General features: G+C 71.1%; 51 protein-coding genes and 2 tRNA genes (2 of these 53 only partly in view). 31 read left to right on the top strand and 22 right to left on the bottom strand.

All coding sequences use genetic code 11. The annotated features are described in order from the left end of the window. The 3 genes in view from ACGFIE_RS04605 to ACGFIE_RS04595 are tightly spaced (at most 40 nt apart) and all read left to right on the top strand, a layout consistent with a single transcriptional unit that may run on beyond the window. Nucleotides 1-623 carry the 3' portion of a TolB family protein gene (locus tag ACGFIE_RS04605; protein ID WP_393290916.1) on the top strand. It extends 475 nt beyond the left edge of the window, so only the last 623 of its 1,098 coding nucleotides appear in the window; its start codon lies off the left edge, out of view; it ends in the stop codon at nt 621-623. A 40-nt stretch (nt 624-663) separates the two neighbouring features. Next, nucleotides 664-1,185: a hypothetical protein gene (locus tag ACGFIE_RS04600; RefSeq protein ID WP_363680791.1), complete on the top strand. Its 522-nt coding sequence runs from the start codon at nt 664-666 to the stop codon at nt 1,183-1,185. 29 nt (nt 1,186-1,214) lie between these two features. Then, nucleotides 1,215-2,750, top strand: a complete 1,536-nt coding sequence (locus ACGFIE_RS04595; RefSeq protein WP_393290914.1) for a flotillin family protein — start codon at nt 1,215-1,217, stop codon at nt 2,748-2,750. A gap of 163 nt (nt 2,751-2,913) precedes the next feature. Here the strand turns inward: ACGFIE_RS04595 and ACGFIE_RS04590 are convergent, their stop codons facing one another. Then, on the bottom strand, nt 2,914-4,374 hold the full coding sequence (locus tag ACGFIE_RS04590; RefSeq protein WP_393290912.1) for a CCA tRNA nucleotidyltransferase: 1,461 nt from the start codon (nt 4,372-4,374) through the stop codon (nt 2,914-2,916). 126 nt (nt 4,375-4,500) lie between these two features. Here ACGFIE_RS04590 and murJ point away from each other — a divergent pair, with 126 nt between their 5' ends. From murJ to ACGFIE_RS04555, 7 genes are all read left to right on the top strand, one after another. Then, nucleotides 4,501-6,258, top strand: a complete 1,758-nt coding sequence (gene murJ, locus ACGFIE_RS04585; protein WP_393290910.1) for a murein biosynthesis integral membrane protein MurJ — start codon at nt 4,501-4,503, stop codon at nt 6,256-6,258. 446 nt (nt 6,259-6,704) lie between these two features. Further along, complete coding sequence (locus tag ACGFIE_RS04580; protein ID WP_393290908.1) at nt 6,705-8,312, top strand: protein kinase family protein; 1,608 nt, start codon at nt 6,705-6,707, stop codon at nt 8,310-8,312. A 43-nt stretch (nt 8,313-8,355) separates the two neighbouring features. Beyond that, on the top strand, nt 8,356-9,060 hold the full coding sequence (sigM, locus tag ACGFIE_RS04575; protein WP_393290906.1) for an RNA polymerase sigma factor SigM: 705 nt from the start codon (nt 8,356-8,358) through the stop codon (nt 9,058-9,060). Further along, entirely contained in the window at nt 9,057-10,040 is a 984-nt protein-coding gene (locus ACGFIE_RS04570) for a hypothetical protein (RefSeq protein ID WP_393290904.1), read from the top strand. The genes sigM and ACGFIE_RS04570 overlap by 4 nt, the downstream gene beginning before the upstream one ends. Before the next feature lie 182 nt (nt 10,041-10,222). Continuing rightward, nucleotides 10,223-11,173: a thioredoxin-disulfide reductase gene (trxB, locus tag ACGFIE_RS04565; protein WP_393290902.1), complete on the top strand. Its 951-nt coding sequence runs from the start codon at nt 10,223-10,225 to the stop codon at nt 11,171-11,173. Nucleotides 11,174-11,205: 32 nt separating this feature from the next. Further along, nucleotides 11,206-11,529 carry a thioredoxin gene (trxA, locus tag ACGFIE_RS04560; RefSeq protein WP_007453873.1) on the top strand — a complete coding sequence of 108 codons (324 nt, stop codon included), beginning with the start codon at nt 11,206-11,208 and terminating at the stop codon, nt 11,527-11,529. Nucleotides 11,530-11,699: 170 nt separating this feature from the next. Then, nucleotides 11,700-12,863: an N-acetylmuramoyl-L-alanine amidase gene (locus ACGFIE_RS04555; protein ID WP_363680807.1), complete on the top strand. Its 1,164-nt coding sequence runs from the start codon at nt 11,700-11,702 to the stop codon at nt 12,861-12,863. 4 nt (nt 12,864-12,867) lie between these two features. Here the strand turns inward: ACGFIE_RS04555 and ACGFIE_RS04550 are convergent, their stop codons facing one another. After that, a complete protein-coding gene (locus tag ACGFIE_RS04550; RefSeq protein ID WP_007453878.1) occupies nt 12,868-13,533 on the bottom strand; it encodes a hypothetical protein in 666 nt (221 codons plus the stop codon). A 284-nt stretch (nt 13,534-13,817) separates the two neighbouring features. Here ACGFIE_RS04550 and ACGFIE_RS04545 point away from each other — a divergent pair, with 284 nt between their 5' ends. Then, a complete protein-coding gene (locus ACGFIE_RS04545) occupies nt 13,818-15,131 on the top strand; it encodes a PLP-dependent aminotransferase family protein (protein WP_393290900.1) in 1,314 nt (437 codons plus the stop codon). A 7-nt stretch (nt 15,132-15,138) separates the two neighbouring features. Continuing rightward, nucleotides 15,139-16,140: a D-alanine--D-alanine ligase gene (locus ACGFIE_RS04540; RefSeq protein ID WP_363680811.1), complete on the top strand. Its 1,002-nt coding sequence runs from the start codon at nt 15,139-15,141 to the stop codon at nt 16,138-16,140. Nucleotides 16,141-16,286: 146 nt separating this feature from the next. Here ACGFIE_RS04540 and ACGFIE_RS04535 read toward each other — a convergent pair whose 3' ends face one another. From ACGFIE_RS04535 to rpmH, 9 genes are all read right to left on the bottom strand, one after another. After that, nucleotides 16,287-17,429 (bottom strand): hypothetical protein, encoded by a 1,143-nt coding sequence (locus ACGFIE_RS04535; RefSeq protein ID WP_393290898.1) that lies wholly within the window; start codon nt 17,427-17,429, stop codon nt 16,287-16,289. Nucleotides 17,430-18,802: 1,373 nt separating this feature from the next. Continuing rightward, nucleotides 18,803-19,831, bottom strand: coding sequence for a ParB/RepB/Spo0J family partition protein (locus ACGFIE_RS04530; protein ID WP_393290896.1), 1,029 nt, complete (start codon nt 19,829-19,831; stop codon nt 18,803-18,805). A gap of 27 nt (nt 19,832-19,858) precedes the next feature. Further along, complete coding sequence (locus ACGFIE_RS04525; protein ID WP_393290894.1) at nt 19,859-21,178, bottom strand: AAA family ATPase; 1,320 nt, start codon at nt 21,176-21,178, stop codon at nt 19,859-19,861. Nucleotides 21,179-21,431: 253 nt separating this feature from the next. After that, nucleotides 21,432-22,130, bottom strand: coding sequence for a 16S rRNA (guanine(527)-N(7))-methyltransferase RsmG (gene rsmG / locus ACGFIE_RS04520; RefSeq protein ID WP_393291293.1), 699 nt, complete (start codon nt 22,128-22,130; stop codon nt 21,432-21,434). A 250-nt stretch (nt 22,131-22,380) separates the two neighbouring features. Further along, on the bottom strand, nt 22,381-22,935 hold the full coding sequence (locus ACGFIE_RS04515) for a protein jag (protein ID WP_393291291.1): 555 nt from the start codon (nt 22,933-22,935) through the stop codon (nt 22,381-22,383). Between the two features lie 279 nt (nt 22,936-23,214). Then, a complete protein-coding gene (gene yidC, locus ACGFIE_RS04510; RefSeq protein ID WP_363680821.1) occupies nt 23,215-24,207 on the bottom strand; it encodes a membrane protein insertase YidC in 993 nt (330 codons plus the stop codon). After that, nucleotides 24,204-24,497, bottom strand: a complete 294-nt coding sequence (yidD, locus tag ACGFIE_RS04505) for a membrane protein insertion efficiency factor YidD (protein ID WP_007453899.1) — start codon at nt 24,495-24,497, stop codon at nt 24,204-24,206. The genes yidC and yidD overlap by 4 nt, the downstream gene beginning before the upstream one ends. Continuing rightward, on the bottom strand, nt 24,494-24,910 hold the full coding sequence (rnpA, locus tag ACGFIE_RS04500) for a ribonuclease P protein component (RefSeq protein ID WP_393290892.1): 417 nt from the start codon (nt 24,908-24,910) through the stop codon (nt 24,494-24,496). Before rnpA ends, yidD begins: the two co-directional genes overlap by 4 nt. 34 nt (nt 24,911-24,944) lie before the next feature. Further along, nucleotides 24,945-25,082: a 50S ribosomal protein L34 gene (rpmH, locus tag ACGFIE_RS04495; RefSeq protein ID WP_007453904.1), complete on the bottom strand. Its 138-nt coding sequence runs from the start codon at nt 25,080-25,082 to the stop codon at nt 24,945-24,947. A 630-nt stretch (nt 25,083-25,712) separates the two neighbouring features. Between rpmH and dnaA the strand changes: the two genes are divergently transcribed. The 5 genes from dnaA (at nt 25,713) to ACGFIE_RS04470 (ending at nt 32,190) form a co-directional block, all read left to right on the top strand. Then, nucleotides 25,713-27,533 carry a chromosomal replication initiator protein DnaA gene (gene dnaA, locus ACGFIE_RS04490; RefSeq protein WP_393290890.1) on the top strand — a complete coding sequence of 607 codons (1,821 nt, stop codon included), beginning with the start codon at nt 25,713-25,715 and terminating at the stop codon, nt 27,531-27,533. A gap of 794 nt (nt 27,534-28,327) precedes the next feature. Continuing rightward, the gene (dnaN, locus tag ACGFIE_RS04485) at nt 28,328-29,461 is read left to right on the top strand and encodes a DNA polymerase III subunit beta (RefSeq protein ID WP_363680829.1); all 1,134 of its coding nucleotides are present in this window, start codon (nt 28,328-28,330) and stop codon (nt 29,459-29,461) included. Nucleotides 29,462-29,500: 39 nt separating this feature from the next. Beyond that, nucleotides 29,501-30,373: a phosphogluconate dehydrogenase (NAD(+)-dependent, decarboxylating) gene (gene gnd, locus ACGFIE_RS04480; RefSeq protein WP_363680831.1), complete on the top strand. Its 873-nt coding sequence runs from the start codon at nt 29,501-29,503 to the stop codon at nt 30,371-30,373. Nucleotides 30,374-30,389: 16 nt separating this feature from the next. Continuing rightward, a complete protein-coding gene (gene recF / locus ACGFIE_RS04475) occupies nt 30,390-31,523 on the top strand; it encodes a DNA replication/repair protein RecF (protein ID WP_363680833.1) in 1,134 nt (377 codons plus the stop codon). After that, complete coding sequence (locus ACGFIE_RS04470) at nt 31,513-32,190, top strand: DUF721 domain-containing protein (protein ID WP_393290887.1); 678 nt, start codon at nt 31,513-31,515, stop codon at nt 32,188-32,190. Before recF ends, ACGFIE_RS04470 begins: the two co-directional genes overlap by 11 nt. 10 nt (nt 32,191-32,200) lie before the next feature. Here ACGFIE_RS04470 and ACGFIE_RS04465 read toward each other — a convergent pair whose 3' ends face one another. Beyond that, entirely contained in the window at nt 32,201-32,428 is a 228-nt protein-coding gene (locus ACGFIE_RS04465) for a hypothetical protein (protein ID WP_363680837.1), read from the bottom strand. A gap of 100 nt (nt 32,429-32,528) precedes the next feature. On the opposite strand from ACGFIE_RS04465, the gene ACGFIE_RS04460 reads away from it, so the two are divergent. Next, the gene (locus ACGFIE_RS04460) at nt 32,529-33,029 is read left to right on the top strand and encodes a MarR family winged helix-turn-helix transcriptional regulator (protein WP_393290885.1); all 501 of its coding nucleotides are present in this window, start codon (nt 32,529-32,531) and stop codon (nt 33,027-33,029) included. Here the strand turns inward: ACGFIE_RS04460 and ACGFIE_RS04455 are convergent. Continuing rightward, nucleotides 33,014-33,568, bottom strand: coding sequence for a hypothetical protein (locus tag ACGFIE_RS04455; protein WP_393290883.1), 555 nt, complete (start codon nt 33,566-33,568; stop codon nt 33,014-33,016). The genes ACGFIE_RS04460 and ACGFIE_RS04455 overlap by 16 nt on opposite strands. Before the next feature lie 522 nt (nt 33,569-34,090). Here ACGFIE_RS04455 and gyrB point away from each other — a divergent pair. The 6 genes from gyrB (at nt 34,091) to ACGFIE_RS04425 (ending at nt 41,365) form a co-directional block, all read left to right on the top strand. Then, nucleotides 34,091-36,037, top strand: coding sequence for a DNA topoisomerase (ATP-hydrolyzing) subunit B (gene gyrB, locus ACGFIE_RS04450; RefSeq protein ID WP_393290881.1), 1,947 nt, complete (start codon nt 34,091-34,093; stop codon nt 36,035-36,037). Nucleotides 36,038-36,167: 130 nt separating this feature from the next. Further along, nucleotides 36,168-39,950, top strand: coding sequence for an intein-containing DNA gyrase subunit A (gene gyrA, locus ACGFIE_RS04445; protein ID WP_393290878.1), 3,783 nt, complete (start codon nt 36,168-36,170; stop codon nt 39,948-39,950). A 4-nt stretch (nt 39,951-39,954) separates the two neighbouring features. After that, entirely contained in the window at nt 39,955-40,860 is a 906-nt protein-coding gene (locus ACGFIE_RS04440; protein ID WP_393290876.1) for a DUF3566 domain-containing protein, read from the top strand. Between the two features lie 152 nt (nt 40,861-41,012). Further along, nucleotides 41,013-41,086: transfer RNA gene (locus tag ACGFIE_RS04435), tRNA-Ile, on the top strand. Nucleotides 41,087-41,128: 42 nt separating this feature from the next. After that, entirely contained in the window at nt 41,129-41,257 is a 129-nt protein-coding gene (locus tag ACGFIE_RS04430; RefSeq protein WP_007453934.1) for a DLW-39 family protein, read from the top strand. A gap of 32 nt (nt 41,258-41,289) precedes the next feature. Next, a tRNA-Ala gene (locus ACGFIE_RS04425) sits at nt 41,290-41,365 on the top strand. A gap of 215 nt (nt 41,366-41,580) precedes the next feature. Here the strand turns inward: ACGFIE_RS04425 and ACGFIE_RS04420 are convergent. Then, nucleotides 41,581-41,970 carry a hypothetical protein gene (locus ACGFIE_RS04420; protein ID WP_393290873.1) on the bottom strand — a complete coding sequence of 130 codons (390 nt, stop codon included), beginning with the start codon at nt 41,968-41,970 and terminating at the stop codon, nt 41,581-41,583. Between the two features lie 103 nt (nt 41,971-42,073). Here ACGFIE_RS04420 and ACGFIE_RS04415 point away from each other — a divergent pair, with 103 nt between their 5' ends. Continuing rightward, nucleotides 42,074-42,418, top strand: a complete 345-nt coding sequence (locus ACGFIE_RS04415) for a hypothetical protein (protein WP_393290871.1) — start codon at nt 42,074-42,076, stop codon at nt 42,416-42,418. Between the two features lie 106 nt (nt 42,419-42,524). Here the strand turns inward: ACGFIE_RS04415 and ACGFIE_RS04410 are convergent, their stop codons facing one another. Both ACGFIE_RS04410 and ACGFIE_RS04405 read right to left on the bottom strand, forming a co-directional pair. After that, a complete protein-coding gene (locus tag ACGFIE_RS04410) occupies nt 42,525-43,343 on the bottom strand; it encodes an MBL fold metallo-hydrolase (RefSeq protein ID WP_393290868.1) in 819 nt (272 codons plus the stop codon). A 40-nt stretch (nt 43,344-43,383) separates the two neighbouring features. Further along, nucleotides 43,384-47,856, bottom strand: coding sequence for an HAD-IC family P-type ATPase (locus ACGFIE_RS04405; RefSeq protein ID WP_393291289.1), 4,473 nt, complete (start codon nt 47,854-47,856; stop codon nt 43,384-43,386). A gap of 162 nt (nt 47,857-48,018) precedes the next feature. Here ACGFIE_RS04405 and ACGFIE_RS04400 point away from each other — a divergent pair, with 162 nt between their 5' ends. The 6 genes from ACGFIE_RS04400 to ACGFIE_RS04375 all read left to right on the top strand — a co-directional run bounded on the left by ACGFIE_RS04400 (nt 48,019) and on the right by ACGFIE_RS04375 (nt 52,197). Continuing rightward, a complete protein-coding gene (locus tag ACGFIE_RS04400) occupies nt 48,019-48,336 on the top strand; it encodes a hypothetical protein (protein WP_393290865.1) in 318 nt (105 codons plus the stop codon). A gap of 58 nt (nt 48,337-48,394) precedes the next feature. Next, nucleotides 48,395-49,783, top strand: a complete 1,389-nt coding sequence (locus tag ACGFIE_RS04395; protein WP_393290863.1) for an MFS transporter — start codon at nt 48,395-48,397, stop codon at nt 49,781-49,783. 52 nt (nt 49,784-49,835) lie between these two features. Continuing rightward, on the top strand, nt 49,836-50,489 hold the full coding sequence (locus ACGFIE_RS04390; RefSeq protein ID WP_393290860.1) for a GAP family protein: 654 nt from the start codon (nt 49,836-49,838) through the stop codon (nt 50,487-50,489). A 64-nt stretch (nt 50,490-50,553) separates the two neighbouring features. After that, nucleotides 50,554-51,333, top strand: a complete 780-nt coding sequence (locus ACGFIE_RS04385) for an SDR family oxidoreductase (RefSeq protein WP_393290857.1) — start codon at nt 50,554-50,556, stop codon at nt 51,331-51,333. A 37-nt stretch (nt 51,334-51,370) separates the two neighbouring features. Next, on the top strand, nt 51,371-51,565 hold the full coding sequence (locus ACGFIE_RS04380) for a hypothetical protein (protein ID WP_393290855.1): 195 nt from the start codon (nt 51,371-51,373) through the stop codon (nt 51,563-51,565). 83 nt (nt 51,566-51,648) lie between these two features. Then, complete coding sequence (locus ACGFIE_RS04375) at nt 51,649-52,197, top strand: YbaK/EbsC family protein (RefSeq protein WP_393291287.1); 549 nt, start codon at nt 51,649-51,651, stop codon at nt 52,195-52,197. 39 nt (nt 52,198-52,236) lie between these two features. Here the strand turns inward: ACGFIE_RS04375 and ACGFIE_RS04370 are convergent, their stop codons facing one another. The 6 genes from ACGFIE_RS04370 to ACGFIE_RS04345 all read right to left on the bottom strand — a co-directional run. Further along, on the bottom strand, nt 52,237-52,872 hold the full coding sequence (locus tag ACGFIE_RS04370) for a DsbA family protein (protein WP_393290852.1): 636 nt from the start codon (nt 52,870-52,872) through the stop codon (nt 52,237-52,239). 20 nt (nt 52,873-52,892) lie between these two features. Continuing rightward, nucleotides 52,893-53,321: a SufE family protein gene (locus tag ACGFIE_RS04365; RefSeq protein ID WP_363680877.1), complete on the bottom strand. Its 429-nt coding sequence runs from the start codon at nt 53,319-53,321 to the stop codon at nt 52,893-52,895. A gap of 25 nt (nt 53,322-53,346) precedes the next feature. Beyond that, nucleotides 53,347-53,772: a CBS domain-containing protein gene (locus ACGFIE_RS04360; protein ID WP_363680879.1), complete on the bottom strand. Its 426-nt coding sequence runs from the start codon at nt 53,770-53,772 to the stop codon at nt 53,347-53,349. Nucleotides 53,773-53,828: 56 nt separating this feature from the next. Beyond that, nucleotides 53,829-55,598, bottom strand: a complete 1,770-nt coding sequence (locus tag ACGFIE_RS04355) for a proline--tRNA ligase (RefSeq protein WP_393290850.1) — start codon at nt 55,596-55,598, stop codon at nt 53,829-53,831. A 78-nt stretch (nt 55,599-55,676) separates the two neighbouring features. Continuing rightward, on the bottom strand, nt 55,677-56,894 hold the full coding sequence (locus tag ACGFIE_RS04350) for a hypothetical protein (protein ID WP_393290848.1): 1,218 nt from the start codon (nt 56,892-56,894) through the stop codon (nt 55,677-55,679). Further along, nucleotides 56,780-57,671, bottom strand: partial view of a transporter substrate-binding domain-containing protein gene (locus ACGFIE_RS04345; protein ID WP_393290845.1) — the 3' portion only. It continues 248 nt past the right edge of the window; the window shows 892 of its 1,140 coding nt (coding positions 249-1,140); the start codon falls outside the window, past its right edge; its stop codon occupies nt 56,780-56,782. The genes ACGFIE_RS04350 and ACGFIE_RS04345 overlap by 115 nt, the downstream gene beginning before the upstream one ends.

Here is a 57,671-nt window from a genome sequence, read left to right as displayed (position 1 = left end):
TCGACATGTCCACCGGCAAGACCCGCTGGCACCAGGTCGGCCGCGCCCTGACCCGACCGGCGTGGTCACCGGACGGTCGGCGCCTGCTGTTCACCACCGACCAGGTGGATCACTTCGGCTTCATCGTGGTGGACGCGGACGGCGGGAAGCACACCTATCCGGTGTCCCGGCAGCGCTTCTTCTGCACCGACCACTGCTTCTTCGTCTGGACGCGGGACGGTCGAGAGGTGGCACTGCAGCAGACCGCGGACGGCAAACCCCGATCCGAGTCGGTCCGCCACCCCCGCAGGGGCGTGCAGATGTTCTCTGCCGACGACGGTCGACCGACCAGGTTCGAGCCGATCCCCGGCGACCCGGTCGGGCCGTGGGCCTGGTCGCCGGACGGCAACCTGGTGGTCGTCCAGGGCCAGCAGGAGCCGCTGCTGGTGGATACGGCCACCGGACGGGTCGTCAACCCGCTGCCCACCGCCGACGTCACCTGGGTCGGCGACGACCGGCTGCTCTATCGGCGGCCGTACGGGTCCGGTGATTTCGTGCTCACCGACACGGCGGGTCGCGAGCTGGTCCGCCAGCAACTGCCCAAACAGTTGGTCGAGTTGGAGGTGAGCGTGGCACCACGCTGAGCCGTTCGGCCGGTCGTCGCCTTTGCACGACGTCGATACCGTGCGGGTCGTGGCCACGGGGACGCTCATCTTTCTGATCATCGGCGGGGCGGGTGTCGTGGTGCTGGCACTCGCCCTGCTCGGCAGCGAGCTGCTGCACTTCGGGCACGCCGATGTGGACGGGCCGATCTCCACCGAGACGGTCGCGGGATTCGCCGGTGCGTTCGGCTTCGGCGGGGCGATCGTCAACGAGCTGCTCGGTGCGCGTACACCGGGCATGATCGCGGGCGCGGCGGCTGGTGGGCTGCTCGCGGCCGTGCCCACGGCGTGGTTGGCGTCGCGGCTCAGTCGCGCGGCGCGCAACATGCGGACGGACCCCACCCCCACGCGGGACGACCTGGTCGGCGCGCTCGGCCTGGTGGTGACCCCGGTGCCGGTGAACGGATACGGCGAGGTGCGCGTACGCGTGGCCGGCCAGCCGGTCAAGCTCAATGCCCGCGCCGACCAGCCGATCCCGGTCGGCGCACAGATCTTCGTCGTACAGGCGCTCAGCGAGACCAGCGTGCACGTCGAAACCTACTGATTACCTCCTCGTAGACGGGACTCCCCTCCATGCCCCTGTTGATAGCTGTCGGCGGCGCGGTTCTCCTCGCGCTCGTCCTGGTGCTCTTCGTCCTCTCCCGGATCAAGGTGGCCGGGCCGAACGAGGCGTTCATCGTCACCGGCCGAAAGGGCCGCACCACGCACACCGCCGACGGTGGCAGGTCGACCGACAACTCGGGCCAGAAGGTGGTGCTGGGCGCCTCGGTCTTCGTGCTCCCGGTGGTGCAGAAGCTCCAGTCGCTCGACCTGTCCAGCCGGCGGATCGACGTCGGCATCCGGGGCGCGGTCAGCAAGCAGGGCATCCGCGCCGACCTGCACGGCGTGGCGATCGTCAAGGTCGGCGGGACCGAGGACGCGATCCGGGCGGCGGCCCAGCGGTTCCTGCACCAGCAGGACGAGATCGACAACTTCACCCGGGAGGTGCTGGCTGGCGCCCTGCGCTCGATCGTCGGCCGGCTCACCGTCGAGGAGGTCATCCGGGACCGGGCGGCGTTCGCCAACGCGGTCGCCGAGGAGGCCGAGCACTCGATGACCAACCAGGGTCTGGTGCTGGACACCTTCCAGCTCCAGGACATCCTCGCCGAGGGCTCGTACCTGCAGGACCTGGGTCGACCCGAGGCGGCCCGGGTGCTCAAGGACGCGGCCATCGCCGAGGCGCGGGCGCGGCAGCAGGCCGAGCAGGAGCGGCTGCTCGCCGAGGAGGCCATCGCGGAGGCGAACCGGAATCTGGCCCTCAAGCAGGCCGGCATCCAGGCGGAGATCGACGCGGCCAAGGCCAAGTCGGCCGCGGCCGGGCCGCTCGCCCAGGCGGAGCGGGACCAGGCGATCCTCTCCGAGCAGCAGAAGGTGGCCGAGCGCAACGCCGAGCTCAAGCAGCGGCAGCTCGACACCGAGGTGCGCAAGCCGGCCGACGCGGCTCGGTACAAGGTGGAGCAGGAGGCCGAGGCGGCCCGCAACGCGGCGGTGCTGAACGCCGACGCGCGGCGGCAGGCCACCATCGCCGCCGCCCAGGCCGAAGCCGAGCAGGCACGGCTCACAGGTGAGGGCGAGCGGGCCCGGCGGGCGGCGCTCGCCGAGGCGAACGCGATCGAGGGCGCCAAGGAGGGTGAGGCCGAGCAGCGGCGGCGCTCCGCGATCGCCGAGGCGGTCGAGCGCGAGGGTGCGGCCGAGGCGGCGGCGATCCTGGCCAAGGGCGAGGCGGAGGCCGACGCGATGGCCCGCAAGGCCGAGGCGTTCGCGGCGTACGGGGAGGCGGCGGTCCTGGACCTGCTGGTCAAGGTCCTGCCGCAGGTGGTCGAGGCGGCCAGCGCCCCGATCGGGGCGATCGACAAGATGACTGTCATCTCCACCGACGGCGCGTCGTCGCTGACGAAGTCGGTGGCCGGCAACGTGGCCCAGGGGCTCCAGCTCGGCAGCGACCTGACCGGCATCGACCTGGCCGGCCTGCTGGCGCGGCTGGGCTCGGCGTCCACGCCGGGCGGCAACGGCGCGTCCACAGGCAAGGGTGCCGTCTCCGTCGACGGGACGGCCGTCGAGACCCGCTGACGACGAATGCCGACGGCGCCGCTCCCCGGTTCGGGAGGGGCGCCGTCGGCGTACACCGTGGTGATCCACTCGGTCTTCTGGAAGCTGGGCCATCCGGAGTGCCGGGACACCACGACTTCACCGAAACCGAGTCGATCATCGCCCGGCTCGCGGCAGGGCGGGGTTAGGTGATCAGGCCCTCGGCGCGGGCCCAGCGCAGCAGCTCGGCCTCGGCGGCGTCGCGGTCCAGCGGGCCGTGCTCCAGGCGCTGTTCCTTGAGGTGCTTCCAGGCCCGCCCCACCACCGGTCCCGGGGGTACGCCGAGCAGCTCCATGATCGCGTTGCCGTCCAGGTCGGGGCGGACCCGGGCCAGGTCCTCCTCGGCCTCGATCCGGGCGATCCGGTCCTCCAGCGCGTCGTAGTCCGCAGCGAGCTGGGCGGCCTTGCGACGGTTGCGGGTGGTGCAGTCCGAGCGGGTCAGCTTGTGCAGCCGCGGCAGCAGATCACCGGCGTCCGCGACGTAGCGGCGCACCGCCGAGTCGGTCCACTCACCCCGCCCGTACCCGTAGAAGCGCAGGTGCAGGGCGACCAGGGCGGTCACCTTCGCGGTGATCTCCTTGGGGTAGCGCATCGCCTTCATCCGGGCCTTGGTCAGCCGGGCACCGACCACCTCGTGGTGGTGGAAGCTGACCCGGCCGTCGGACCCGACCGCCTTCGTCCCGGGCTTGCCCACGTCATGCATCAGGGCGGCCATCCGCAGGATGAAGTCGCAGCCATCCTCCTCGAACGAGACCGCGTTCTCGACGACCGTCAGCGTGTGCTCGTAGACGTCCTTGTGCTGGGCGTGCTCGTCGATCTCCAGCTTCAGGCCGGTCAGCTCCGGCAGGAACCGCTCGGCCAACCCGGTGTCGACAAGCAGCCGCAGACCGGTGATCGGGTCTGCGCCGCAGAGCAGCTTGGTGAACTCGTCCCGGATCCGCTCGGCGGTGATCCGGTCCAGGTCGGCGGCCATGTCGGTCATCGCCGTGTGCACGTCCGGGTGCACGGCGAAGCGGAGCTGGGCCGCGAACCGGGCGGCCCGCAGCATCCGCAGCGGATCGTCGCCGAACGACTCGCGCGGGGTGCTCGGCGTACGGATGACCTTGGCGGAGAGGTCGTCCAGCCCACCGTGCGGATCGGTGAAGCGGTGCTCCGGCAGGCTGACGGCCATCGCGTTGATGGTGAAGTCCCGCCGCTTCAGGTCCTCGTCGAGGCTGGTGCCGTACACCACCACCGGGTTGCGGCTGACCTGGTCGTACGACTCGGCGCGGAAGGTGGTGATCTCCAGCCGGAGGCCGTCGCGCTGGAGGCCGATGGTGCCGAACTCCCGGCCGGTCTCCCAGATCGACTCGGCCCAGCCCTTGACGATCCGCAGGGTCTCGTCGGGGTGGGCGTCGGTGCAGAAGTCCAGGTCGTCGCCGAGTCGGCCGAGCAGAGCGTCGCGCACCGAACCGCCCACCAGGTGCAGCTCGTGACCGGCGCGGACGAAGCGGCGGCCCAACTCGTCGGCGACCGGGGAGACCCGGAGCAGTTCGGCGACGGCGTTGCGCTGCGCGGCGGTGAGTTCGCGGCGGTCGGAGGCGTGAGGAGCGGAGGCTTCGGACATGGGATCGCCAGCTTATCGGGCCGGGGTGTGATCCGATCCGCCGGGCGTGGGTAACGGGCAGGGGTTGACTATGGTCTGTGACGTGCGGGTCGGCGCCCGGCTCGACGTACCCCTGGGAGGCTGGAGATGAGCGGCGGGCTCTACCGCAGCGCGAACGCCGCGCGGGACGGCGGTGCGGGAGCCAACGTCCGCCCCTCCGACGGCGCCACGTTCATTTCCGCCGAGCCGCTGAACCAGCCGGCCATGGAGTCGACCGCCCCGCCACAGGAGCAGGTGGGCGAGGCGAGCGCCGCCGCCAACAGCGCGGTGATGGCGGTCGGCAGCCTGGTCAGCCGGGGTACGGGCTTCCTGCGCAACCTGGTCATCGCGGCGGCGCTCGGCGGCGCGCTGGTCGGTGACGCGTACACCACCGCACAGATCCTGCCCGGAATGGTCTACGAGTTCCTGCTCGGCGGTGTGCTCACCAGCGTGCTGATTCCGGTGCTGGTGCGCCGCCGCAAGGTCGACGTCGACGGCGGCCAGGCGTACGCCCAACGGCTGCTCACTCTGGCGGTGCTCGCCCTGGGAGTCGCGGCGCTGCTCGCGGTCGCCTTCGCCTCGACGCTTACCTGGCTCTACGGCAGCGGCCCGTCGAGTGGCGACTACTCGCAGCTGGTCACGGGGCTGGCCCGCCTCATGCTGCCGATGATCTTCTTCTCCGGGTTGAGCGCGCTGATCAGCGCGGTGCTGAACACCCGGGGGCACTTCGCGGCCCCGATGTGGGCGCCGATCCTGAACAACCTCGTGGTGATCGCCACCGCTGGCCTCTACATCGCGATCTTCGGCGCGACGATCGTCAAGCCGGAGGCGATGACCACCGGCCGGATCCTGCTGATCGGCGGCGGCACGCTGCTCGGTGTCGCCATCCAGGCGGCCGGGCTGCTGCCGGCACTGCGCAAGGTCGGCTTCCGCTGGAAGCTGCGCTTCGACTTCCGCGCGCTCGGCCTGCGCGAGCTGGGCCGGCTCGGTGCGTGGATGATCTGCTACGTCGCCGTGAGCCAGGTCGGCCTCATCGTGCTGTTCAACCTGCTGAACAGGGCCGGCAAGGAGAACGCCGCCGGCCCGCTCATCTACAACAACGTCTTCCTGCTGCTGATGACCGCACACGGGATCATTGCCGTCTCGATCATCACCGCGCTGATGCCCCGGATGAGCGCCGCCGCCGCCGACGGCCGGTACGCCGACGTCGCCGCCGACCTGTCGCGGGGCACCCGTACGGTCACGGCGGTCCTCGCCCCGATCGCGGTCTGCTACGCCGTCCTGGCGACCCCGATCGCGTTCACGCTGTTCCGGTTCGGCGCGTTCAACGCGGACAACGCCACCGCCACCTCCGTCGTGCTGCTCGCCGCGGCTCTGGCGCTGGTCCCGTTCGCGGTGAGCCAGCTCTTCACCTTCGCCTTCTACGCCCTGCCGGACACCCGTACCCCCGCGCTGATCAACATTCCTGTGGTGGCGCTGCGGATCGGCGTGCAGGTCGTGCTCTTCGTGGCCTTCTCCGCCAGCTTCGCCGGCGCGGGGATGATGATTGGCAACGCGGTCTCCTACGTGGCCGCGGCGATCGGCTCGGCCTGGCTGCTTCGCCCGCGGGTCGGGCGTATCGGCCTCGGGGAGATCATGCGTACCGCCGGTCGGGTCGTGGTCGCCGCGCTCGGCGCGGCGCTTGTCGGCCTGCTCGTGGTCAAGCTGCTGCCCGGCGGCGACACGCCGACCCGACTGCAGGCCATCGTCCAGCTCGTGATCGGTGGAGCGGTGATCGTCGGGACGTACCTGGGTCTCGCGATGCTGCTGCGGATCGGGGAGATCACCGAGGTGGTCGGCATGGTCCGCCGCCGCCTCGGTCGCTGAGGGCGAGCACCCCGGCACCAGAAGTTGTCGCCACACGGAACGTGACCGCGGATCACCAGGCTGGGGATGCATCTGTGGATAACTCAGCGATTCGCCGGTCAGTCACCGGATCAGCCTGTGGATAACCAGCCGTACGGATGAGCGTGCCTGTCCGATCGGGGGGAACGCGGCCGGTGGCGGTGAGCGGCACGCGGGCTCGGCCCCGACGTCGGTCACTTGCGGTGAAGCCGTAGATTGAGCTAGTACATGTGCCAGCAACGTGGCCGACAACGGTCGTAACCGGACGACTTCCCCGACTCCCGGCACCCCGCCGGGTACGGCAAGAAGATGACATGTCGGGGAGACGGGCAAGCCGGGTAAGGTCGCTCTCGACGGGTACGGCAGGCGCCGACGCTGCGCGTCGACACCGGTTGGCCGGTTCCTTCGACGGCAGAGCGGGAAGCCACATGCCCAGCAGTGCGGGTCCATCGATCGACACGATCACCGAGGGAGGACGGGTGACCCAGGTCGGCGAGGGTCAGGAGGCGGACGAGAGCGCTCCGCCGGTCATGACCTTCGGTGCTCCCACGGCCGGTGAAATCCTCGCCGAGCGTTACGAGCTGGTCGAGCACATCAACAACGACAGCGCGGGTCGGCTGGTCTGGCGCGGGGTCGACGTCATCCTGCGCCGCCCCGTCGCTGTGGTGCTGCGCTACCCGGGTGGCGACTCCGCCACCGAGATGCTTCAGGCCGCCGTCGCGGCCAGCCGGGTGATCCACCCCAACCTGGTCGGCGTCTACGACGCTATCGACGAGGCCGAGCGGGCGTACGTGGTCCGTGAGTGGGTGGACGGACAGTCGTTGCGTGACCTTGCCGCCGAGGGTCCGCTGGATCCCGCCCGGGCCACCGCGATCGGCAACGCCGTCGCCAGCGCACTCGCCGCCGTGCACGCGACCGGAATGGTGCACGGCAACGTCCACCCCGGCACCGTCATGATCAGTGACGAGGGTCGCGTGGTCCTGGCCGACGCGCGCACCGACGGCGACGACAGCCAGGAGAGCGACATCCGGGCAGTCGGCGGCGTTCTCTACTTCGCGCTGACCGGTCACTGGCCGCACACCGAGGCACCGCTGCGCGGGGCCACCGCCGGCCATGGTCGGGCGGCCATCCCGGACGCGGTCCGCGACGCCGGTGGCACCCTCGCGGCGCCCCGCCAGGTTCGAGCCGGGGTTCCGGCGTACCTGGACGACCTCACCATGGACCTGCTCGACGCCGAGATCGCGCCGCCGTCGTCCGATGTGCTGGCAGCCGAGTTGGCCCGGCTGGACGTGCCCGCCGAGGAGGAGCACTACCTCGACAACGGCGGGCCGCTGCGGTTCGCCGCCGACACCGAGGAAGAGCCGTCGCCGCTGGCCGCGGCCGGTGGTCGCAAGGTCGCCATCGGCATCGCCGGCCTGCTGGCGGTCGCCCTGGTCGGTCTGCTCATCGGGATCAGCGCGCTCGGCGGCGACGACAAGGACCCGCAGGACACCGCCGGGGCCACGCCCTCCGCAAGCGCCCCGGCCGGCGAGGCCACCCAGGCCGCTGCCCAGGTGCGCAAGTTGACCGTGAAGGACGTCCGGATCATCGATCCGGACAGCACGGAGCGCAACGAGCTCAAGGACGCCGACAAGATCATCGACGGCGACTACGACAAGGGTTGGGAAACCGACACCTACGACAAGCGCCCGAACTTCGGCAACATCAAGAAGGGCATGGGCGTCTGGCTCGACCTCGGCGGCCCGCACTCCGTCAAGTCGGTACAGGTGGCGCTCTCCGCCAGCGGGGCGACCGCGCAACTTCTCAGCGGCACCACCAACCCGCCGTCGACGACCGCTGGCGACAACCAGTTGGTCAAGAGCTACAAGGACCCCATCGGGCGGCCCTACGAGGATTACGAAGCCACCACAATGGTCTTCAACGGATTCGACGCCGACAAGAAATACCAGTACCTGCTGTTCTGGATCACCGAGCTGCCCCCGTCGGAGGGTGGCTTCAAGCTGGGGGTACGGGAGATTACGGTCCAGGGGTCGTGAGCCGGGTACCGCGAATTAGGCACCGCATCCGCTGGACGTGGTGATGGACGGGCGCGACGCGGCAACGGACCTCGAGTTGCTGCGCGCCCACGTCGCCGGCGATCGGGACGCCTTCGCGGTCCTGTTCCACCGACACCGCGACCGGCTCTGGGCGGTGGCCCTGCGGACGCTCGGCGACCGCGAGGAGGCCGCCGACGCACTGCAGGACGCCCTGCTGTCGGCGCATCGGGCGGCCGGCCGGTTCCGTGGCGACTCCGCTGTCACCACCTGGTTGCACCGCATCGTGGTGAACGCGTGCCTGGACCGGATCCGACGCCGGCAGGCGCACCCCACCGTGCCGCTGCCCGACGGGAACAGGTCCGGCGAAGGGTCGGGCACCGGCGGTGTCGAGCCGGCCGCGCCCATCCAGGACCATGACACCGCGCTTGTCGTCCGCGCGGCCCTCGCCGCGTTGCCGCTCGACCAGCGGGCCGCCCTGGTGCTGGTGGATCTGCAGGGCTACCCGGTGGCCGAGGTGGCCCGCATCCTCGGTGTCGCCGAGGGGACGGTGAAGAGTCGATGCGCCCGGGGTCGGGCCCGGATGGCGGTGCTGCTCGGGCACCTGCGACCGGTGACGTCGTCGCATCCGGCGCCGGCCGGCCGGCACGCGGACGTGCCCGACGTCACGCCGGGGAACCCGCGCCCGGCCGAGGGCGTCGGATCGGGGTCGGTTCGGTACCGGCAGGACGCCAACCAGGAGGACACGTGACGACCGAGGGGTTCAGGGAGGTCGACACCGACCTGCTCGCTGACTACCTCGGCGGCGCGTTGGACGGCACGCCACAGCACGCGGAGGTCGCCCGGCTGGTCGAAGCCGACCCGGGCTGGGCCGAGGCGTACGCGCTGCTGGCACCCGCGGTGACGCAGGTCCGCGCCGACCTGGCCCGCTGGGCCGAGCCCTCCCCGGAGCTGCCCTCGGCCGTCGCCGAACGGATCGCCGCCGCGCTGGCCACGGCCGACGCCCCGCCCATTGACACGGCCACCGGTTCACCCGAGCCGGCCGCTCCCGCGAGACCGGTGGGCGTCCCGGCACAGGGCGGCCGTCACCCCGGCAGCCCGTCACCGACCGAGTCGGGGCGCGGCAGAGCCACCGGCCCGGGTCGCCGGCGGCGCCGCTGGGCCCGTAACGCCGCTCCGGTGGCCGCAGCGGCGGTCGCCGTCGTGGCGGTTGGTCTGGGGCTGCGCCAACTGTCGACGAACACCGCGGACAGCGGCGCCATGGAGCGTCCGGCCAGCGCACCCGGAGATGTGGCAGCGGGAGGGCCGGCCCGCACCTCCGGGCCGGCGCTGCACAGCGGAACCGACTACAGCCCGCAAACCCTCGGTCAGGTGGGCAGCGCCACGAGCAGTCGGCCGTCTCCGCTGCGGGGAGCCACCAGCAGCGCACCCCGCGAGCAGCCCGGGGTGGACGCCGAGGGGGGCCGGCGACCTGCCCCCGACGGGTCGGACCAGCTGGCTCGGCTGAGCAGCGAGGCGGCGTTGACCGGCTGCCTGGCGGCCGTGGCGGCGGAACACGGCTCGGCCCCGCTGATCGTCGAAGTGATCGACTACGCGCAGTTCCAGGGTGAGCAGGCGCTGGTCATCCGGTTCACCGACGCGACCGGGGCGCACTGGGCCTGGGTGAGCGGCCCCGAGTGTGGCGTACCCGGGTCCGGCTCGGACAGCCGGTATTCGGCGCGGGTAGGGTGAATCCGCGGTCATCGGTGCGATGAGGGTCCACGTGACCTGACCCACCGGATGCCCGGCTCGGGAATCCCCGCTTCGTACGATGACGTTCTGGAAGTCAGCTGCCGGCACCCCCCAGGCGTCGGCACTCGGATCAGCATCGGTGCGCGCGCCGACGCCGAACACACACAACTCGGGAGACGGCAGTGGACGAGGTCCGCAACCTGATCATCATCGGCTCCGGCCCGGCCGGTTACACGGCGGCGGTCTATGCGGCGCGCGCCAACCTGAAGCCGCTGATCATTGAGGGCGTGCAGTCCGGTGGCGCGCTGATGACCACGACCGAGGTGGAGAACTTCCCCGGCTTCGCCGACGGCATCCTCGGCCCCGAGCTGATGGACAACATGCGCAAGCAGGCCGAGCGGTTCGGCGCCGAGTTCCTCACCGACGACGTGACCCGGGTCGAGCTTGTCGACACCGGCGACTCCGGCGCCGGCGCGGTGAGCACCGTGTGGGTCGGCGAGACCGCCTACCGGGCCCGCTCCGTCATCCTCTCCACCGGTTCGGCCTGGCGTCCGCTGGGTGTGCCGGGCGAGCAGGAATACCTGGGCCACGGAGTCTCCTCGTGTGCCACCTGTGACGGCTTCTTCTTCCGCAACCAGCACATCGTGGTCGTCGGCGGCGGCGACTCGGCGATGGAGGAGGCCAGCTTCCTCACCCGCTTCGCCGACTCGGTGACCATCATCCACCGGCGTGACTCGTTCCGGGCCAGCAAGATCATGGCCGACCGGGCGCTGAGCAACGAGAAGATCAAGGTCGAGTGGAACAGCACCGTCGAAGAGGTCCTGGGCGCCGACGGCAAGGTCACCGGCGTACGGGTCCGCAACGTGCACACCGGCGACACCAAGGTGCTGGACGTGACAGGCGTGTTCGTGGCCATCGGTCACGATCCGCGCAGTGAGCTCTTCCAGGGCCAGGTCGAGCTTGACGACGAGGGGTACGTGAAGGTCCAGGCCCCCAGCACCCGGACGAGCGTGCCCGGTGTCTTCGCCGCCGGTGACGTGGTCGACCACACCTACCGCCAGGCGATCACCGCGGCCGGCACCGGCTGTGCCGCCGCGCTCGACGCCGAGCGGTTCATCGCGACGCTCAGCTGAAACAGGAAACACATCCCGGAGGAGGGGCAATAGTGGGAAATACCAAGGCGGTCACGGACGCGAGTTTCGTCGCTGACGTGCTGCAGGCCGACAAGCCGGTGCTGGTGGACTTCTGGGCCGAGTGGTGCGGGCCGTGCCGCAAGGTGTCGCCGCTGCTCGAGGAGATCGCCGGCGAGATGGGCGACCAGGTCACCATCGTCAAGCTCAACATCGACGAGAACCCGGAGACCGCCCGGGCCTACCGGGTGATGTCGGTGCCGACCCTCACCGTCTTCAAGAACGGCCAGCCCGTGCAGTCGATCGCCGGTGCCAAGCCGAAGGGCGAGCTGGTCCGGCTCATCGAGTCGGCCCTCTGATCCGCAGAAACACCACCGAACCCCGTACCCGCTCGTCGGGTGCGGGGTTCGCTGTCTCCCCGGCCGACGCGAGCGGAGTTTTTCCAGGCCGAGCCACCTGACCGCCCCGGAGCGCATAACCTCAAGCCGGGGCCGCCCGGCCAGCCAGACTCGTGCAGAGGGGGTCGTGCGTGCGTCCGATCCGAGCCGGAGACCGGGGACCCGCGGTCACCGAGATCCGCACCATCCTCACCGGCCTCGACCTGCTCGCCGCCGCCGGTTCGCACGCCGACGAGTTCGACAGGGACACCGAACGCGCGGTCCGGGCGTTCCAGCAGTCCCGTGGGCTCAGCGTGGACGGCCGGGTCGGCTCCGAGACCTGGGGCGCGTTGGACGCCGCCCGCTGGCGGCTCGGCGCCCGCACCCTCTACCACGCGATCCCCGAGCCGCTCACCGGCGAGGACGTCCGGTCGCTGCAGGAACGCCTGCTGGAGATGGGGTACGACGTCGGCCGCGCCGACGCCATCTACGGCATCCGGACCTCCCGTGCGGTGGCCCAGTTCCAGCGCGAGGTCGGGCTCACCCCCGACGGCTCCTGTGGGCCGCACACGATGGACGCGCTGCGTCGGATCGGTCGCAAGGTCGTCGGCGGTCGCCCCCAGTGGCTTCGTGAGTCCGACGCGATCCGCCAGTCCGGGCCGGCGCTGGTCGGCAAGACGGTGGTCATCGACCCCGGGCACGGCGGCACCGACCCGGGGATGGTGGTGCCGGACGGGCCGCTGCGCTGGACGGAGGCGGACCTCGTCCACGACCTGGCGAGCCGGCTGGAGGGGCGGCTCGCCGCGTCCGGGGTGCGGGTTCAGCTCACCCGCGGTCCGGCGCCCGACAAGTGTCTGCCGGACACCGATCGGGCGCTGCTGGCGAACTCACTCGGCGCCGACGTGTTCATCTCGCTGCACCTGGACGGGCACGCCAACCCGGACGCGGAAGGGGTGGCGACCTACCACTACGGAACCGACAACGGGGTCACCTCGGCCACCGGTGAGCGACTGGCCGGGCTGGTGCAGCGGGAGATCGTGGCGCGCACTGGACTGCGGGACTGCCGTACCCACGCCAAGGCGTGGGACCTGCTGCGGCTGACGCGGATGCCGGCGGTCCGCGTCGAGGTCGGCTACCTCACCTCGCCCGTGGACCGCGCCCGGCTCGTCGACCCCCGGTTCCGGGACCGGGTGGTGGAGGCGATCGTGGCCGCGGTGCAGCGGATGTACTACCCGATCGAACGGGACGTGCCGACCGGCTCGCTCGACGTCAGCGCACTGCGGGCGGTGGTCACCGCCGGCACGGTGGTCGACTGACGACTCAGCCGCCGGTGGAGCGGGTGGCCGGGGCGGGACGGACGGGCCGCAGCAGGGTTTCCGGGCTCATCGACCCGAGCAGCTTCTCCAGCGCGTACTCGACGTCGGACTTCCAGCTCAGCGCGGTGCGCAGTTCCAGGCGCAGCCGGGGAAACCGAGGGTGCGGACGTACCGTTTTGAAGCCGACGGAGAGGAAGAAGTCGGCCGGTGCCACACACCCACCGGCGGGGTCGTCCGCGTCACCGAACTTGGCGTCGCCGAACGCCTCGATCGCCTTGATCCCCCGCTTCGTCAGGTCCCGGGCGACGCCCTGCACCAACATCCGGCCCAACCCGCCGCCGGAGAACGCCGCGACCACGTTCGCGGTCATCAACAGGGCGGCGTCCGCGGAGACCGGCGACGTCGGAAAGGCCATCGAGCGGGGAACGTAGGCGGGCGGCGCGTACATCACGAAGCCCGCCGGCATGCCGTCGACGTACGCGAGCTTGCCGCAGGAGCCCCACTCCAGCAGGGTCTGGGAGACCCACGCCTCCTTCTCCAGCCCGGGGTCACCGGCGGCGCAGGCCCGGTCGGCGGAGACCGGATCCAGCTCCCAGTAGACACACTGGCGGCAGGGGCGCGGAAGGTCTTCGAGCGTGTCGAGGGTCAGGCTGACCAGACGTCGCGACATATGGCGCTTCCCCACAATAGGCTCGGTCGTGAGGCCGGCATGGAACGACAGTGCCGCCTGCCTGCCCCCGACGAGCGATCGTACGCCGCCGATCGGCCGTACGGGAGGGGACGCGCGAATGCCCACCACACCGGGGACGGTCCGGCATGTGGTCGATCCGTTCCGGTACGGCGGCAGCCTGCCCTTGGGCGACTAGGATCGACAATCGGTGTGCCGCCGCCATGGTCACGAGCGTGCGGGGTACCCGGGGCGGGAGCCACCCGAGCAGCGATCGAGGTGAGGTCATGACCGGCACGACACTCGACGACTACACCGACCGGTACGCCCGGCGGGTACGCGGGATGACTGCCTCCGAGATCCGAGCACTCTTCGCGGTGGCCAGTCGCCCCGAGGTCGTCTCCCTCGCCGGTGGCGCTCCGTACATCGCCGCGCTGCCGCTCGACGCGGTCGGCGAGATGCTCGGTCGGCTCGGCTCCGAGCACGGTGTGACGACCCTGCAGTACGGCATCGGGCAGGGCACCCTGGAGCTGCGCGAGCGGATCTGCGAGGTGATGTCGCTCTCCGGGATCGACGCCGCATGCGGTGCCTCACCCGAGGACGTGGTGGTCACGGTGGGCGGGCAGCAGGCGCTCGACCTGGTGGCCCGACTCTTCCTCGACCCCGGCGACGTGGTGCTCGCCGAGGGCCCTACCTATGTTGGCGCGCTCGGGGTGTTCCAGGCCGCTCAGGCGCAGGTGGTGCACGTCCCGATGGACGCCGACGGGCTGATCCCCGAGGCGTTGGAGACGGCCATCGCCGACCTCGCCCGAGCCGGCCGACGGGTCAAGTTCCTCTACACCATTCCCACGTACCAGAACCCCGCCGGCGTGACGCTCAGCGAGGAGCGCCGGGAACGAGTCCTCGACATCTGCGAACGCGCCGGCCTGCTCGTGATCGAGGACGACCCGTACGGCCAGCTGGGTTTCGAGGGTGAGGCCCCGGCCCCGCTGCGGGCCCGGCGGCGCGAAGGCGTCTTCTACCTCAGCACCTTCTCCAAGACGTTCGCCCCGGGCCTGCGGGTCGGCTGGATCCTGGCGCCCCACGCGGTCCGCGACAAGCTGGTCATCGCCAGCGAGGCGCAGATCCTCTGCCCCAGCGGTTTCGCGCAGGCCGCCGTGGCCACCTACCTCGGCACCATGCCGTGGCGGCAACAGCTCAAGGTCTACCGCGAGGTCTACCGCGAGCGTCGCGACGCGCTGCTCGACGCGCTGGCCGATCTGATGCCCGAGGGCACCACCTGGACCAGGCCGGCCGGCGGCCTCTTCGTCTGGGCGACCCTGCCGGACGGGCTCGACTCGAAGGCCATGATGCCGCGGGCCATCGCCGCCCGGGTCGCCTACGTGCCCGGCACCGGCTTCTACGCCGACGGCACGGGCACCGGCGCCATGCGGCTGAACTTCAGCTTCCCGCCCCCGGAGCGGATCCGCGAAGGCGTCCGCCGACTGGCCGGCGTCATGGAGCAGGAGATCGCGACGCGCCGCGTCTTCGGCGCCGTGGGCGGTGCCGCCGGGCGACGGGGCCGGCCCGGCTCCGACGTGCCGGGTCCCGACTTGGCATGATGCCGGCATGGGTACGACCGCTGCCGAGCGCTTCTCCGTGACCGATTCCGCAGTCGCGGCCGATCTGCGTGTGCTGGTGCTCGCCGGCGGGCTCTCCTACGAACGGGATGTGTCGCTGCGCTCCGGTCGCCGGGTGCTCGACGCTCTGCGTGCCGTCGGCGTCGAGGCCGAGCTGCGGGATGCCGACGTGGCACTCCTGCCCGCCCTCGCAGCCGACCCGCCGGACGCGGTAGTCATCGCCCTGCACGGTGCCACCGGCGAGGACGGCTCGCTGCGGGGCGTGCTGGACCTGTGCGGCATCCCGTACGTCGGCTGTGACGCCCGAGCCTCCCGGCTCGCCTGGGACAAGCCCTCCGCGAAGGCGGTGCTCCGCGAGGCGGGCATTCCCACTCCGGACTGGGTGGCCCTGCCGCACGATCGCTTCTCCGAACTGGGCGCGGTCGCCGTGCTGGACCGGATCGCCGACCGGCTCGGCCTTCCGCTCATGGTCAAGCCGGCGCAGGGCGGCTCGGGTCTGGGCGCCGCGGTGGTCCGGGACGCCGCGTCACTTCCGGCCGCGATGGTCGGCTGCTTCGCGTACGACTCGACAGCCCTGGTGGAGCGGTACGTGCCCGGCATCGACGTGGCGGTCTCCGTGATCGACCTCGGAGACGGCCCGCAGGCTCTGCCGCCGGTGGAGATCGTGCCGCGCAACGGCGTGTACGACTACGCCGCCCGCTACACCGCCGGTCGGACCACGTGGCACGCTCCGGCCCGGCTGGAGCCGGGTGTGGCCGCCTCGGTGGCCGACGTGGCACTCGCGGCACACACCGCGCTCGGCCTGCGGGACCTGTCCCGGGTCGACGTGATCGTGGACGCCGCCGGCCAGCCGCACGTGCTGGAGGTCAACGTCTCGCCCGGCATGACGGAGACGTCGCTGCTGCCGCTGGCCGTCCAGGCCGCCGGCCTGGACTTCGGCCGCCTCCTCGGCTCGCTGGTCACCCGGGCCGCCGCCCGCCTCACGGCCTGACCCTCACTACCCCGTCCAGGGCCGTTTGCCGGCCTGGACTCGGCCGCGGCCGGCCACCTCGACGCCGTGTCGCCCCCTCCACCGGCCGGCCCGCCGCACATACGGCGGATGCCGTACGTGCGGGCCTCTCCCCAACCGGCCGACGGTCAGCGCGGCGCGCGTACGTCGGGCGGGGTGCGCCCCTCCTCGGTGGCGATGGTGGGGGCGCTGCGGGGAGACGGGATGACCGGGCCGGGTTTGTCGTCTGCCGGGTCGCCGGTGTCTTCCGGTGCGGAGGTGGCGACGGGCTCTGCTGCCGGAGCGTCGGAACGCGTCGACGCAGTGGAGGCCGACATGGCGTCGGTTGCCGACTCACCGAGGCCACCGGAGGGCGTGGCTGCTGGATCGGTGTCCCCTGCCGGGGTCCTGGGGCGGCCGTCGGCGTCCCCGTCCGGAACGTCGGGGCCCGCGGCGTCCAGGCCGGCGGCGTCGGGGCCAGCAGCGTCCGAGTCGGGCGCGTCCGAGTCGGCGGCGTCGGGGCCTGCGGCATCCAGGTCGACGGCATCCAGGTCGGCCGCGTCCAGGCCGGCGGGGTCGGTGCCGACGACGCCCTCGACTGCTGGCTCCGGGATCTCCTCGGCCGCCTCGATGACCGACACGGCCTCCTCCTGGGCAGCTGCCGCAGCGTGCGCCGCCGCTGCGGCGGACTGGGCCAGCAGGCTCGACGGCGCCTGCCACTGGATCCGGGGCGGCTCGGCCAGCGGCCGGCCACCGAACTCGGCGAGCCAGGCAGCGACGAGTGCGAGATTTTCCCGCCACTGCTCCTCGGAGATCGGCGGCAGGATCGAGTCCCACAGGGACAGGAACGTCCCTCGCAACTGAAGCCGGCCGTACGGTCGAGCGAGGAACCACATGTGCAGGTGGGCGGAGCCGTCGCCCCAGCGGTTGACGTGCACCCGCGCCACACCGTCCAGCGACCTGATGGCCCGCTCCAGACGTACCGTCATCACGCCCAGCTCGGCGGCGAGCAGGTTCGGCAGGTCACCCAGGTCGAGGTGGGTCCGCGATTCCAGGATGAGCACCATCGGCAGGCCGGTCGGCCGGTCCATGGCGCGAACCCGCCACCGCTCTCCCACCCAGATATAGGCGTCGTCGGGCGCGTTGCAGGCGGTGCATTCCCGGAGGCCCTCGCCCTTGCGTGGCGGTTCGACCGGGACCGGGTCGTCGAGCTGCTTCACGCGGAGGTCACCCTCGAAAGGAAACGAGGGCCATTGGGTGAAGTCCGGGACTGAGGGAGGGGTGTCGTGCACGAGGCTGACCCTAACCGAGTCTGGCACCGCTGTCCCTACCTGTTCGATCGGTCTCAGCCATCCAGATCAGCGTTCGTCGTCGATCGCGGATCTCGTCACCGCCGCCCGCCAGAGCGATATCCACAGGCTGCCGAGAACACGAACACAGGCCGTCATCCACAGGCTGGCACCCGCTTTTACGCGGGGTTTCACGTGAAACTGGGGGTGCCTGTGGACAACGGGTGTGGATAACTTTTCGGCCCCTCAGTCGTTGCCGCCGATCCGCTCGGTCGAGGTGTTGGGCCGAGGGCCCCGAGGGCCTCGCGAGCGACAGGGGCGCCCCCTGGCTGGTGTGCCGGCGGCCTTTACCGCGAGGTCGCCGTTTCACGTGAAACGGCGCCGAATCAGGTTCCGCGACGGATCGCCCTTCCAGGCTGAGGAGCAGGCATCCCGTGCGCCCCCTCAGCGGGTCGCTACCGGCTCGGAGACGAAGAAGGGTGCCTCGGGTCGACCTAAACGCTCTGCGAGCGCCCTCGGCGCTCAAGGTAGGTCATCGCCCCGCCGTCCGTCTCGCTGGCCGATGCCGCGCTCCGCAGGGCCTCGTCTAGTCTCTGCGGCGAGCGGGCCCCGGTTCCGCACGCCCAGCCCTCGTCGACTGCACGTCGCCAACGCAGACTCTGCGCGGTCGAACCCTCGCTGGCTTCGCACAACCGGGGCTCGCCGGCTCTGGACCGGTCGACCCGTGCCGGCCCTGCATGGCCTGGCACTCACTGGCTGCGCGCCTTCCACCCTCACTTACGCGACCACTCCCGCTGCCCTGCGTACTCCCGTACTCGGCGACTTTCGCGATCAAGCCCCGCCGCTGGGTGGCCGGCGCTCGGAGTTCCCGGCCGGTCGACCCCCACAGCCTCGGCGCAGGACCGCCACAGCCCTGGCCGACCTGGCTGGATCTCGGCACCCGCCACAGCCCTGGCCGACTGGGCTGGATCTCGGCACCCGCCACGGAGGCGTCGCCATTTCGGCCCAGGGGGTAGGCGTCGGACCGCCAGGGCGTCGACCATCCCGGCCAGATCTCGCCGCTGCACCGCGAAGGCGTCGACCTTCCGGTTAGATCCCGGCGTCGTTTCGAGGCGTCGGCTATCCCACCCTGCCGAACGCCCATCGGCCACCAGCGAACCGGCACCCGCTCATCCACCCGCCGTCGGGTGGGACGTGCGGCTCGGCCTGGCACATGAGGCCGGAGACCGGCCAGCCGAGAACAGGCGGGGGGCCCTGACGTGCTGAGCCGGGGGTGCCGTTTCACGTGAAACGCGGGCGGTGCCGTGAAGGGCGGGCGGATGCGGAACGGTCGCGCCTCCCGAGGGGAGGCGCGACCGCTAAGGGAGACGGGGAGGTCAGTCCTCGGTCCCTTCCTCCTGCTGCACGCCGATGATGCCGACGATGCGCTCCAGGTCGTCCACCGTGGCGAACTCGATCGTGATCTTGCCCTTGCTCCGGCCGATGTCCACCTTCACCCGGGTATCGAAGCGGTCCGACAACCGATCGGCGAGATCCGACAGGGCGGGCGCGTGGGGCTTCGGGCGCCGCTTGGCGGCCTGACCCTTCGCCGGGCCGTCGTTCAGGGTGAGAGCAACGATCTCCTCGGTCGCCCGCACCGACAGCCCTTCGGCCACGATCCGCAGCGCCAACTGCTCCTGGGCCTCAGAGTCGTCGAGACTCAGCAGCGCACGGGCGTGACCCGCCGACAGAATGCCCGCAGCGACCCGGCGCTGCACCTGGGCCGGCAGGTTCAGGAGGCGGATCGTGTTGGAGATCTGCGGCCGGCTGCGGCCGATCCGGCGAGCCAACTCCTCGTGAGTGGCGCCGAACTCCTCCAGCAGCTGCTGGTATGCGGCTGCCTCTTCCAACGGGTTCAGGTTGGCCCGATGGATGTTCTCCAGCAGCGCATCGCGGAGCATCGCGTCATCGCGGGTGTCTCGGACGATCGCCGGGATGTTCTCCCGGCCCACCGCCTGGGCGGCCCTCCACCGGCGCTCGCCCATCACCAGTTCGTACTTCTCGTCGTCGAGCTGGCGCACGACGATCGGCTGAAGGAAACCGACCTCCTGGATAGAGGTCTTCAACTCCTCCAGTGCCTCCTCGTCGAACACCTGACGGGGCTGCTTCGGGTTCGGCACGATCGCGTCGACCGGGATCTCCGCGAACCGGGCACCCGGCACGGGACTGAGCGTGGGCTCGGACTGATGGACGGGCGGTACGACGGGAGCCGTCGACACGGCTCCGGTCGTCGCGCCGTCATCGTCGACGTCGGCGTGCCCGTTCTCCGGCTCGGCCGTCATGGTGCCGGCGGCACCCGGCACCGGCCCGGTCGGGATGAGCGCCCCCAGGCCCCGTCCCAGACCGCCCCGAGGACGGTTCTTCATGCCACGCCTCCCAGCGACTTGTCCCCACTACGCATTCCGGCCCACCGGCTCCTTGACGCCCCGCTCGGCGATCTCCTGGGCAGCCTCGAAGTAACTCGTTGCGCCCCGCGAACCGGGATCGTAGGTCATCACCGACTGCCCGTAGCTGGGCGCCTCGGACACCCGCACGTTGCGGGGGATGACCGCCTGGAGGACCTTGTCGCCGAAGTGGTTCCGGACGTCCTGCTCGACTGCGTCCGCCAGGCGGGTACGCCTGTCGTACATCGTGAGCAGGATGGTGGAGACGTCGAGCTTCGGGTTGAGGTGCTGTCGCACCAGGTTGATGTTGTTGATCAGCTGGTTGAGCCCCTCCAGGGCGTAGTACTCGCACTGGATCGGGATCAGCACCTCCTGCGCGGCGACCAGAGCGTTGACCGTGAGCAGGCCGAGCGAGGGCGGGCAGTCGATGAAGACGTAGTCGAACTGGCCCGGGTAGGCGGCGATCGCGCGGTCGAGGCGCGACTCCCGCGCCACCACCGACACCAGCTCGATCTCCGCGCCGGCGAGGTCGATGGTGGCCGGCACGCACCACAGATTGGGGATGCCCTCGACCGCCTGCGCCACCTCGGAGAGCGGCACACTGTTGATCAGGCAGTCGTAGACGTCGGGGATGCCTGTGTGGTGCGGCACGTTCAGCCCGGTCGAGGCGTTGCCCTGCGGGTCGAGATCGACCACGAGCACCCGGTTGCCATGCAGGGCGAGAGCCACTGCGAGGTTGACAGTGGTCGTGGTCTTACCCACGCCACCCTTCTGGTTGGCGACGCACATGACCCGGGTCCGGTCCGGTCGAGGCATGGTCACCTCGCCACTGGGATTCAGGATCTGCACGGCGCGCATCGCCTCCATAGCCAACGGTGGGTCATCCTCTTCGCGCGTCGGGGTTTCACGTGAAACGTACGTGGGGTCGGCCGCGACTGCGGCCAGCGACTCGGTCGACGCAACCGGTGCGTCCGGGACCACCGGCACGGTGTCGCGTGCCGCCGCGGCGGTCGGCTGGTGCGGTACTGCCGGCTCGAAGCGAACCGCCGCGGCCGTGTTCCGCCGACCGAGCGTGTGCCGCACCTCGGCGACGTTGACGGGCCGACTCGGTACGTCCGATGCGCGACGACCAGCCGTCGACTCGGGTGCCTCCGACCCGGCGAGGTGAACCGCCGGTTCGTCCCGCGCTGCCGGCGGATCGGTGTCCGCCGGGTGGATGGACGCGCCGGTGGCACCGGGCGACCAGCTTGGGTAGTCGGTTTCACGTGAAACGGGCTCGCTGGTTGACCCGGTCACGCGTGGATCGTCGTACCTGCCGTCGTCATGCACCTGTCATCCCTGCCCGCTTCGGATGGTCGGTCCGCGCCCCGGTCAACTTGGCCACACCCGCGCTCGCACCCCGGAGCGTACGGCCCCTCGGGAGCGGTCGGAGTCCGCGACGTCCGTCGGCCGCTCCACATTATCGACGCGCGGTCAGCCTACGGCGGACGGGCGCGGCCGGTCCACGTCGGGTTCTCATTCCCTCGTCCATCCGTACCGGTACAACGAGGCAACCCTCCGACCGGACGCCCGATCGCGTTGGTCAGCGGCGGCGGGCCCGCCCGCCACGGGAGCGCTTGGCAGCAGCCGGTCGGGCCGGGCCGACCATCCGCTCGCGGACGATCTCCACAACGGTCGCGGGCGGGTCGATCACCCCGACACCACAGAGGCGTACGGCGGCCTCACCGCCACCGAGCCGCGCCACCACATCGGCGTGCTCCTCGATCTCCGCGGCGGCGGACGATCCCTTGAGCGCCAGCAGCCGCCCGCCCCGTACGGCGAGCGGAAGACACCAGGTCGCCAGCCGGTCCAGCGGTGCGACCGCGCGGGCCGTCACCACGTCGCCGCTGATCGGTTCCCGGCCACTCGATCCGCTGGCGGCCTCGTCGGCGCGGCCGCGGAACACGCGTACCGACCTGGTCAGGCCGAGCCGTTCCACGACCTCGATCAGGAACGACGTACGCCGCGCCAACGGTTCGATGAGGGTGACCGTCAGGTCGGGACGCGCGATGGCCAGCACCAGACCGGGCAGGCCGGCGCCGGAGCCCACGTCGAGCACATTCGCGCCGGTCGGAATGCGCTCGATCACCGCGGCGCAGTTGAGGAGGTGACGGTCCCAGATCCGGGGCGCCTCGCGCGGACCGATCAGACCCCGGATCACGCCGTCGGTGGCCAGGATCTCGGCGTACGCGGCGGCCAGGTCGAGCCGGTCGCCGAAGAGAGTCAGTGCCGCCGGGGCCAGCTCGGGCGGCAGCGCGGCGTCCGACGGCGACGGTGTGCCGTCGGACGGGGCAGCCGGTGACGGTGAGCCGTCGGACGGGGCAGCCGGTGACGGTGAGCCGTCGGCGGGGGAAGCTGAGGACGGGCTGCCGTCGTACCCCGTCGGGTCGTTGTCGGAGCCCGAGGTGGTGTGCCGGACAGCGGACGGCCCGGACGGCGTACCGCCCGGGCCGGTCACGGCATCAGCCGCGGCGTCGTCGTGGGTCACCCGGTCAGTCCGCCGGCCGCACGACGATGCGCCGGTTCGGCTCGACGCCCTCCGACTCGCTCTCCACGCCGGACATGGCGTTGACGACGTCGTGGACGCACTTGCGCTCGAAAGCGGACATCGCCTCCAGGCGCACCGGCTCGCCGTACTCCTTCACCTTCTCGACGGCGTTCTTGGCGACGGCGGCGAGTTCCTTGCGACGGTTCGCCCGGTAGCCGCCGACGTCGAGCAGCAGGCGACTCGGCGTACCGGTCTGCCGGAAGACGGCGAGCCGGGTCAGCTCCTGCAGCGCCTCCAGGGTGGCGCCGCGCTGGCCGACCAGGTTCTGCAGTCGGGCGCCGACCACCTCGACCACCGGACGGCCGCCGGCGACCAGCTCGTCGATGTCGCCGTCGTAGTCGAGGATGTCGAGCAGCCCTTCGACGTAGTCGGCCGCGATCTCGGATTGCCGGAACAGGTCGCCCTCGCCCACGGCCTTCTTCTCACGACCACCGGTGGCGGCCTCGGTGTCGTCGCCGTCGACCTCGGTCTCGTCGGCCTCGGTGTCGTCGCCGTCCACCGCGAGCGTCGCGGTCTCCTCCTCGTCCAGGGACTGCTGGGCGCGGGGGATGCTGGTCTCGGTCACGGTCTCATCTCCGTACTCGCTCGGCGGACCGTCGGGTCCGCTGGTTTCCCGGGGCCGGCGGGAGGTCGCCGGTGCCCACGGGCACGTCTGTACGGGCAGTGTCGCCCGTGACCGCGTCGTGCGCGGTCGGTTCCGCCCGGCGCCGACCGTACGGCGGCTGCGCGGTGCGGGGGCGGGCCGCCGCCGGTACTCCCGACGACGGCCCTACGGGGATCAGCCCTGCCGCTTGGCCGGAGGGCTCTTCTTCGGGTTGGTCGGCTTGGCACCCGGCTTCGGGCCTGCCACCTTCGGCGCGGTCGCCTTGACCGGGACCGCGGGGGCGGCCTTGCCACGCCCGAACAGACCGCCCGACTTGGCGGGCTGCACCGGGCTCCGGGTGGCCGCCGGGGCGGTGGCCTTCTTGGCGGTCACCGGCGGCGGGAACTTCCGAAGCACCCACTGCTGCTGGGCGAGCGTGAAGAGGTTGTTCGTGACCCAGTAGATGATCACGCCGATCGGGAAGATCGAGCCGGAGATCAACAGCGACGCGGGGATGCCGTAGAGCATCAGTCGCTGGATCATCCGCTGCTGCGGGTCCTCCGCCCAACCGGTCTTGAGGATCATCTGACGGCTGGTCAGGTAGGTGGTCGCGATCATCACCAGGACCAGGACACCGGCGATGACCTTGACCGTCGTGCCGTTGGCGCCGAGGCGGGCCAGATCCTCCGCGGTGGATCCGAACTTGCCGGAGAGCGGAGCGGTGAAGAGCTTGGCGTTCGAGGCGCTGTTGAACTGGTCGACGGTCCAGCCGTAGATCGTCTTCTTGTCTTCCGGCTTGAACGGGTCGAGGCGGCGCAGCACGTGGAAGAGGCCGAGGAACACGGGGATCTGGAGGAACATCGGAAGGCAGCCCATGAGCGGGTTGGCCTTTTCCTTCCGATAGAGCTCCATCATCTCCTTCTGGAGCGTCTCCCGGTCACCCTTGTGCTTCTCCTGCAGCTCCTTGACCTTGGGCTGCAGTGCCTGCATCGCCCGCTGGGACTTGATCTGCTTGACGAAGACCGGGAACAGGATCACCCGGACGGAGACCACCAGGAAGACGATGGCCAGGATCCAGGCGAAGTTGGTGCCGATCACCGCGTCGACGGGCACCCCGATGGCGTCCCAGGCGGAGTGCCAGGTCAGCAGGATCCACGAAATCGCGTAGTAGATCCAGTCGAGACTCAATTCGGTGCTCCAGTCACATCGGCACGGCGGCGACCGCCCGGCTCCGGCACCGGGTCATGTCCACCAGGGTGGAAGGGGTGGCAGCGCAACAGCCGCCGGACCGCAAGCGCGGCTCCCCGGAGCGCGCCGTGCCGGGCCACCGCCTCCTGGGCGTACGCACTGCACGACGGGTAGAACCGACAGCGAGCCGGCAGTGCCGGACTTATCCACCGACGGTACGCGATGATGGGCGCGATCAGCACCCTGGCACCGGTTGACGTCGGGCGCGTGGCGGTCGGGTCGGTGCTCACCGGGACCGCCTCTCCCGGGGTGACCGGGCAACCGCGATGGCGGAGTCCAGGTCCGCGGAGAGCCGGGGGTACGACGCCTCGGCCGCCGCCGGCAGCGCCCGGACGACAAGGGTGCTGCCTGCGGGCAGCGCGTCCAGACGCTCCCGGACCAGTGCCCGCAGTCGACGCCGGACCCGGTTGCGGACCACCGCGTTGCCGACGGCCTTGGATACGACGAAGCCGGCGCGGGCCGGAACGGAGGGCTGCTCCGCAACGGTGTGCCGCGCCGGCTCCGGCGAGGTCGTTGTGCTGGCTCCGGTGGCCGACGGCATGGTCAGGTGAACCACGACCGCGCCTCGGCCGACGCGTCGGCCACCGCGAACCGCTGCGGCGAAGTCAGCGCTACGCCGCAGTCGCTGTGCGGCGGCCAGCACGACTGCCCACGTCCCCCGGACCGGCCCGGTCGGCTCAGGCCGACAGGGTGGTGCGACCCTTGGCGCGGCGGCTCGAGAGGATGGCACGGCCGGCACGGGTGCGCATGCGCAGCCGGAAGCCGTGGGTCTTCGCGCGCCGGCGGTTGTTCGGCTGGTAGGTGCGCTTGCTCACGTCAGGCTCTCCGTTTTCGTACGCGCCCCGCGCGACGGGATCGCCGGGGTCGTGGGGTGGTCCAGGCCACCTCGACGGTGGCCACCGATCGGTGCTGCCCTGCGGAGCCGAACCTCGGCGGTGCGGGGATGCGACCGCGGACAGCAAGCACCCATCACCCTAGCAGAGGACGAGAGAGCAGCCGCTCCAGCCTACGCAGGGGTGCAATGACCGTCAAACACCCACAGCGGGGGACATCGGGACGCGCCCGGGACCGAAGCGGCGGTTTTCGCTGATGCCGACAAGGCCGTTGCCGCGTCGCCGGTTGATGGGGCAGGGACAACGCTGTTACCGTGCCCGATTGCGGTGAGCGTCGGAAGCTCCGGTCGTCGCGCGCAGGCAAGACCGGACACGCCGGTGAATCGTTCGGCACGGTGAACCCGCTTCAGCGCACGTCCAGGCAGGGGGCAGGTCCCACCCGCGCCCGGCGGGCGGCCACAATCGTTCGGTACACAGGCTGTGGATAACCTGTGGACGACCGTTGGTCAGCTGTCCGGGTGGGTGATGTTCCACCCGCGCACGCGGCGGGCCCGGGACGGCCGGCTGGCAGACAGCGGCGGCCGGGAGCAGAGGCGAGGGGGTGGCACGACGGTGGCCGGTACGACCGACCTTGCCGCGGTGTGGTTAGCGGCGACCGACGAGCTCGCCGACGAGATCATCTCCGCTCAGCAGCGTGCCTACCTCCGGCTCACCCGGCTCCGGGCGATCGTCGAGGACACCGCGCTGCTCTCCGTCCCGGACGCGTTCACCCGGGACGTGATCGAGTCGCGGCTCCGCCCGGCGATCACCGAGGCGCTGACCCGCCGGCTCGGCCGGCCGATCCAGGTGGCCGTGACCGTACGGGTGGCCGAGGACGCCACCGGCCGCCCGGCCGGCACCGTCTACCGCAGCACCCCGGAGCCGGAACTGCTCGACGTCGAGGGTCCACCGTCCGACCCGCTCGGCGACGAGTACACCGGCCGACCCGTGGCCGACGACGCCTTCCCCGAACAGCAGCGCCAACAGGCGTCCGCCGTCCCGCCGGCGCCGGCGGGTCCGCCTCCCGCATCGGCCGTCGACGGGCACCGCTCCGGCCTGATCCCCGCCAGCCGGGACGGGCAGGAGGCTCTGTTCAGCGCGGCCTTCGTCGAGCCGATGCGCTCGCCCCGACCGACGTCCGAGCGGCGTGGGTACGACGAACAGGCGGCCCGCCTCGATCCGCCCGGCCCCGACACCCGGCCCTACGAGCCCCGCTACCGCGAGGACGCCGCGTCGCCCCGGGACCAGCACGTGATCCGTCCGCTACCCCGCGACGGTGCGACGGACAGCGGTCCGGGGCGCAGTGCGGTGGACCCTCGGACGGGCGGCCGCGACGACCGCCGGCTGCCGGGCACCGACACCGGCGGCAACCGGCTGAACCCGAAGTACATGTTCGAGACGTTCGTCATCGGCTCGTCGAACAGGTTCGCCCACGCGGCGAGCGTGGCGGTGGCCGAGTCGCCGGCTAAGGCGTACAACCCGCTGTTCATCTACGGGCACTCCGGGTTGGGCAAGACGCACCTGCTGCACGCGATCGGGCACTACGCCACGACGCTCGGCAACGCCCGATCGGTGCGGTACGTCTCGACCGAGGAGTTCACCAACGACTTCATCAACTCGCTCCGGGACGACAAGACCAGCGCGTTCCAGCGGCGCTACCGCGACGTCGACATTCTGTTGATCGACGACATCCAGTTCCTGGAGAACCGCGAGCGTACGCAGGAGGAGTTCTTCCACACCTTCAACACCCTGCACAACGCCAACAAGCAGATCGTGATCACCTCGGACCGGTCGCCGCGTCAGCTCGCCACCCTGGAGGACCGGATGCGAACCCGGTTCGAGTGGGGCCTGCTGGCCGACATCCAGCCACCGGACCTGGAGACCCGGATCGCGATCCTGCAGAAGAAGGCGGCGCAGGAGCGGATGTACGCCCCGCCCGACGTGTTGGAGTTCATCGCCTCCCGGGTGTCGAACTCGATCCGGGAACTGGAAGGTGCGCTGATCCGGGTGACGGCGTTCGCCAGCCTGACCCGGTCGACAGTCGAACTGTCGCTCGCCGAGGAGGTGCTGCGGGACTTCATGCCCGACGGCGCCGGTCCGGAGATCAACGCCGACCAGATCATGGCCTCCACGGCCGACTACTTCGGGGTGAGCCTGGAGGACCTGCGCGGCCAGTCCCGCTCCCGGGTGCTGGTCAACGCCCGTCAGGTGGCCATGTACCTGTGTCGGGAGCTGACCGAGTTGTCGCTGCCCCGCATCGGCCAGGCGTTCGGCGGCCGGGACCACACCACTGTCATGCACGCGGACCGCAAGATTCGCCAGCAGATGGCCGAGCGGCGCTCGCTCTACAACCAGATCGCCGAGCTGACCAACCGGATCAAGCAGAACACCTGAGGGGTACGCCACACGACGCGGCGGACACGCCCGGCCGGATCATCGGCCGGGCGTTCTTTTTTCTTCTCCGGCGGGCCTCGGCACGCCTCCCGGGAGGCTCGGGCTTGACCCTCGACATGGTGCAGACCACAGGATCGACGCCGTGTCCACCTCGATGCCCACTCGTTGTCCACAGCTCGTTGTCCACCGTCGGTGGATAACTACGGTCCGTCCTCCGCCAGTTACCCACAGGCTGTGGAAAAACCCTGTGCACGACGCTGTGGACGGTTGGGGACAACGAGGAAGTTATCCACCGATGATCATCGACCTGTGCACGAGCTGTTGAAGGTTCTGGGGACAACGGCAATGGTGATCTTCTCGGTCATCCACAGGCATGGGGAGAAAGTCGGTGGATTACCGGTGGACAACCGGTGGACAACTGTGGACAACTGGCCGTCGTCGTCCGGCTGTGGATACACGAGGCGGTTGTCCCCCCGGTTCTCCACAGCTAACTCACCGGTGGATAACCTGTCTGAGCTGCGCAGACCCGAGTTCTCCACAGTTTGCACAGGTGCGATGAAGACGATGGGTTATCTCTTCTAAGAGAACAAAAACCAATCATCACCGTTGGGCTTTCTGTGGATCGGGCCGAACGCTGCCGGACAGGCCGGTCAGCATCGACACGATCCATGGGGTCGGGCGCACAGCCGATGTCCCCGCGCCCTAAGGTGCGATGGGTACCCGCACGGTCGGGCGGGACGGTAGGCAGCGGTCGGCATGAGAGAGTTGTCGCTGACGTCGACGCGGAGGCATTGATGAAGTTCCGAGTGGAGCGCGACGCGCTCGCCGAGGCCGTGGCGTGGACCGCGAAGAGCCTGCCGAGCCGGCCATCCGTACCGGTGCTCGCCGGGGTGATGCTCCGCGTCACCGACGGCAACCTGCGGGTCTCCGGTTTCGACTACGAGGTCTCCAGTCAGGTGACCGTCGAGGTGCAGGGTGACGCCGACGGCGCCGCGCTGGTCTCCGGCCGCCTGCTCGCCGAGATCACCAAGGCGCTGCCGGCCAAGCCGGTAGACATCGCTGCGGTCGGCGCACACCTCGAGCTGGTCTGCGGCAGCGCCCGGTTCACCCTGCCCACCATGCCGGTGGAGGACTACCCCGCCCTGCCCGAGATGCCGCAGAGCGCCGGCACCGTCGACGCCGCGGCGTTCGCCACGGCGGTCGCCCAGGTGGCCATCGCCGCCGGCCGTGACGAGACGCTCCCGATGATGACCGGCGTCCGCGTGGAGCTGTCCGGCGGAACGCTGTCGATGCTCGCCACCGACAGGTACCGGCTGGCGCTGCGCGAGATCCAGTGGCGGCCCGACGACCCCGAGGTCAGCATCAACGCCCTCGTCCCGGCCCGCACCCTGAACGACACCGCCAAGGCGCTCGGCCCGCTGGGCGGCGAGGTCACCCTCGCCCTCGCCCAGGGCGCGGCGGGTGAGGGAATGGTCGGCCTCGCCGGCGGCACCCGTCGCACCACCAGTCGACTGCTCGACGGCGCCAACTACCCGCCGGTGCGCTCGCTCTTCCCGGCCACCCACAACGCCGAGGCCCGGGTGTCGGTCAGCACGCTCATCGAGGTCGTCAAGCGGGTCGCCCTGGTGGCCGAGCGCACCACCCCGGTGCTGCTCAGCTTCAGCGCCGACGGGCTGGTCGTCGAGGCCGGCGGCTCGGAGGAGGCGCGGGCGAGCGAGGCGATGGAGGCCACCTTCACCGGTGACGCCCTGACCATCGGCTTCAACCCGCAGTACCTCATCGACGGGCTGGCAAACCTGGGCGCGCAGACCGCCGTCCTGTCGTTCGTCGACGCCTTCAAACCCGCGGTGATCTCACCCGCCGGCGAGGATGGCGAGGCCATTCCGGGGTATCGGTACCTCATCATGCCGATCCGCGTGTCTCGCTGATCGCGCCCAGCAACACCAGATCCACGGAGGTAGGAACAGATGCAGCTCGGCCTGGTAGGACTCGGCCGGATGGGCGGCAACATGCGCGAGCGGTTGCGGGCCGCCGGCCACGAGGTGGTCGGGTTCGATCACAACCCGCAGCTGAGCGACGCGGCAAGCCTCGCCGAGCTGGCGCAGAAGCTCGAATCGCCGCGTGCCGTCTGGGTCATGGTGCCCGCCGGCGTCACCGATGCCACGATCGACGACCTCGCCGAGGTGCTCGGTGACGGCGACATCATCATCGACGGGGGCAACTCCCGCTTCAGCGACGACGCTCCGCGGGCCGAACGGTTGAACGAGCGTGGCATCGGCTACGTGGACGTCGGGGTCTCCGGAGGCGTCTGGGGTCGGCAGAACGGCTACGGGCTGATGGTCGGCGGCGCCCAGCAGCACGTCGACCGGCTCATGCCGATCTTCCAGGCGCTCAAGCCGGAGGGCGAGTTCGGCTTCGTGCACGCCGGCCCCGTCGGCGCCGGGCACTACTCGAAGATGGTGCACAACGGCATCGAGTACGGCCTCATGCACGCCTACGCCGAGGGCTACGAGCTGATGGCCGCCTCGGAGCTGGTGACAAACGTCCCGGGCGTCATCAAGTCCTGGCGCGAGGGCACCGTGGTCCGCTCCTGGCTGCTCGACCTGCTGGACCGCGCCCTCGACGAGGACCCGGAGCTGGCCGACCTCAGCGGCTACACCGAAGACACCGGCGAGGGTCGCTGGACCGTCGACGAGGCGGTCCGACTCGCCGTCCCGCTGAACGTCATCACCGCCTCCCTGTTCGCCCGGTTCACCTCCCGACAGGACGACTCACCCGCCATGAAGGCCGTCTCCGCCCTGCGCCAGCAGTTCGGTGGCCACGCCGTCCACAAGCGCTGAGCGGTATCCACACCCTGTGTACGTCCACCGGCTGGAACTGGTCGACTTCCGCTCGTACGAGCGGGTCGCCGTCGACCTCCAGCCGGGGGCGAACGTCCTGATCGGCGCCAACGGCGTCGGCAAGACCAACCTCGTCGAGGCGCTCGGCTACGTGGCGACCCTGGATTCGCACCGGGTCGCCACGGACGCGCCGCTGGTCCGGATGGGCGCCACCTCGGCGGTCATCCGGTGCGCGGTGGTCCACGACGGCCGGGAACTCCTCGTCGAGCTGGAGATCGTGCCGGGCCGGGCCAACCGGGCGCGGCTGGGCCGGTCCCCGGCGCGGCGGGCCCGGGACGTGCTCGGCGCCCTGCGACTGGTGCTCTTCGCTCCGGAGGACCTGGAGCTGGTCCGCGGTGACCCCGCCGAGCGGCGGCGTTACCTGGACGACCTCCTGGTCAACAGGCAACCCCGCTACGCGGGCGTACGGGCCGACTACGAACGGGTCGTCAAGCAACGCAACGCCCTGCTGCGCACCGCGTACCTCGCCCGCAAGACCGGCGGGTCCCGGGGCGGCGACCTCGGCACGCTCGCCGTCTGGGACACCCACCTGGCCCAGCACGGCGCGGAGCTGCTCGCCGGCCGGCTGGAGCTGGTCGCCGCGCTGACACCGCACGTCGCCAAGGCGTACGACGCGGTGGCCGCCGGGCGCGGAGCGGCCGGCATCGCCTACCGGCCGTCGATCGAGCTGGCCGAGCCGACGACCGACCGGGCCACGCTGGCGGAGGCGCTGACCACCGCGCTCGCCGCCTCCCGTACCGCCGAGATCGAACGGGGCACCACCCTCGTCGGCCCGCACCGCGACGAGTTGGCGCTGTCCCTGGGCCCGCTCCCCGCCAAGGGGTACGCCAGCCACGGCGAGTCCTGGTCCTTCGCACTCGCGCTGCGGCTGGCCGGGTACGACCTGCTGCGCGCCGACGGCATCGAACCCGTCCTGGTGCTCGACGACGTCTTCGCCGAGCTGGACACCGGGCGTCGGGAACGACTAGCGGAGTTGGTCGGCGGGGCCAGCCAGTTGCTTGTCACCTGTGCCGTGGACGACGACGTGCCGGCCGCGCTGCGCGGCACCCGCTACGAGGTCGGCGAGGGGACGGTACGCCGTGTCGGATGAACCGGGCACCAGGCGGGCAGGCGCCAACCGCACCGGCAGCGGCCGGCAGGCCGGTGACGCCGCGAACGCGCGTACCGCACAGGCGGGCGCGACCGGCGGCGGCGGGCCGGGCGCGGCGGGTGCCGACGGCGGCGGCGGGCCGGCGGAGGGTGCGACGGGGCCGGAGCTGGCCCGGGCGGTGCTCGACGCGGCGCTGTCCCGCCGGCAGGCGGCGGCGCGCGCCCGGCGTACCCCCGGCGGCGGCTCGGGCACCGACGGCGCCGGCGGCTCGGGACGGCGGCTGCGTGGCTACTCCGGCCCCGGCCCCGACCCGCGCGACCCGCAGCCTCTCAGCGTGGTGCTGAACCGGCTGGTCAAGGCGCGCGGCTGGCAGCAGCCGGCGGCCGAGGCCACCGTGTTCGGCGCCTGGGAGCGGGTGGTCGGCGCCGAGGTCGCCCAGCACAGCCGGCCGGTCAAGCTGGAGAACGGCGAGTTGACCGTGGAGGCGCGTTCGACGGCCTGGGCGACCCAACTACGGCTGCTCGCCGGCTCGCTGCTCAAGCAGATCGCCCAGGAGGTCGGCCACAACGTGGTGCGCAAGCTGCACATCCACGGCCCGGCCGCGCCGTCCTGGCAGAAGGGACCGCGTCGGGTGCGCGGTCGAGGGCCGCGCGACACGTACGGCTGAGCCCGCCCGCTCAGCGCCGCCGCTCGGCGTCGCGGGCCGCTCGCTTGCGGTCGCGCTGCTCCTGGGTGTAGCGCTTGCGCTCGGCCAGGTCGCGTTTCCACGCCTCGCGGGCCGCGGTCGAGCCGCCCTGCACCGCGCCCTGGACGCCGTCGGCCGGCCCGGCGAGGTGTCGGAACGCCCACCGCAGGAGTCGACCGCCCTCGCCCGGTGCCCTGGTGGTCGCGCCGTCCTCGCTCATCTGCCGCCCTCTCGCCCACGTCACACCGAAACGTTGGTGTAGCAATGATTGGTGCACCAACGATCGTTACGATAGTCAGCATGCATCCAGAGAGCAACCGATGAGTGGTCAACCGGAGAGCCTCGACCCGTTGGCACTGGAACAGCAGGTCTGCTTCGCCCTCTCGGTCGCGGCACGCAGCGTGGTGGCCGTCTACCGGCCGCTGCTGGAACCGATGGGGCTGACCCACCCGCAGTACCTGGTGATGCTGGCGCTCTGGCAGCACGCGCCGCTGTCCGGCCGCGACCTCAGCCGCCTGTTGCAGCTCGACCCGGGCACCCTGTCACCCCTGCTCAAGCGGCTCGAAGCGGCCGGCTACCTGCGCCGCGAGCGCGACGCCTCCGACGAGCGCAGCCTCGCCGTCACCCTCACCGCCGCCGGTGCGGCGCTACGCGACCAGGCCGAGCGGATCCCGGCCGCGATCGTGCAACGCCTCGGGCTGCCCGTGGAGGACCTGCAGCACCTGCACGCGGTGCTCACGCAGGTGATCGCCGCGGCAAACCGCCCGGGCGGCGACCAGACCGCCGCAGCGAGCGGGCCGGGCGCTCAGGCGTCGGCGTAGACGGCGAAGCCGCGCTCGGCGCAGCGGCGGTAGAACGCCGCCAGCACGCCCAGCTCCGCACAGGTGAAGTTCCACTGCGGCGGATCACCACTCTCGTCGCGCAGCGCGTCGAGACGGGTCTCCAACCAGCGCAGCTGCTGCTCGGCCAACCGGCCGTCGCCGAGCAGCGAGCGCAGCACCGTGCTCACCGACTCGAAGGTGACCGCCTCGCCGTTCGCGCGGTGCGCGGCCACGAACCGCTCGATGCCGCTCGCGATCCACGAGCAGCCGTCCGGGTCGATCACCGGATCCTCGTCCTCGGCGGCGGCGTCTGTGGCATACAACACACCTTCGAGACCGAGCAGGAGATCCACCAACTCGGTGTACGCGGTCGCCCGGACGGTCCCGGTCTTCGCGATCAGCTCGGCCAGCGCCGCCGTCGGCGCGGAGATCCGCGGCAGGTCGACGATCTCGCCGAAGTCGACGAACTCGGCCGGCGCCACCGGATCGTAGAAGCGGCCGGTCCGCGGCCAGTGCACCGCGACGTTGTCCAGCCCCATCTGTCACCTCTTAGAGAGCACGTGTCGGGTCGATCGGGTCGATCGTCCCGGTTCCGGCCGGTAAAGATCAAGGCCGCTTCCGGAGCGCCGCAAACGTACGGCACGGACGGTTCGGCCGCGACCCCCGACCCGCCCGGGCGCGGGTCAACCCGTTCGGCGGCGGCGCGTCCGATCGGAGCCTGGCGTGTGGGGGGAGTCGCGGGTAACGGGGTTCTGCCGGCTACGGACATCTCAGCCGCCCCGTTGAAGGTGCCGAGTGGTGGTTCTGTCCCCCGCGCACAGTAGGATTGACAGTGAGACGAAGACCCGGTGCGGGGCGAGCGACGGGGCCGGTGGCCCCAGGATCATTCTCCACTCCGGGTCGAGCCGATCGCGATCCGCGGGCAACCGCGGCGACCGGCGCGTTCGACCCGCTGTCCGGAGGTCTCCGGCACCGGTCCGCGCGCCGACGTCGCGTCCTGTCCGCCGAACCCGCGCCCGACGCGCCCTCCCGGCGCCGACGACGCGAGAAAGTGGCCGAGGGTGGCAGCGCAGGACAAGCAGGAGTACGGCGCAGAGTCGATCACCGTTCTCGAGGGGCTGGAGGCGGTCCGCAAGCGGCCCGGTATGTACATCGGGTCCACCGGCGAGCGCGGTCTGCACCACCTCGTCTGGGAGGTCGTCGACAACGCGGTCGACGAGGCGATGGCCGGCTACTGCGACACCATCGACGTGGTACTGCTCGCCGACGGTGGGGTCCAGGTCACCGACAACGGCCGTGGCTTCCCGGTCGACCTCCACCCGAAGCTCAAGAAGCCGGGCGTCGAGGTCGCGCTGACCGTGCTGCACGCGGGTGGCAAGTTCGACGGCAAGGCGTACGCGGTCTCCGGCGGTCTGCACGGCGTCGGCGTGTCAGTGGTGAACGCGCTGTCGACGAAGATGGCCGTGGTGATCCACAAGTCCGGCTTCGTCTGGCGGCAGCAGTACACCAACTCCAAGCCCAGCCCGCTGGAGAAGGGCGAGACCACCGACCGCACCGGCTCTGCGGTCTCCTTCTGGCCCGACCCGGACGTCTTCGAGACGATCGACTTCGACTTCCAGACCATCTACCGTCGCCTGCAGGAGATGGCCTTCCTCAACCGGGGCATCACCATCCACCTGCTCGACGAGCGGGTCCCTGAGGACGAGGACGGCAAGACCCGCGAGGTCACCTTCCGCTACGACGGCGGTATCGCCGACTTCGTCCGGCACCTCAACGCCTCCAAGAACCCGATGCACAAGACTGTGGTCGAGTTCGAGGCGGAGGAGGAGGGCATGTCCCTCGAGATCGCCATGCAGTGGAACGAGTCGTACGGCGAGTCGGTCTACACCTTCGCCAACAACATCAACACGCACGAGGGCGGCACCCACGAGGAGGGCTTCCGGTCCGCGCTGACAAGCGTGGTCAACCGGTACGGCACCGACAAGAAGCTGCTCAAGGGCGACGAGAAGCTCTCCGGCGAGGACATCCGGGAGGGCTTGGCCGCGATCATCTCGGTCAAGCTGACCAACCCGCAGTTCGAGGGCCAGACCAAGACCAAGCTGGGCAACACCCCGGTGAAGAGCTTCGTGCAGCGGGTCTGCAACGACCGACTTGTCGACTGGTTCGACCGCAACCCGGCCGAGGCCAAGACGATCATCCAGAAGGCGTCCCAGGCCGCCCGCGCCCGGATCGCCGCGCAGCAGGCGCGCAAGCTGGCCCGGCGCAAGTCGCTGCTGGAGTCCGGCTCGATGCCGGGCAAGCTGGCCGACTGCCAGTCCACCGACCCGCGCGAGTCCGAGGTCTTCATCGTCGAGGGTGACTCGGCCGGTGGCTCCGCCAAGCAGGGTCGCGACCCACGGACGCAGGCGATCCTGCCGATCCGCGGCAAGATCCTCAACGTGGAGAAGGCCCGGATCGACCGGGTGCTGAAGAACAACGAGGTCCAGGCGCTGATCACCGCGCTGGGCACCGGCATCCACGACGACTTCGACATGGAGAAGCTGCGGTACCACAAGGTGGTGCTGATGGCCGACGCGGACGTCGACGGCCAGCACATCCAGACGCTGCTGCTCACCCTGCTGTTCCGCTTCATGCGTCCGCTTGTCGAGCTGGGCCACGTCTACCTGGCCGCCCCGCCGCTCTACAAGATCAAGTGGAACAAGAGGGGCGACGACGCGCAGTACGCCTACTCCGACCGCGAGCGGGACGGGCTCATCGCGCTGCGCCAGCAGAAGAAGCCGAACGCCAAGCCGGACGACATCCAGCGCTTCAAGGGCCTCGGCGAGATGAACTATCCCGAGCTGTGGGAAACCACCATGAACCCGGCGACTCGTACCCTGCGTCAGGTCACGCTCGACGACGCCGCAACCGCGGACGAGTTGTTCAGCGTCCTGATGGGTGAGGACGTCGAGGCGCGCCGGTCGTTCATCCAGCGCAACGCCAAGGACGTTCGGTTCCTGGACATCTGACGGACCGCGGCGGGCCGGTCGGGGAGCACCCGGCCGGCCCGCCGGTCCACAGAGTTATCCACAGCTTGGCCGGTATCCACAGCCGTTATCCACAGCACGAAAACGACTCTGAGTCTGATAAGGGTATACAGTGACCGATTCTCCCGAGTCCACACCGAACGAGCCCGAGGTCCCCGCCGAGGCCATCGCCGCGGTGGTCGCGCACGACCGGATCGAACCGGTCGGGCTCGAGGTGGAGATGCAGCGCTCCTACCTCGACTACGCGATGAGCGTCATCGTCGGGCGTGCGCTGCCGGACGTCCGGGACGGCCTCAAGCCGGTCCACCGCAAGATCCTCTACGCGATGTTCGACTCCGGCTACCGTCCGGACCGCGGCTACGTGAAGTGCTCCCGCGTCGTCGGCGACGTGATGGGCCAGTTCCACCCGCACGGCGACTCGGCGATCTACGACGCGCTGGTCCGGATGGCACAGCCCTGGTCACTGCGGTATCCGCTTGTCGACGGCAACGGCAACTTCGGCTCGCCGGGTAATGATCCGGCTGCGGCGATGCGTTACTGTATCACCGGAGATGTCCGTATTCGCACTGCCGACGGCAGTGTGCGGATCGGCGACGTCGTGCCGGACGCGGCACCGTCCAGCGAGACCGACATCGACCTCAAGGTCCGCGACCGCAACGGTGACCTGGTCCGCGCCTCCAAGTTCTTCCACTCCGGTGAGCACCCCACGCTGCGGCTGCGCACCCGCGAGGGGTACGAGCTGACCGGCACCCACAACCACCCGGTGCTCTGCCTGGTGGACGTGGCCGGCGTGCCGACCCTGCTGTGGAAGCTGCTCGCCGAGATCTCCCCGGGCGACCGGGTCGTTCTCCAGCGCTCGGTGCCGGACGAGATCGGCTACCCGATGCTGGAGCACGTCGAGGCGGCAGTCCTCGCCGGTGCCTTCGTCAGCGAGGGTTGGGTCTCCCCGGGGCGGGCCGGGTTCAACAACGTCGACCGGGAGTTCTTCGTCCGCGTCCTCGCGGCCTACGACCTGGCCGTCGGTGGGCCCCGCTACGTCAGCGAGCGGGTCATCGCCTCCGGCAGCACCCTGCACGAAATCGACGTGCAGGACCTCACCGCGCTGCGCAAGAGCCTCCTCGGTGACCTGGTGGGGGCCCGCAGTGCCGCGAAGTTCGTTCCCGAGTTCGTCTGGCAGGGGCCGGCCGCGATCAAGCGGGCGTTCCTGCAGGCGCTCTTCGAGGGCGACGGCTCGTCCTCGCTGCTGCCGCGGAACACCATGCAGATCTCGTACTCGACCCGCAGTGAGCGGTTGGCCCGCGAGGTCCAGCAGTTGCTGCTGGAGTTCGGCGTGATCAGCCGGCAGACCCGTTACGACAGCGGCGAGATCAAGGTCGTGGTGACCAACCGCCGTGACGCCCGGATCTTCGCCGCGCACGTCGGCTTCCTCGGTCGGAAGCAGGCCAAGCTGGAGGCCGAGCTGGCCCAGGTGCCGACGAGCAGCACCGCGCTCTCCAGCGACCACGTGCCGCTGGTCGGTGAGTTCATCCGCGAGCACGGCGCGCAGCGCTGGACCGAGCGGGACTGGCTGCGCCGGCACAACGTGGACCGGGTGGAGCGCTGGGAGCGGGATCGCGACGAGATCGCCGCCCGGATCACCAACTCCGAGGTGCTCGACGTGGTCGAGCCGCTCGTCGACGGTCGGTTCTACTACGCCGAGGTGGCGCAGATCACGGATGCCGGCGTGCAGGCGGTCTACAGCGTCCGGGTCGACACCGACGACCACTCGTTCGTCTCCGACGGGTTCGTCAGCCACAACACCGAGTGCAAGCTCGACCCGCTCGCCATGGAGATGCTGCGGGACATCGACGAGGACACCGTCGACCTGCAGGACAACTACGACGGCCGGGCCAAGGAGCCCACGATCCTGCCGTCGCGGATCCCCAACCTGCTGGTGAACGGCTCCGAGGGCATCGCCGTCGGCATGGCCACCAAGATCCCGCCGCACAACCTGCGGGAGATCGGCGCGGCGGTGCAGTGGTGCCTGGAGAACCCGGAGGAGGACGAGGAGACGACCCTCGAGGCGCTGCTCGGCATCGTCAAGGGTCCGGACTTCCCGACGCACGGTCTGATCGTCGGCACGACCGCCATCCAGGACGCGTACCGCACGGGTCGTGGTTCGATCCGGATGCGTGCCGTGGTGGAGGTCGAGGAGGACAAGCGGGGCCGCCCCTGCCTGGTCGTCAGCGAGCTGCCCTACCAGGTCAACCCGGACAACCTGGCCGAGCGGATCGCCGAGCTGATCAAGGAGGGCAAGCTCGCCGGGATCGCCGACATCCGCGACGAGTCCTCCGGGCGTACCGGCATGCGGATCGTGCTGGTGCTCAAGCGCGACGCGGTCGCCAAGGTGGTGCTGAACAACCTCTACAAGCACACCCAGCTTCAGGAGACCTTCGGCGCCAACATGCTGGCCCTGGTCGACGGGGTGCCGCGCACGCTCAACCTGGCCCAGTTCATCCGCTACTACGTCGAGCACCAGATCGACGTGATCCGCCGGCGGACCGCGTTCCGGCTGCGCAAGGCCGAGGAGCGGGCGCACATCCTGCGTGGTCTGGGCAAGGCGCTGGACGCGCTGGACGAGGTGATCGCGCTGATCCGGCGGTCGCCCACCGTGGACGACGCCCGGCAGGGCCTGATCCGGCTGCTGGAGATCGACGAGATCCAGGCGACCGCGATCCTGGACATGCAGCTGCGCCGGCTCGCCGCGCTGGAGCGGCAGCGGATCGTCGACGACCTGGCCAAGCTCGAGATCGAGATCGCCGACCTCAAGGACATCCTCGCCAAGCCGGAGCGGCAGCGGAAGATCGTCTCGGAGGAGCTGGGCGAGATCGTCGCCAAGTGGGGCGACGACCGCCGGACGCAGATCATTCCGTTCGACGGCGAGGTCTCCATGGAGGACCTCATCGCCCGCGAGGACGTGGTCGTCACGATCACCCGCACCGGGTACGCCAAGCGGACCAAGGTCGACCTGTACCGCTCGCAGCGGCGCGGCGGCAAGGGCGTCAGTGGCGCCACGCTGCGGCAGGACGACATCGTGAGCCACTTCTTCGTATGCTCGACGCACGACTGGATCTTGTTCTTCACGAACAAGGGCCGGGTGTACCGGGCCAAGGCGTACGAGTTGCCGGAGGCCAGTAGGGTAGCCAAGGGCCAACACGTGGCCAATCTGCTCGCCTTCCTACCCGACGAGCAGATCGCGCAGATCATCGAAATCCCGAACTACCAGGTAGCCCCCTATCTGGTACTGGCCACGAAGAACGGCCTGGTGAAGAAGACGCGGCTCGAGGAGTTCGACTCCAACCGTTCCGGCGGAATCATCGCGATCAACCTGCGCGATGAGGACGAGCTGGTCGGTGCTGCGCTGGTGGCGCCGGAGAACGACCTGCTGCTGGTCTCGAAGAAGGCGCAGGCGATCCGGTTCAACGCCTCCGACGAGGCGCTGCGGCCGATGGGCCGGGCCACCTCGGGCGTGATCGGCATGCGCTTCACGGACGACGACGTCCTGCTCGCCATGGAGGTCGTTCGGGACGGTTTGGACGTCCTGGTGGCCACGAACGGGGGATACGCGAAACGTACCCCGATCGAGGAATACCCGGTGCAGGGCCGGGGAGGTAAGGGCGTGCTGACTGCGAAGATCACCGAACGGCGCGGTGGTCTGGTCGGTGCCGTGGTGATCGACCCAGACGACGAGTTGTTCGCGATCACCAGCAACGGTGGTGTCATCCGGACTCCGGTGAAGCCTGTACGCCGTACGCGTGACCGGAACACAATGGGGGTCAAGCTGATGGACCTCCCGGACGGCGTGACTATCGTGGCGATTGCTCGCAATGCCGACGAGCCTGACGAACAGGACTAGTTGAATGACGGAGACACAGGCGAAGTCGGGGAACACGGGGACCTCGGCCAACCCGGTCGACGAGGAGGCCGCCAAGGGCGGCACACCAGCGACCGGCCGCGCGGCCGTGGGCCGGGCCACGGTTCCCGCCGACGCGCCTGCCCCGAAATTCACCCGGGCTCCCGGCATGACACCTCCCCCGGAGCAGCCGGGCGAGGACGGGGGTTCGGGCGACGCCAAGGCCGAGACGTCGGCTGCCGAGGCACCGACATCCGCCGGGGTGGCCCCCACGGCGGCCGCACCGACCCCTGCTCGGCCGACGACCACCCAGCCGATCAACACCCGACCCGGTCAGGCGACATCGACCGGGTCCACCGGCACCCAGCCCCGGATCATGCCGGGCATGGGCCAGCCGGACCCGGGGCGTACGGCCGCCGGCGGTCGGCCCGCGAGCGGTGGTGGCCTGCCGCCGGGGATCGGCAACACGTCGGCCGTCGGGGCCGCTCGCGTCGGTGAGGCGGTACGCGCCGCGCGTACCTCGGTCAGCTCGGCGGCGTCTCGCGGACCGCGTCGGGCCCGGCTGAACCTCAAGCGGATCGACCCCTGGTCCGTGATGAAGTTCGCGTTCGCCGTCTCGGTGGTGCTGTTCATCGTCGTGGTGGTCGCCACGTCGGTGCTCTACCTGGCGCTGGACGCGATGGGCGTGTTCCAGAGCGTCAACGACAGCCTCAGCGACCTGGTCAACGCGGGCGGTGGGCAGAGCACCAACGGCTTCCAGATCACCGCCAAGGGCGTGATCCTCAGCTCGGCGCTTATCGGCCTCGTCAACGTGGTGCTGTTCACCGCGCTGGCCACGCTGGGAGCGTTCGTCTACAACGTCTGCGCCGACCTCGTCGGCGGGATCGAGCTGACGCTCGCCGAGCGGGACTGAGTGTGACCGGGGCGCCGGGGCACCGCGGAATGCGGTCGCTCCGGCGTCCCGTGCTCGGGTAGGTTTTGCAGGCGGCGACGGCCCGGCTCGCAGGGTCGGACCCCGATTTGGGGCCGGCGGAGCGCATGGGTTAATCTTGCTCGTCGCAACGCGGGGCTATAGCTCAGTCGGTTAGAGCGCAGAGCTGATAACTCTGAGGTCGATGGTTCGATTCCATCTAGCCCCACCGCACATCGTCCGACGCTAGTCGAGCGCGAGGGGTCGCCCCATGTTCAAGAAGCTGCTGATCCTGGCCGGCGTCGTCGGCGTGGCTGCCGTCGTCTTCAACAAGGTCAAGGCCGCCAACGACGAGCGTGCCCTGTGGCACGAGGCGACCACCGCGCCCGACCTGCGCTGACGTCCGGCGGCGATGACGCCGTCGCCGCTCACGGGGCCCTAGCTCAACTGGCAGAGCACTGCCTTTGCAAGGCAGGGGTTAGGGGTTCGAGTCCCCTGGGCTCCACCAACCTCCACGAAGTCGTCTCACCACCGCGATCGCGGCCGGCATCGCACCCGTCCTCGCTGGGTCACCCTCACCCGAAGCGGTCGGCCGAGCACAGGTAGCAGTTGTCTAGTCCCACCTGATGCTTGACAGATCAGTCCCAGCACATGCGCGACAGTCGGCCTTGGTTGCTCAGTTGCCCTGGTTACAGTCAGTGCCACCGCACCCCAGTCCTGCACCTACGCTTCTGGCCAGTCGGACGCGATGACCAATGGGACTGAGTCCGGCGCGCGGTAGTCGTCACCAGGAAAATACTCGATGTGCTGATGCCGGTGGACGGTCCGGTCATCGGCGGTCTCGGCTTGCTCAGCCACACCATCGAGCGCGTCCCAGATAATGTCGAGATACTCACGCCCGCCGGAGAAATGCAGCCTGGTCCCGCCTTGCAGACTGACAAGCAGCGGGCCCGCGGTCGCCTCTTGACTGACGGCCCCGTCGGTCACCGCCACCTCAAGGGGCTCAGCATGATGGCGTAGCAGCCGGCTGAGGGCGCGGAGCGCAGCCGGCGGACCGGCAAACTCCAGCTCGTCGTCGCTGACGGAGAGACGGCAGCGTCGGTGATCGTCCATCGGCGCATTGTCCCTCACCGCGGCCCCTGCCGTCGGCCACCGTGAAGGCCTCCGCGAGCGCCTTGAGGATCATGTCGGGGGCAGCTCACTACGCGGAGGAAGCGTGGGATACGAGATACACATCAGCCGGGCCGAGGAGTACTACGACAGCGAAGAGAATCCCATCGCTCCGGAGGAATGGCTGTCCTACGCGGAGAGCAACCCCGCGCTCAGGGCAGCCGGATGGCTCGGCTGGGACGAGGACCGCCAGCCCATCTTCGAGTACACCTGCGTTGACGGAAGCGTGGTTTCGCTGACCTGGTTCGAAGGTGGCATCAACATCGAGGGTCACTTCGACAGCGACCCCTACCGGGAGTTCGGAGCCCTCGCCGAGGACTTGCGAGCCAACCTCCAGGGCGACGAAGGAGAGCGATACACCGCGGACGGGGTCCTTCCGCCCACTCGGTAGACCGTGGGGCTTCGCCCCGTCGCGGCGGCGGAGTTGCTGGCCTGCCCACTTGTCGCCGGTGATGGTCGGCTGGCGAAGGCCAGCGGCCTCCGCTGCGAGCGACCGTTCACACGTGCGGCGTGAGGGCGGGCGGCGTGAGGGGCGCGGTCTCGCCGCGGGCGATGGTGCGTACCTGCCGAACCCAGCCGCGGCGGCGGGCCTCGTCGACGAAGTGCGCCAGCGGGGAGCGGAAGACCGGGTAGTCGTCGTAGTGGATAGGCACGGTCAGCTTCGGGCGGACCAACTCCACCAGGTCGGCGCCCTGCCGAGCGTCCATGGTGACGAGGATTCCGGCGATCTTGGTGCCGCCGAGGTGGATCAGCATCGCGTCGATGTCCGGGTAGCGCTCGGGGATGTCGGTGAGGAGCGGCCGGTTGAGCGTGTCGCCGGTGACGTACAGCCGGAACTCGCGCCGCCCGCCGCGTTCCACGTCGATCATCGTGCCCATCACGTCGGGCAGCAGCCGGTCCAGCGCGCCGGGGCCATGCTTGCCGGGCATCGAGGTCAGCCGGACTGTCGTACCGTCGCGGTGCAGCTCTCGTGACGACCAGGTCGGCAGGCCCTCGGCGGCGCGGAAGCCCCAGCGGCGCAGCTTGCGTTCGGCGGCGGGCGTCGTGACGATGGGCAGCTCTCGGTCCAACTCCCGGCGGGCCACCCGGTCGAAGTGGTCGCCGTGCAGGTGGGACAGGACCACGGCGTCCAGGTGGGGAAGCAGGGCGATCCCCAGCGCCGGGTCCGTGCGTCGGCGCGACCACAGACCCTTTCCGAGGTACGCCCGCTGGCCGCGATGCAGGAAGTTGGGGTCGGTCAGCAGGGTTAACCCGCCGATCCGCAACACTGTCGTCGCGGTGCCGATGAACGTCACCTGTGGATGCTCGGCCGTCATGTGCACCTCCCTCCGGCTCCGGTACCCCAGCCGGTCCCGCTCAAGCCTCAGCCCCGGAAGGGGCGGTCTCCTCGGGACCGGGCTGCGCGAGGTCTGGTCGCGCCGACGGGAGATGCTCCACCAGTTTGGTGAGCGCCCCGTTGGCGAAGGTCGCGCCGAGCGCCGATCCGGCGCCGATCGTCCAGCCCACCGGGCCGAGCGGCGTGCAGCCGAAGAACTGACTCACCCCCGGCGTCTGCACCACCACGACCAGCACTCCCAGCGACGCCGCCGTGGACGCCAGCACGGCCGGGCTGGTGCCGCCGGCCAGGATGGTCTGGCCGAGCTGGGTGCCGACGAGCGAGACGAGGGCGACAGTTCCCGCCCGGCGCTGGCGTCCGGTGTACCGGGCCAACGTCCAGCCGACAGTCGCGCCCAGCGTGGTGGACGCCGCGCGGAGCCCGATCTCCCTGGTGAGGGTCTCGCCGAGCGATTGGTCGGGGCCCTCCCGGAGCAGCCCGTCGGTGCGGTCCGAGGCGGGAGGGCGGACGGCGATGGCCAACGCCGGCGCCAGGTCGGTGAGCAGGTTGACGAGCAGCAGTTGCCGGCCGGTGAGGGCGGAACGGCCGGTCACCGCGGCGGTGAGCACACTGAACGCGATCTCGCCGAGGTTGCCGCCGACGAGGATGCTCAACGCGTGGCGGACCGACGACCACATCGCGCGGCCCTCGACCAGTGTGGCGATGATGGTCTCCAACCGGTCGTCGGTGACCACCAGGTCGGCGGCGGCCCGGGCCGCTGGTGTGCCGCGTTGACCGAGGGCGATGCCGACGTCGGCCAGCCGGATCGCCGGAGCGTCGTTGGCGCCGTCGCCGGTCATCGCCACGGTGCGCCCGCACTTCTGCAACGCCTGGATGATGCGTACCTTGTGCGCCGGGGTGCAGCGGGCCACCACGTCGGTGTGGGCCAGCCGTTCGGCGAGCGCGTCGTCGTCGAGTTGGTCGAGTTCGGTGGCGGTGACCACCCGCTGTTCGTCGTGCTCGCTGATGGTGGCGGCGATCGCCTCGGCCGTGGCCGGGTGGTCACCGGTGATCATGATGGTGTGGACGCCTGCCTGCCGGATCCGGCGTACCGCCGGGGCGGCGCTCTCCCGGACCCCGTCCGCGAGGGCCAGGAACCCCACGAAGGTCAACCCGCGGACGTCCGCGTCGGTGACCTGCCCGGCGTCCACCTGGCACTCCGCGACGGCCAGGATCCGGTGCCCCGCTCCGGCCCGGTCGGCCAGCAGGCGTTGCAGTTCCGCGCGGCCGGCGTCGTCGAGCGGCTCCTGCCGACCGTCCATACGCCGTGTCGCGCAACGCGGCAGCACCGTCTCCGGGGCGCCCTTGACGCTCAGCAGCAGGCGACCCTCGGCCTCACCGATGCTCGCGTGGTAGCCGCGGGACGGCTCGAACGGCAGCCCACCGGCCGCGCGCCAGCCGGCGGCGCCGGTCTGCTCCACCACCTGAGCCGTGGCGGCGCCCCGCCGGACCGCCCGGTCGGTCTGCAACGCCAAATCCTCCGGCTTGGCCGCGGCGGGGGTGGCCCGCAGCGCCGTGGCGAGGGTCAACCGGAGCCGGTCGTCGAGCCGGTCCACCGGGGCGTACCGGTCGCCGACCCCGTCGCCGACCCCGGCGAGCAGCAACTGACCCTCGGTGAGGGTGCCGGTCTTGTCGAAGCAGAGCACGTCGACCCGGCCCAACGCCTCGATGGTGCGCGGGTTGCGGACCAACGCACCGTGCTCGGCCAGCCGCCGGGCGGCAGCCAGCTGCGCGGCGCTGACGAGAAACGGCAACCCCTCGGGCACCGACGCCACGGCGAGGTTCGCTGCGGTCGCCGCCGTCTCGGCCAGCGGTACGCCCCGCAGCAGTCCCGCGCCGGCCACCGCTATCGCCGACCCGGCGGCCAACGGGATGGCGGCGCTTGTCAACGAGCCGAGCCGGGCCTCCACTCCGCTGGTCGGAGGCGCCTGCTTCACCAGCGCCAGACTGCGCCCGGACTCGGTGTCGACGCCGGTCGCCACCACCACGGCGGTTCCGTGGCCGGCGGCGACCGTGGTGCCCTCGTACAGCATGGAGTGCCGGTCGGCGATGGCCGCGGCGACGACAGCGCGGTTGCTCTTGGCGACCGGCAGCGACTCGCCGGTCAGCGACGACTCGTCCGCCTCCAACCCGACCGATTCGAGCACCCGGCAGTCCGCCGGTACCGAGTCTCCCGGTTCGAGGGTGATGACATCTCCGAGGACGAGGTCCTCGGCCGCGACGACCCGCTCGGCGCCGTCGCGGCGGACCCGCGCGGTCACCGCCGAACGGGACAGCAGCTCCGCCAGCGACCGTTCGGTGTTGCGTTCGTGCACCGCCCCGATCAGGGCAGACCCGCCGACGACGCTGCCCACCAACGCGGCGTCGACAAGCGAGCCGAACGACGCGGAGAGCACCGCACCGGCGGCCAGTACGGGGGTGAGCGGATTGGACAACTCGTCCAGGAACGCCCGCAGCAGGCCACCACCGGCGGGTGTGTCGCCGCCGCCCGGCCCCTGGCCGTCGTGGCGGCGGTGCGCCTCCGCGCTGGCCAGCCCGTCCGGCGTGGTGCCCAGACGGTCGAGCACGGTCCGGACCGGCATCAGGTGCCAGGCGGTCGCCACCGGCGCCGGAGTGTCCGACCGGTCGGGCAACCGGCGGGCCTGCCAGACCCCGTTGGCGAAGGCCAACCCTGCCGCGCCGTTGACCGCGACGAGCGACCGGTGTGGCAGCTGGGTCGGTGGGGCGGTGAACGCGCCCAGCGCCCCGAGTCCGGTGCCCGCCATGGCGAGCTTGATGTTCTGCTGCGTCATCCGCCGGGCCGCCCCGGTCGCCTCGATGACCAGGGCGACCACCCGCAGGTCGGTGCCGACCAGCAGGTGCGCTCCCCACGGGGGCAACTCGTCCGGAGCGGACATGCCCAGCCCGCAGTCGGACGCGCCGAGCGCCGCCCGGTCCCCGGAGACCAGCATCACCACCGCCCCGTCGCGCTGCAACGCGCGTACGGAGTCGGCCAGGCGATCCCCGCCGGGCAGTAGCGCGTCGGCGAAGCCGTACCGCTGATCGTCGCCGCCGGCCACGATCAGCTTCAGGCCGGCGTGCCGGGCGGCGGCCGGTAGGCCGTCGACACCCGGCGCGGGCTCGGGTTCGACCCGCAGCAGTGCCGCGAGTCGGTCGGAGTGGGTGAGCCCGAGCAACTGCCCGCCCGCCGCGCGCAGCCGCTCGCCGTCGGGTACGTCACCGGGACCGACCGCCGGGAGGTGGTCCAGGGGTGCCAGCCGCCAGCCGTCCCGCTCCCGTGAACCGGTCGGGTCGGTCGGATCGAAGAGCGCGAACGCCCGATCCGCCACCTCGTCGATGTCCACCTCGGACGCCGGGGCCAGGTCGGCGAGGACGCCCCGCTCCGAGCCGAGCACCGCGGCGTCCAGCACCAGCGTGTCGATCCGGTCCAGCTCCCGCAGCACGCCACGGTCCATCGCGATCACCCCGCGCCGGGCGAGGACCCGGCCGAGCTGTGCCGCGTACCCCTCGCGCCCGCTGCCCGGGGCCTTGGGCAGCGCGGACAGGCCCAGCGCGGCAGCTCGCTTGCGCCCGGCGAACGGCGTCGCGGCGACCGCTGCCGCCGTGCCGGCGGCCAACATCCGGTTGATGTAGCGCTCGACCGGGCCGTCCGGCTTCGGGCGGGGACGGTCGACCGCCGGCCACCGCGCGGTGGCGCGCTCCGGGTCACCTGTCAGCCGGGGCTCGGCCTTCTCCCACGCGGTGAGTTGGGCCCGCGCCTCGCTCCACTGCACCATCCGTTGGGCGCCGTCGAGAACGATCCCCGTCCAACGGCCGGTCAGACCCTGCACCACCGCCTCGGCCAGCGGAAAGATGACGTCGGCGCGGGGGTCGGAGCGCAGCCGCCGGCCCACGAACGCGTGCAGCTTCGGTTGCAGGTCACCGGCGGCCAGCAGGCCGGCGACCTCGCCGGGCAGCGGCGCGAACGGGAGGAGTCGGGTGGCCGCCGAGATGGTCAGGCCCAGCGCGTCCGAGGCGAGCGCGCCCAGTGTGCGTGGGGTTCGCGGCCCCTCCTCCGGCGGGTGTGGGGGCGGAATCTCCGGGTCCGGCTCGTGGTCGCAGGTCCGCTCGATCCGGTCGATGGTGGCGATGAGGTCCCGCAGTCTCGGCTCGGGCGCCTGTACGGCCACCACCACCCGGCCGGACGGGGCGTTCACCCGGGCCCAGGCCACTCCGGGCACCCGCTCCAACGCGGTCTCCACCTGCCGGGCCAACCGATCGCCGCCGTCCTGACAGACGCCGTGCACCTCGATGTGGTGTCGGCCGGGGCGCGACCAGACGCGACGCCGAGTCAGCCCTGCCGTCCGGGCCAGCCGGGTCGCCGCGGACCCGACGGTCCGGGACGCCTCCCCGACCAGGTGCGGCACGCCGATGGACGGCAGGAGGCGGCCGGCGACGCGACCCGCCGCCGTCATCGAGGCGTACGGCCGGACGGACGCCGACCCGACGTCCCGTTGTCGCTGCTGGTGCCGTCGGTCATCTCGTCCTCCCACCGCTTCACGTCCGGCGGCCTGGCTTCCCGACCTGGCGTCCGTTATGCCCCTTGGAGCGCCGGAACTTTGCGGGGTCGGCCGCGCATGGACGGGGTGGGCTGTGGAAACCGACGACCACTACCGGACACGGGGGAGGCCGGAATGAGCACCTTGACGCGACATCTCAACGGCGCACACGAGAACGTCCGGATGTATCGCCGACGGTTCGAGCTGCCGATGCTGGGCGAGGTGGCGGTGCCACCACCGGACAAGATCGCCTACTACGCCGGGCTCGGTGTGCTGGCCGCGTTGCAGGTGATCGAATGGCCGCTCGCCCTGGTGATCACCGCCGGGCACGTCCTGGCGGACCAGCACCTGTCGGGACTGGTACGCGGCGTCGGGGAGGCGCTCCAGGAAGCCTGACGAGAGCCGGGTCACCACCTGTTGACATGAATGCGGGTTGAGGTCGCAGGCTCGGTGCATGTCGAGCCGAACCGTCACCCCCGTACCGGCCCCCGCGGGGCTGTTCGTACCCCGGCTGCGGGCGATGACTGTGGGCAGCGTCGCCCTGGTGTCGCTGCTGGCGTTCGAGGCGTTGGCGGTCGGCACTGCCATGCCGACAGTCGCGCGCAGCCTGGACGGTCTGGCGCTGTACGGCATCGCGTTCGGTGGCCCGTTCGCCGCCGGTGTGCTGGCCATGGTCGTTTCCGGGATCTGGTGTGACGCACGGGGGCCACGAGGACCGATGTGGCACGGCGTCGGGTGGTTCGTGGTCGGGCTGCTGATCGCCGGGACCGCGCCGGTGATGACCGCGCTGGTGGTCGGACGGGTCGTACAGGGGTTCGGCTCCGGGTTGCTGTCGGTGGCGCTCTACGTGATCGTCGGGCAGGCGTACCCGGAGGAGTTGCATCGGCGGATCTTCGCCGCGTTCGCGGCGGCGTGGGTCGTACCGTCGCTTGTCGGGCCGGCGCTCGCCGGTCTGATTGTCGAATACCTGGGCTGGCGTTGGGTCTTTCTCGTGGTGCCGGCGGTGGCCGTCCCGGCGGTGTTGCTGATCCAGCCGGGCCTGCGGTCGCTCGACCGGACCGTGCCGACCCGGCCGCCGGCCGGCGCGGTGGCCCGCATCGGCTGGGCCTGTGGGGCGGGCGTGAGCGCCGCACTGCTGCACATCGGGGGACAGCAGCGCGGCGCGGCGGCCCCGGCGGTGATCGCGGTCGCCCTGGCCGGCCTGCTGGTCTGCGCTCCGCGACTGCTGCCACAGGGGTTCCTGCGGGCGGCCCGCGGGCTGCCCACAGTTGTCGGTCTGCGTGGTCTGGCGTCGGCGGCGTTCGTCGGCGCGGAGGTGGTCATCCCGTTGATGCTCTCCCGGCAGCGGGGACTGTCGCCGACCGCGGCCGGCCTCGTTCTCACGGTGGGCGCGTTGGCCTGGTCGGTGGGCTCCTGGGCACAGGGCCGTTTTGCGCAGCCGGCCTCCCGGGCCACCCTGCCCCGCGTCGGGTTGTGCTGCATCACGGCCGGCACCGCGACTGTGGCGCTGGTAGTGCGACCCGAGCTGCCGGTGGCCGTCGCCGTGCTGGGCTGGGCGGTGGCGGGGCTCGGCATGGGCCTGCTGTACCCGTCGTTGTCGGTGCTCACCCTGGAGTTGTCGGCACCCGGTGAGCAGGGGCGCAACAGTTCGTCGCTGCAACTGGGCGACTCGCTCTTCGCGGCGACCGTGCTGGCGCTCACCGGTGCCGTCCTGGCCGCCGGGAGCGCGCCCGGCTCCGCCAGCTACGTGGTGACCCTGGTGGTGGCGGCCGGTCTGGCACTGCTCGGCGTGCTGCTGGCCGGCCGGGTGGTGGTGGACGGGACCCCACGGCCGGGTGGGTGATCCGCCGGGGATCCGCCGTGTCCGTGCGGGGTGGGCGCGAGGATGGCAGGCGATGAACTTCCTGACCGTCCTGCCGCTGGCCGTGGTGATGGTCGCCGGGACCCAACTGGTCGTGGCGGTCTTCCTCGCGTCGTCCGACCGGCCCCGGGCCGCGTCGCTGGGCTTCCTCGCCGGCGCCGGCCTGGTGGTCGCCGCCGGGGTGGCAGTGAGCTGGTTGCTGACCCGGCTGCTGGGCGGGTTGGCGACCGACGCCAGCGAGGCCGCCAGCAGGATCGATCGTGGCCCGGCCATCGACCTGGTGGTGCTCGCGCTGCTGGTGAGCCTGGCCCTGGTGGTCTGGCTGCGCCGCAACCGGTCCGGGCCACCGCGCTGGTTGGGCAGCGTCAGCCACGCCGGTCCACGCTGGGCCGCGCGGACGGGGGCGCTCCTCTTCGTGGTGACACCCACCGACGACCTCACCATGGCGACTGTGGGCGCGACAGTGGCCCGACACGACCTCCCGTGGTGGCACCTGGTGCCGTTCGTGCTGCTCACCGTGCTCCTGCTCGCGGTGCCGTTGCTGGCGTTGGTGCTGCTCGGGCAGAAGGCGGCGCGGGTGCTGGCCCGGATGCGGGAGTGGGCCGAGGGGCACTCCTGGATCGTCAACGAGATCGTGATCGCGTTCTTCGCGCTGCTGACAGTGCTGGACCTGATCCGCTCGGGGTGAGCCGTCACGTGTGCCGTCGCGCGGCCGTCATCAGCACGACGGGTCCGCGGAGGAGGAGGGGACGATGAGGGTTCTGGTCACCGGGGCTGGTGGTCGTCTGGGGAGCGACGTGCTGGCGCGGCTGCGCGACGACGGCATGAGCGTGCGGGCCAGCAGCCGCCGGCCGCGTACCGGCTCGGACGTCGAGTGGGTAGTGGTCGACCTGGCCACCGGGGACGGGCTGGCCGAGGCGGTGACCGGGGTGGACGCGGTGCTGCACCTGGCGTCCTCGCCCAGGGGGCGTACGCACCAGGTGGACGTGCTGGGCACCCGTCGGCTGGTGGTGGCCGCCGCCACGGCCGGCGTCCCGCACCTGGTCTACATCTCGATCGTCGGGGTGGACCGGGTGCCGATCCCGTACTACAGGCACAAGCTGGCGGCCGAGCAGGTGGTCGCGGCCGGTCCGGTGCCGTGGTCGGTGCTGCGCGCCACCCAGTTTCCCCAGTTCCTCGACGAGCTGGTGGCGGCCAGCGCGCGGCTGGGCCCGGTGCTCGGTGACCGGGCGGTGCTCGCCCAGCCGGTCGACCCCGGTGAGGTGGCCGCCCGGCTCGCGGCCCGGCTGGCCGCCGGCCCGCTCGGTGGCATCGAGGAGTTCGGTGGGCCGCAGGTGCTCCGCTTCGACGAGGCGGTCCGTGCCTGGCGGGAGGCGCGGGGGTCACGCCGACCGCTGCTGCCGGTACGGATTCCCGGCCGGCTCGGGCGTGAGCTGCGCGCCGGTGGGCTGGTCACCGAGGCGCTGCCGCGCGGTACGCGTACCTGGGCCGACCACCTCGCGGACACGTACGGGGGAACCACGCGGAGATGAGAGGGATGTCGGTTCACGTTCGTCTTACGGTGACGCCATGTTCGTTGTCGTCACCACGGTGATCCTCTACGTCTTCGGTTTCGTCTTCCTCTACGGCGTGATCCGGCTGGGTGTCCGGCACGCGCTGGAGGACCTGGAACTGCAGCGGGCCCGAGCCCGGCGCGAGGAGGAACTGGCGGCCGCCCGCGACCAAACCTTCCTGCGCGACAACGCGTTCCTCGCCGGCAGTTGAGCCGCGACGTGGAGGTGGTGTCACGAGACGGCCCGGGAGTCGGCGGGCGATCCGGCGGCGCGGGTGCGAGGATCGCACCCGTGATGGGAACGTTGAAGACCGAACCGGCCCGAGCCCGCCTGGATCTGCTCGCCGCGCCGGTGGCGGAGGCGATCGCCCAGTGGCCCGCCGACGCGCCGGTGGACGTCGACGACGTGCTGGTCGCGCCGATCGACGCCGATCTCGCCGACACGGCGGCGTTCTGTGCGGCGTACGAGGTGGGGCTGGACGTGTCGGCCAACTGTGTCGTGGTGGCCGGGAAGCGCGAGGGTGTGGTCCGCTACGCGGCCTGCATCGTGTTGGCCACCACCCGGGCCGACGTGAACGGCGTGGCCCGGCGGGCGCTGGACGTGCGCAAGGCGAGCTTCGCCCCGATGGACGACGCGGTCGAGTTGACGGGCATGGAGTACGGCGGCATCACCCCGATCGGGCTGCCGGCCCAGTGGCCGATCCTCGTGGACGCGCGGGTGATCGCCACCCCGCACGTGATCATCGGCTCGGGCGTACGGCACAGCAAGATCGCGCTGCCGGGGCCGGCGCTGGGCGCGCTGCCGGGTGCGCAGGTGGTGGAGGGCCTGGCCAGGCCTGCCTGACCAGTTGCCGACATCAATACCGTTGCACGTGAAACATCGCTAGCGCGCCGCGGCCTCCCGCTGCTCGACCTCGGCCAGCGCGGCGAGGAGCGTCTCCGTCTCCTGGGCGCCGCTCACCGCGTACTTTCCGGCCAGCACGAACGTCGGTACGCCCGTGATGCCCAGGTCGCGGGCGGCGGCCAACTCGGCGGCGAGTTCGGCGGCCCGCTCGTTGGAGTCGAGGAACCGACGGGCGTCGGCGGCGTCCAGACCGATGCCGCCGGCGACGGTGGCGAGCGCCTCCCGCGAGCCCAGGTCGACGCCCTCGGTGAAGTGCGCCTGGTACAGCGCCTCCACCATCTCGGCCGCCCGACCGTGCTCGGCGGCGTAGGCGACCAGGCGGTGTGCGTCGAAGGTGTTCGCGGCCACCGCGCGGTCGTAGTCCAGCCGAAGCCCGTCACCCGCCGCGGCCTGGACCACCCGCGCGATCATCTGCCGGGCGCGCTCCGGCCCGCCGAACTTCTCCGCCAGCGCGTCGATGACCGGGCGGGGCGCCGGCACCGGCGACGGGTCGAGCTGGAACGGCCGGTACCGGACGGTCACCTCGCCGTCGTAGCGGGCGATTGCCTCATCCAGTCGTCGCTTGCCGAGGTAGCACCACGGGCAGACGACGTCGGCGTAGATCTCGATCTCCATGATCGGTGGCAACTGCCCGCTCAGTCGAGTTGTTCCCGGACCTGCCGCTTGAGCCGGCCCAGGATCGCCGTGCCGCCGCGTACCCGCAGCGGGCTGATCGCCTGGGCCAGGCCCATCCGCTGGTAGAGGTCGTCCGGCACGGCCAGTACCTCCTCGGCGCTCGCGCCGGCCAGACCCTCGGCGAGGATCCCGGCGAACGCCCGGGTGGTGGGCGCCTCCGGCGGGCAGTCGAAGAGGGTCTCGACGGTCCCGTCCGCTGCCACCTGGGCGCGCAGGAAGAACGCTGTCTGGCACTCGGGCACCTGCTCCATGCCCTCGTGCCCGGCAGCGTCGGCGGGAAGCGGCGGGATGACGTCGGCGTACTCCAGCAGCATCTCCAGCACCAGGTCGCGTGGCGCGGCAGCGAACTCGTCGACGATCTCGGCCAGTCGGGCCGGCATGTCAGCCATGAGTCGAGGCTACCGCCGGCCGTTCCTAGACCGTCGGCGACTGTTCGCTGATCTCGCTCAACGCGCTTGTCGGGTCGAGCTGCATGGCCAGGTCGCCGAGCGACACGATCCCCACCAGCTTGCGGTCGCTGTCGCAGACCAGCACCCGGCGGATGCCCCGGTCCCGCATGAGCGCCGCGGCCTCACCCGCCGTGCAGTGCTGCTCGATCATGACCACCTCGCGGGTGACGATCGAGCCGATGGTGGTGGACGCCGGTGAGCTGTTCTCGGCCACCGCCCGGACCACGATGTCCCGGTCGGTGAGCATGCCGGCGAGGGTGGCGCCGTCGGTGACCACCACGTCGCCGATGTCCGCCTCCTTCATCACCCTGGCCGCCTCGTCCAGGGTGGTCTCGGCCGACAGGTACACCACCTGCTTGGTCATCACGTCGCTGACCCGGTAACCGGTCATGAGATCCTCCGAAGACGTATCACCCGATCCGACTGCACTACCCCGTGACGCGGCGGCTACACCAGGTTCCCACGCTCCCGGCGTGCCTCGTCGACAATCCGCTCCACCACGGCGTCCACCGGCAGCTCCGCGCGCCCGTCGCCGGCCCGCTCGCGCAACTCCACGTACCCGTCGGCCAGTCGGCGGCCGACCACGACGGTGCGCGGGATGCCGATCAGCTCCGCGTCGGTGAACTTCACCCCGGCCGAGACGTGCGTCCGGTCGTCGACAAGCACCCGCAGGCCGGCGGCGGCCAGGCGTCCGCCGAGGTCCAGCGCCGCGTCCAGCTGCGGGCCCTTGCCGGCGACCACCAGGTGTACGTCGCACGGCGCGACCGCCGCCGGCCAGACGAGTCCCCGGTCGTCGTGGTGCTGCTCGGCGATCGCCGCGACAGCCCGGGAGATCCCGATGCCGTAGCAACCCATTGTGGGCCGGACCGGCTTGCCGGCCGGCCCGAGCACGTCGACAGCGAACGCGTCGGTGTAGCGGCGACCGAGCTGGAAGATGTGCCCGATCTCGATGCCCCGCCGGATGGTCAGCTCGCCGTCGCCGCAGGCGGGGCACCTGTCGCCGGCCCGCACCTCGGCCGCCTCCACCGTGCCGTCGGGCGTGAAGTCCCGCCCGCAGACCACGCCCGTCGCGTGTCGACCCGGCTCGTTGGCCCCGGTCAGCCACGCCGAGCCGGTCACCACCCGGGGATCGACGAGGTAGCGGATACCAAGCTTGCCGAGCACCTGCGGCCCGATGTACCCGCGCACCAGCTCCGGATGCTCGGCCCACTCGTCGAAGACGGCCACCTGGGCGGGCTCCAACGCGGCCGTGAGGCGCTTCAGGTCGACCTCCCGGTCACCGGGCAGCCCGATCACCAGGAGTTCGGCCCGCTCGGCGCCCGGCTGACGAACGGTCAACACCACGTTCTTCAGGGTGTCGGCGGCGCTCCAGTCGTCCCGGTCACCGAGGCGGCGGGCGTTCGCCACCTCGACCAGACTGGCGATCGTCGCGGTCTCCGGCGTGTCGTACACCTCGGCCGCGGGCGCGGTGGTGGGGTCGCCGGCGGCGGGTGCCCGGGTGACGACGGCCTCGGTGTTCGCCGCGTAGTCGCAGGCGGTGCAACCGACGTACGTGTCCTCACCGACCGGGGTCGCGGCCAGGAACTCCTCCGACGCCGAGCCGCCCATCGCACCGGACATCGCGTGCACCACCGTGTGGTCCAGGCCCAGCCGGTCGAAGATCCGCTGGTACGCCGCCCGGTGCCGGGCGTACGCGTCCCGCAGCCCCGCCTCGTCCAGGTCGAAGGAGTACGCGTCCTTCATCAGGAACTCCCGGCCACGCAGCAGGCCGGCCCGGGGCCGCGCCTCGTCGCGGAACTTCGTCTGCACCTGGAACAGCGTCACCGGAAAATCCCGGTACGACGTGAACAGGTCCTTGACCAGCAGCGCCGCCATCTCCTCGTGGGTGGGCGCCAACAGGTGCTCGGCGCCGCGCCGGTCGGCGAGGGTGAAGAGGAGGTCGCCGTACTCCGTCCACCGGCCACTGGTCCGGTACGGCTCGGCGGGCAGCAGCGCCGGGAAGTGCACCTCCTGGTCGCCGATCGCGACCAGCTCGGCACGTACCACCTCGGTGATCCGGTCGAGCACGAGCTTGCCCAGCGGCAGCCACGTGTAGCCGCCCGGTGCGGCGCGACGGATGTAACCGGCGCGCAGCAGCAGCCGATGGCTCGGCACCTCCGCGTCGGCCGGATCCTCGCGCAGGGTCCGCAGCAACAGGGTCGACATGCGTAGCAGCATTCGCGCAGATTAGTACCGCGAGTCCCGACTCCACGATCCAATTCGGCCGCGTTGCCCGACGGCAGGTTGCCGCTGGAGTCATCTGACGCCGGGGAGGCGGCCCTCGCAGCGGACGTCCGGGTCGACCACCGGCCGCCGGGGCATCATCCAGTTCAGCGCGGTCTCCTCCACCGGCCAGCCACGTACCGACACCAGGCTGTACGGAACCGCCGCCGGCTGTGGGCAGAGGACCTGCGACTCGACCCACCCGTTGGGCAGGAACCGTACGGTGGCGGTCCGGTCCAGCACGATCGTCGACGTGTCGGTCACCGCGATGAGCGCGCCGAGCACCACCTGCCGGCCGTCGGCGGCCGACGGGGGGCCGTCCGGGGTTGCCGCGCCGCCGTCCCCCGGAACGGTCACGGCCTCGGCCGAGGCCGCGCCTCCCGACGAGCGCGTGGCCGGGCCGCCCGGGGCCGACGAGGCTGAGGCTTGCGGGGCCGTCGCGGTCGATTCCTTCGGGACCACCTCGACGGCGGCGGTGGGCAGCAGCGGCACCCGGAGGAAGACCGCGCCCATCACCACCGGAAGCACGGCGGCGACAGTGAACGCCAGGCCGTGGGTAAGTGTCGGAGCGATCCAGCCGGGGATCGGGCCGGTGAGCAGCAGGGTGGCGGCGGGCGGCACCGCCAGCAGCGCGGCGGTGGCCAGCTCGTCATGCTGGTACGCCGCCCAGATGGCCGGGCCCAGCACGGTGTACGCCAGGACCGCCGCGGCCAACGGCAGGGCCACGCTGACCACCAGGATCCGGGTCGGTTGGTCGGGGTGCAGGTAGCGGGTGCGCAGCGCCAGCAGCCAGAGGCCGAGCATCAGCAGCGACGGCAGGAAGCGGAGCTGCCAGGTGAGCGCCCCCAACGCGACGGCCGCGGTGATCACCCAGCCCGGGGTGCGTGCTGTCCCGGAGGCCAGTAGGGACCGTTCCGGGTCGAACCGGTCCGGAGCGCTGAGCCGGAGCAGTCGACCGAGGACGCCGAAGGTGAGCACGACCACGGGGAACGCCCACACCAGGGCGATCAGCAGGGCGCTGAGCAGGCCGAGTGGGCTGACGTACTGGACCAGCAGCAGCATCGTCGACATGTCCTGTTGGCTGAGCTGCCACAGTCGCAGCACCAGGAGCAGGACGGGGAAGGTGGGGAGGAGGGTCAGCAGCCACTGCTGCGCCTGCCGCGCCCCCGCCATCCGGCGCGGGCGGACGGCCTTGTCGGAGATGGTGGTGATCCGGGGTACGCCGGAGGTGGCAGCGCGATCCTCTCCCACGGCCACTGTCGCACCTCCACCTTCCTCGGATCGGGTTGCTGCTGCTCCGCGACCGGCTGCGGGAGGTTGTATCCCTGCTGCCAACGCAGGTTGGCGTTGTACGCGTTCTCCCAGGTCGAGTTGTTCTCGTCCTTCGCCGACTCGTAGAGGGCGAGGTCGACCAGGTCACGCAGCGCCTTGTTGGGGCCGGTGTTGACACCCCACCGCTCCCGCGGGGACGAGCCGATGTCCCAGTGCTTGAGTGGCTTCACGTTCTTCAGCGTGACCGGGAAGCGTTGACCGTCGGTGCCCTCTCGGTCCCCGGTGACGAAGCCGGCGAGGATCGCCGCGTCGGTGGTGACGGCCTTCACCTTGCCGTCGTACATCTCCTGGATGCACTCGCTGATCCGGTTACGGCCCACCGGCTTCGCGCCGGCCTCAGCGAGTCGCTGGATCGACGTCGAGGTGGTGAGCGAGCAGACCGTCTGCCCGGTCAGATCCTCCAGGCTGCTCACCTGTCCCGCGTAGCTCTCCAAGGTCACCACCGACTGCTCGGTGTGCAGGTACGACGCGGAGAAGACGGCACCTTCCTCCTCGCGCTTCGCGTTGATGCTGTACGAGGCGATGACCAGGTCGACCGTGACGAAGCCGTCATTGTCCCGGGCCTGCCGGCGGGCCCGGTCCTCGCTCTCGATCGGCAGGAACCGCACCTGGGAGTGGTCGAACCCGAGGTACGCCGCGATCATGTACGCGATGTCGACGTCGAAGCCCTTCCAGGTGTTGTTCGGGAGCCGCAGG

Source organism: Micromonospora sp. NPDC049275 (assembly GCF_043197115.1).
GTDB lineage: Bacteria > Actinomycetota > Actinomycetes > Mycobacteriales > Micromonosporaceae > Micromonospora.
The sequence above is the reverse complement of the archived record's forward strand: the minus strand, read 5'-3'. Positions and strand labels throughout refer to the sequence as shown.

Bases quoted from the DNA above. Each gene is read 5' to 3' on its own strand.
- ACGFIE_RS04395 (WP_393290863.1), top strand. From the start codon at position 48,395: ATGTCGAGCCGAACCGTCACCCCCGTACCGGCCCCCGCGGGGCTGTTC.
- ACGFIE_RS04540 (WP_363680811.1), top strand. From the start codon at position 15,139: ATGGGTACGACCGCTGCCGAGCGCTTCTCCGTGACCGATTCCGCAGTC.
- ACGFIE_RS04360 (WP_363680879.1), bottom strand. From the start codon at position 53,772: ATGACCGGTTACCGGGTCAGCGACGTGATGACCAAGCAGGTGGTGTAC.
- gnd (WP_363680831.1), top strand. From the start codon at position 29,501: ATGCAGCTCGGCCTGGTAGGACTCGGCCGGATGGGCGGCAACATGCGC.
- ACGFIE_RS04580 (WP_393290908.1), top strand. From the start codon at position 6,705: ATGCCCAGCAGTGCGGGTCCATCGATCGACACGATCACCGAGGGAGGA.
- ACGFIE_RS04420 (WP_393290873.1), bottom strand. From the start codon at position 41,970: ATGGACGATCACCGACGCTGCCGTCTCTCCGTCAGCGACGACGAGCTG.
- ACGFIE_RS04465 (WP_363680837.1), bottom strand. From the start codon at position 32,428: ATGAGCGAGGACGGCGCGACCACCAGGGCACCGGGCGAGGGCGGTCGA.
- ACGFIE_RS04400 (WP_393290865.1), top strand. From the start codon at position 48,019: ATGGACGGGGTGGGCTGTGGAAACCGACGACCACTACCGGACACGGGG.
- ACGFIE_RS04390 (WP_393290860.1), top strand. From the start codon at position 49,836: ATGAACTTCCTGACCGTCCTGCCGCTGGCCGTGGTGATGGTCGCCGGG.
- ACGFIE_RS04375 (WP_393291287.1), top strand. From the start codon at position 51,649: ATGGGAACGTTGAAGACCGAACCGGCCCGAGCCCGCCTGGATCTGCTC.
- ACGFIE_RS04530 (WP_393290896.1), bottom strand. From the start codon at position 19,831: ATGAAGAACCGTCCTCGGGGCGGTCTGGGACGGGGCCTGGGGGCGCTC.
- sigM (WP_393290906.1), top strand. From the start codon at position 8,356: ATGGACGGGCGCGACGCGGCAACGGACCTCGAGTTGCTGCGCGCCCAC.
- ACGFIE_RS04405 (WP_393291289.1), bottom strand. From the start codon at position 47,856: ATGACGGCGGCGGGTCGCGTCGCCGGCCGCCTCCTGCCGTCCATCGGC.
- ACGFIE_RS04590 (WP_393290912.1), bottom strand. From the start codon at position 4,374: ATGTCCGAAGCCTCCGCTCCTCACGCCTCCGACCGCCGCGAACTCACC.
- ACGFIE_RS04370 (WP_393290852.1), bottom strand. From the start codon at position 52,872: ATGGAGATCGAGATCTACGCCGACGTCGTCTGCCCGTGGTGCTACCTC.
- ACGFIE_RS04595 (WP_393290914.1), top strand. From the start codon at position 1,215: ATGCCCCTGTTGATAGCTGTCGGCGGCGCGGTTCTCCTCGCGCTCGTC.
- ACGFIE_RS04385 (WP_393290857.1), top strand. From the start codon at position 50,554: ATGAGGGTTCTGGTCACCGGGGCTGGTGGTCGTCTGGGGAGCGACGTG.
- ACGFIE_RS04380 (WP_393290855.1), top strand. From the start codon at position 51,371: ATGTTCGTTGTCGTCACCACGGTGATCCTCTACGTCTTCGGTTTCGTC.
- ACGFIE_RS04460 (WP_393290885.1), top strand. From the start codon at position 32,529: ATGAGTGGTCAACCGGAGAGCCTCGACCCGTTGGCACTGGAACAGCAG.
- dnaN (WP_363680829.1), top strand. From the start codon at position 28,328: ATGAAGTTCCGAGTGGAGCGCGACGCGCTCGCCGAGGCCGTGGCGTGG.
- ACGFIE_RS04430 (WP_007453934.1), top strand. From the start codon at position 41,129: ATGTTCAAGAAGCTGCTGATCCTGGCCGGCGTCGTCGGCGTGGCTGCC.
- ACGFIE_RS04455 (WP_393290883.1), bottom strand. From the start codon at position 33,568: ATGGGGCTGGACAACGTCGCGGTGCACTGGCCGCGGACCGGCCGCTTC.
- ACGFIE_RS04440 (WP_393290876.1), top strand. From the start codon at position 39,955: ATGACGGAGACACAGGCGAAGTCGGGGAACACGGGGACCTCGGCCAAC.
- ACGFIE_RS04410 (WP_393290868.1), bottom strand. From the start codon at position 43,343: ATGACGGCCGAGCATCCACAGGTGACGTTCATCGGCACCGCGACGACA.
- ACGFIE_RS04545 (WP_393290900.1), top strand. From the start codon at position 13,818: ATGACCGGCACGACACTCGACGACTACACCGACCGGTACGCCCGGCGG.
- ACGFIE_RS04550 (WP_007453878.1), bottom strand. From the start codon at position 13,533: ATGTCGCGACGTCTGGTCAGCCTGACCCTCGACACGCTCGAAGACCTT.
- ACGFIE_RS04365 (WP_363680877.1), bottom strand. From the start codon at position 53,321: ATGGCTGACATGCCGGCCCGACTGGCCGAGATCGTCGACGAGTTCGCT.
- ACGFIE_RS04355 (WP_393290850.1), bottom strand. From the start codon at position 55,598: ATGCTGCTACGCATGTCGACCCTGTTGCTGCGGACCCTGCGCGAGGAT.
- murJ (WP_393290910.1), top strand. From the start codon at position 4,501: ATGAGCGGCGGGCTCTACCGCAGCGCGAACGCCGCGCGGGACGGCGGT.